Origin of the sequence: Paenarthrobacter sp. MSM-2-10-13 (assembly GCF_011605365.1) — a bacterium.
Classification (GTDB): domain Bacteria; phylum Actinomycetota; class Actinomycetes; order Actinomycetales; family Micrococcaceae; genus Arthrobacter.
Window position 1 is genome coordinate 223075 of sequence record NZ_JAAOXO010000002.1, and the last position, 55823, is coordinate 278897.

Annotated in this window: 59 protein-coding genes, 4 tRNA genes and 1 riboswitch (2 of these 64 only partly in view); of the genes, 38 read left to right on the top strand and 25 right to left on the bottom strand. The window is 61.8% G+C overall.

What is annotated here, in order from left to right:
- Positions 1–221 carry the 5' portion of an SRPBCC domain-containing protein gene (locus HAV21_RS06825; RefSeq protein WP_166841154.1) on the bottom strand. The gene continues 217 nt to the left of window position 1, outside the view, so only the first 221 of its 438 coding nucleotides appear in the window; the start codon lies at positions 219–221; its stop codon lies beyond the left edge, outside the window.
- 162 nt (positions 222–383) lie between these two features.
- Between HAV21_RS06825 and HAV21_RS06830 the strand changes: the two genes are divergently transcribed.
- From HAV21_RS06830 to HAV21_RS06840, 3 genes are all read left to right on the top strand, one after another.
- Positions 384–2114, top strand: coding sequence for a urocanate hydratase (locus HAV21_RS06830; protein WP_166841155.1), 1731 nt, complete (start codon positions 384–386; stop codon positions 2112–2114).
- Positions 2115–3707, top strand: coding sequence for a histidine ammonia-lyase (gene hutH / locus HAV21_RS06835; RefSeq protein WP_166841156.1), 1593 nt, complete (start codon positions 2115–2117; stop codon positions 3705–3707).
- A 198-nt stretch (positions 3708–3905) separates the two neighbouring features.
- Positions 3906–4154 (top strand): hypothetical protein, encoded by a 249-nt coding sequence (locus HAV21_RS06840; RefSeq protein WP_142936953.1) that lies wholly within the window; start codon positions 3906–3908, stop codon positions 4152–4154.
- A gap of 125 nt (positions 4155–4279) precedes the next feature.
- Here the strand turns inward: HAV21_RS06840 and HAV21_RS06845 are convergent, their stop codons facing one another.
- From HAV21_RS06845 to HAV21_RS06865, 5 genes are all read right to left on the bottom strand, one after another.
- Entirely contained in the window at positions 4280–4501 is a 222-nt protein-coding gene (locus tag HAV21_RS06845) for a hypothetical protein (RefSeq protein ID WP_166841157.1), read from the bottom strand.
- Positions 4502–4660: 159 nt separating this feature from the next.
- Positions 4661–4734, bottom strand: a tRNA-Cys gene (locus HAV21_RS06850).
- A 217-nt stretch (positions 4735–4951) separates the two neighbouring features.
- Positions 4952–5416 carry a hypothetical protein gene (locus HAV21_RS06855; RefSeq protein WP_142936952.1) on the bottom strand — a complete coding sequence of 155 codons (465 nt, stop codon included), beginning with the start codon at positions 5414–5416 and terminating at the stop codon, positions 4952–4954.
- A 63-nt stretch (positions 5417–5479) separates the two neighbouring features.
- A complete protein-coding gene (hutG, locus tag HAV21_RS06860; RefSeq protein WP_166841158.1) occupies positions 5480–6427 on the bottom strand; it encodes a formimidoylglutamase in 948 nt (315 codons plus the stop codon).
- A gap of 74 nt (positions 6428–6501) precedes the next feature.
- Positions 6502–7944 (bottom strand): NCS2 family permease, encoded by a 1443-nt coding sequence (locus HAV21_RS06865; RefSeq protein WP_142936950.1) that lies wholly within the window; start codon positions 7942–7944, stop codon positions 6502–6504.
- 115 nt (positions 7945–8059) lie between these two features.
- Here HAV21_RS06865 and HAV21_RS06870 point away from each other — a divergent pair, with 115 nt between their 5' ends.
- Together HAV21_RS06870 and HAV21_RS06875 are read left to right on the top strand one after the other, a co-directional pair.
- Positions 8060–8695 (top strand): copper resistance CopC family protein, encoded by a 636-nt coding sequence (locus HAV21_RS06870; protein WP_166841159.1) that lies wholly within the window; start codon positions 8060–8062, stop codon positions 8693–8695.
- Positions 8696–8845: 150 nt separating this feature from the next.
- Positions 8846–9037: riboswitch (cyclic di-AMP (ydaO/yuaA leader) on the top strand.
- 3 nt (positions 9038–9040) lie between these two features.
- Positions 9041–9838 carry an NlpC/P60 family protein gene (locus HAV21_RS06875; RefSeq protein ID WP_142936948.1) on the top strand — a complete coding sequence of 266 codons (798 nt, stop codon included), beginning with the start codon at positions 9041–9043 and terminating at the stop codon, positions 9836–9838.
- Positions 9839–10000: 162 nt separating this feature from the next.
- On the opposite strand, the gene HAV21_RS06880 is transcribed toward HAV21_RS06875, so the two are convergent.
- Positions 10001–10693 (bottom strand): FAD-binding protein, encoded by a 693-nt coding sequence (locus HAV21_RS06880; protein WP_166841160.1) that lies wholly within the window; start codon positions 10691–10693, stop codon positions 10001–10003.
- A gap of 418 nt (positions 10694–11111) precedes the next feature.
- On the opposite strand from HAV21_RS06880, the gene HAV21_RS06885 reads away from it, so the two are divergent.
- Together HAV21_RS06885 and HAV21_RS06890 are read left to right on the top strand one after the other, a co-directional pair.
- The gene (locus HAV21_RS06885; protein ID WP_166841161.1) at positions 11112–12149 is read left to right on the top strand and encodes a universal stress protein; all 1038 of its coding nucleotides are present in this window, start codon (positions 11112–11114) and stop codon (positions 12147–12149) included.
- Positions 12150–12168: 19 nt separating this feature from the next.
- The gene (locus HAV21_RS06890; protein WP_166841162.1) at positions 12169–14931 is read left to right on the top strand and encodes a PEP/pyruvate-binding domain-containing protein; all 2763 of its coding nucleotides are present in this window, start codon (positions 12169–12171) and stop codon (positions 14929–14931) included.
- Between the two features lie 12 nt (positions 14932–14943).
- On the opposite strand, the gene HAV21_RS06895 is transcribed toward HAV21_RS06890, so the two are convergent.
- Both HAV21_RS06895 and HAV21_RS06900 read right to left on the bottom strand, forming a co-directional pair.
- Entirely contained in the window at positions 14944–15864 is a 921-nt protein-coding gene (locus tag HAV21_RS06895) for a cation diffusion facilitator family transporter (RefSeq protein WP_142936938.1), read from the bottom strand.
- Positions 15865–15874: 10 nt separating this feature from the next.
- Entirely contained in the window at positions 15875–16369 is a 495-nt protein-coding gene (locus tag HAV21_RS06900) for a metallopeptidase family protein (protein WP_166841163.1), read from the bottom strand.
- A gap of 91 nt (positions 16370–16460) precedes the next feature.
- On the opposite strand from HAV21_RS06900, the gene HAV21_RS06905 reads away from it, so the two are divergent.
- A complete protein-coding gene (locus HAV21_RS06905) occupies positions 16461–17384 on the top strand; it encodes a carbohydrate kinase (RefSeq protein ID WP_142936936.1) in 924 nt (307 codons plus the stop codon).
- Here HAV21_RS06905 and HAV21_RS06910 read toward each other — a convergent pair.
- Complete coding sequence (locus HAV21_RS06910; protein ID WP_166841164.1) at positions 17381–18352, bottom strand: DMT family transporter; 972 nt, start codon at positions 18350–18352, stop codon at positions 17381–17383. The two genes, HAV21_RS06905 and HAV21_RS06910, sit on opposite strands and share 4 nt — an antisense overlap.
- A 316-nt stretch (positions 18353–18668) precedes the next feature.
- Here HAV21_RS06910 and HAV21_RS06915 point away from each other — a divergent pair.
- The 5 genes from HAV21_RS06915 to HAV21_RS06935 all read left to right on the top strand — a co-directional run bounded on the left by HAV21_RS06915 (position 18669) and on the right by HAV21_RS06935 (position 20651).
- Positions 18669–18741, top strand: a tRNA-Glu gene (locus HAV21_RS06915).
- Positions 18742–18825: 84 nt separating this feature from the next.
- Positions 18826–18899: transfer RNA gene (locus tag HAV21_RS06920), tRNA-Asp, on the top strand.
- Positions 18900–18945: 46 nt separating this feature from the next.
- Positions 18946–19021, top strand: a tRNA-Phe gene (locus tag HAV21_RS06925).
- Between the two features lie 428 nt (positions 19022–19449).
- Positions 19450–20148: an alpha/beta hydrolase gene (locus HAV21_RS06930; RefSeq protein WP_166841165.1), complete on the top strand. Its 699-nt coding sequence runs from the start codon at positions 19450–19452 to the stop codon at positions 20146–20148.
- Positions 20149–20234: 86 nt separating this feature from the next.
- Positions 20235–20651: a GNAT family N-acetyltransferase gene (locus HAV21_RS06935; RefSeq protein WP_166841166.1), complete on the top strand. Its 417-nt coding sequence runs from the start codon at positions 20235–20237 to the stop codon at positions 20649–20651.
- Between the two features lie 7 nt (positions 20652–20658).
- Here the strand turns inward: HAV21_RS06935 and HAV21_RS06940 are convergent, their stop codons facing one another.
- Positions 20659–21258, bottom strand: coding sequence for a class I SAM-dependent methyltransferase (locus HAV21_RS06940; RefSeq protein ID WP_347877615.1), 600 nt, complete (start codon positions 21256–21258; stop codon positions 20659–20661).
- A 372-nt stretch (positions 21259–21630) separates the two neighbouring features.
- Here HAV21_RS06940 and HAV21_RS06945 point away from each other — a divergent pair, with 372 nt between their 5' ends.
- The 6 genes from HAV21_RS06945 to HAV21_RS06970 all read left to right on the top strand — a co-directional run bounded on the left by HAV21_RS06945 (position 21631) and on the right by HAV21_RS06970 (position 28134).
- Complete coding sequence (locus HAV21_RS06945; RefSeq protein WP_166841168.1) at positions 21631–22632, top strand: SIS domain-containing protein; 1002 nt, start codon at positions 21631–21633, stop codon at positions 22630–22632.
- A gap of 84 nt (positions 22633–22716) precedes the next feature.
- On the top strand, positions 22717–23607 hold the full coding sequence (locus tag HAV21_RS06950) for a PfkB family carbohydrate kinase (protein WP_166841169.1): 891 nt from the start codon (positions 22717–22719) through the stop codon (positions 23605–23607).
- A gap of 67 nt (positions 23608–23674) precedes the next feature.
- The gene (locus tag HAV21_RS06955; protein ID WP_166841170.1) at positions 23675–24784 is read left to right on the top strand and encodes a LacI family DNA-binding transcriptional regulator; all 1110 of its coding nucleotides are present in this window, start codon (positions 23675–23677) and stop codon (positions 24782–24784) included.
- 214 nt (positions 24785–24998) lie between these two features.
- The gene (locus HAV21_RS06960) at positions 24999–26321 is read left to right on the top strand and encodes an extracellular solute-binding protein (RefSeq protein ID WP_166841367.1); all 1323 of its coding nucleotides are present in this window, start codon (positions 24999–25001) and stop codon (positions 26319–26321) included.
- 11 nt (positions 26322–26332) lie between these two features.
- Positions 26333–27304, top strand: coding sequence for a sugar ABC transporter permease (locus tag HAV21_RS06965; RefSeq protein ID WP_166841171.1), 972 nt, complete (start codon positions 26333–26335; stop codon positions 27302–27304).
- Positions 27298–28134, top strand: coding sequence for a carbohydrate ABC transporter permease (locus tag HAV21_RS06970; protein ID WP_142936929.1), 837 nt, complete (start codon positions 27298–27300; stop codon positions 28132–28134). Before HAV21_RS06965 ends, HAV21_RS06970 begins: the two co-directional genes overlap by 7 nt.
- A gap of 17 nt (positions 28135–28151) precedes the next feature.
- On the opposite strand, the gene HAV21_RS06975 is transcribed toward HAV21_RS06970, so the two are convergent.
- Positions 28152–28940: a hypothetical protein gene (locus tag HAV21_RS06975; RefSeq protein ID WP_347877616.1), complete on the bottom strand. Its 789-nt coding sequence runs from the start codon at positions 28938–28940 to the stop codon at positions 28152–28154.
- Between the two features lie 155 nt (positions 28941–29095).
- On the bottom strand, positions 29096–29569 hold the full coding sequence (locus HAV21_RS06980) for a DUF6318 family protein (protein ID WP_243753156.1): 474 nt from the start codon (positions 29567–29569) through the stop codon (positions 29096–29098).
- 468 nt (positions 29570–30037) lie between these two features.
- On the opposite strand from HAV21_RS06980, the gene HAV21_RS06985 reads away from it, so the two are divergent.
- The 11 genes from HAV21_RS06985 (at position 30038) to HAV21_RS07035 (ending at position 36569) form a co-directional block, all read left to right on the top strand.
- Positions 30038–30181: a hypothetical protein gene (locus HAV21_RS06985; RefSeq protein WP_166840946.1), complete on the top strand. Its 144-nt coding sequence runs from the start codon at positions 30038–30040 to the stop codon at positions 30179–30181.
- Positions 30182–30273: 92 nt separating this feature from the next.
- Entirely contained in the window at positions 30274–30720 is a 447-nt protein-coding gene (locus tag HAV21_RS06990) for an Asp23/Gls24 family envelope stress response protein (protein WP_166841172.1), read from the top strand.
- Positions 30717–30908, top strand: coding sequence for a hypothetical protein (locus tag HAV21_RS06995; protein WP_018779541.1), 192 nt, complete (start codon positions 30717–30719; stop codon positions 30906–30908). The genes HAV21_RS06990 and HAV21_RS06995 overlap by 4 nt, the downstream gene beginning before the upstream one ends.
- Positions 30905–31285, top strand: coding sequence for a hypothetical protein (locus tag HAV21_RS07000; RefSeq protein WP_166841173.1), 381 nt, complete (start codon positions 30905–30907; stop codon positions 31283–31285). The genes HAV21_RS06995 and HAV21_RS07000 overlap by 4 nt, the downstream gene beginning before the upstream one ends.
- Positions 31282–31929 carry a DUF6286 domain-containing protein gene (locus HAV21_RS07005; protein WP_166841174.1) on the top strand — a complete coding sequence of 216 codons (648 nt, stop codon included), beginning with the start codon at positions 31282–31284 and terminating at the stop codon, positions 31927–31929. Before HAV21_RS07000 ends, HAV21_RS07005 begins: the two co-directional genes overlap by 4 nt.
- Entirely contained in the window at positions 31926–32537 is a 612-nt protein-coding gene (locus HAV21_RS07010) for a hypothetical protein (protein ID WP_166841175.1), read from the top strand. The genes HAV21_RS07005 and HAV21_RS07010 overlap by 4 nt, the downstream gene beginning before the upstream one ends.
- 109 nt (positions 32538–32646) lie before the next feature.
- Entirely contained in the window at positions 32647–33513 is an 867-nt protein-coding gene (locus HAV21_RS07015) for a DUF4397 domain-containing protein (RefSeq protein WP_166841176.1), read from the top strand.
- A 137-nt stretch (positions 33514–33650) separates the two neighbouring features.
- Positions 33651–34346, top strand: a complete 696-nt coding sequence (locus HAV21_RS07020; RefSeq protein ID WP_243753157.1) for a class F sortase — start codon at positions 33651–33653, stop codon at positions 34344–34346.
- A gap of 16 nt (positions 34347–34362) precedes the next feature.
- Positions 34363–34977, top strand: a complete 615-nt coding sequence (locus HAV21_RS07025; protein ID WP_142937113.1) for an RNA polymerase sigma factor — start codon at positions 34363–34365, stop codon at positions 34975–34977.
- Complete coding sequence (locus HAV21_RS07030) at positions 34964–35779, top strand: anti-sigma factor (protein ID WP_166841177.1); 816 nt, start codon at positions 34964–34966, stop codon at positions 35777–35779. Before HAV21_RS07025 ends, HAV21_RS07030 begins: the two co-directional genes overlap by 14 nt.
- Before the next feature lie 148 nt (positions 35780–35927).
- Complete coding sequence (locus HAV21_RS07035; protein ID WP_202979303.1) at positions 35928–36569, top strand: DNA alkylation repair protein; 642 nt, start codon at positions 35928–35930, stop codon at positions 36567–36569.
- Positions 36570–36578: 9 nt separating this feature from the next.
- Here HAV21_RS07035 and HAV21_RS07040 read toward each other — a convergent pair whose 3' ends face one another.
- Positions 36579–36980 carry a helix-turn-helix transcriptional regulator gene (locus HAV21_RS07040; RefSeq protein ID WP_024819271.1) on the bottom strand — a complete coding sequence of 134 codons (402 nt, stop codon included), beginning with the start codon at positions 36978–36980 and terminating at the stop codon, positions 36579–36581.
- Positions 36981–37240: 260 nt separating this feature from the next.
- Between HAV21_RS07040 and HAV21_RS07045 the strand changes: the two genes are divergently transcribed.
- The 4 genes from HAV21_RS07045 to HAV21_RS07060 all read left to right on the top strand — a co-directional run bounded on the left by HAV21_RS07045 (position 37241) and on the right by HAV21_RS07060 (position 41771).
- The gene (locus HAV21_RS07045; RefSeq protein ID WP_166841179.1) at positions 37241–38587 is read left to right on the top strand and encodes an extracellular solute-binding protein; all 1347 of its coding nucleotides are present in this window, start codon (positions 37241–37243) and stop codon (positions 38585–38587) included.
- 96 nt (positions 38588–38683) lie between these two features.
- Complete coding sequence (locus tag HAV21_RS07050) at positions 38684–39649, top strand: sugar ABC transporter permease (RefSeq protein WP_142936917.1); 966 nt, start codon at positions 38684–38686, stop codon at positions 39647–39649.
- Positions 39646–40608, top strand: a complete 963-nt coding sequence (locus HAV21_RS07055) for a carbohydrate ABC transporter permease (RefSeq protein WP_142936916.1) — start codon at positions 39646–39648, stop codon at positions 40606–40608. Before HAV21_RS07050 ends, HAV21_RS07055 begins: the two co-directional genes overlap by 4 nt.
- Positions 40609–40721: 113 nt before the next feature.
- Positions 40722–41771: a LacI family DNA-binding transcriptional regulator gene (locus HAV21_RS07060; protein ID WP_142936915.1), complete on the top strand. Its 1050-nt coding sequence runs from the start codon at positions 40722–40724 to the stop codon at positions 41769–41771.
- A 32-nt stretch (positions 41772–41803) separates the two neighbouring features.
- Here HAV21_RS07060 and HAV21_RS07065 read toward each other — a convergent pair whose 3' ends face one another.
- From HAV21_RS07065 to HAV21_RS07085, 5 genes are all read right to left on the bottom strand, one after another.
- Positions 41804–42691 carry a hypothetical protein gene (locus tag HAV21_RS07065; protein WP_142936914.1) on the bottom strand — a complete coding sequence of 296 codons (888 nt, stop codon included), beginning with the start codon at positions 42689–42691 and terminating at the stop codon, positions 41804–41806.
- A gap of 33 nt (positions 42692–42724) precedes the next feature.
- Positions 42725–43531 (bottom strand): exodeoxyribonuclease III, encoded by an 807-nt coding sequence (locus tag HAV21_RS07070; protein ID WP_142936913.1) that lies wholly within the window; start codon positions 43529–43531, stop codon positions 42725–42727.
- A gap of 62 nt (positions 43532–43593) precedes the next feature.
- Positions 43594–44160 carry an HdeD family acid-resistance protein gene (locus HAV21_RS07075; RefSeq protein WP_166841180.1) on the bottom strand — a complete coding sequence of 189 codons (567 nt, stop codon included), beginning with the start codon at positions 44158–44160 and terminating at the stop codon, positions 43594–43596.
- A gap of 28 nt (positions 44161–44188) precedes the next feature.
- On the bottom strand, positions 44189–44815 hold the full coding sequence (locus tag HAV21_RS07080) for a response regulator transcription factor (protein WP_142936911.1): 627 nt from the start codon (positions 44813–44815) through the stop codon (positions 44189–44191).
- Positions 44812–46062 carry a sensor histidine kinase gene (locus HAV21_RS07085; RefSeq protein ID WP_166841181.1) on the bottom strand — a complete coding sequence of 417 codons (1251 nt, stop codon included), beginning with the start codon at positions 46060–46062 and terminating at the stop codon, positions 44812–44814. Before HAV21_RS07085 ends, HAV21_RS07080 begins: the two co-directional genes overlap by 4 nt.
- Positions 46063–46257: 195 nt before the next feature.
- Between HAV21_RS07085 and HAV21_RS07090 the strand changes: the two genes are divergently transcribed.
- Together HAV21_RS07090 and HAV21_RS07095 are read left to right on the top strand one after the other, a co-directional pair.
- Positions 46258–46830, top strand: a complete 573-nt coding sequence (locus HAV21_RS07090) for a heme-binding protein (protein WP_197412890.1) — start codon at positions 46258–46260, stop codon at positions 46828–46830.
- A gap of 2 nt (positions 46831–46832) precedes the next feature.
- On the top strand, positions 46833–47612 hold the full coding sequence (locus tag HAV21_RS07095; RefSeq protein WP_243753159.1) for an ankyrin repeat domain-containing protein: 780 nt from the start codon (positions 46833–46835) through the stop codon (positions 47610–47612).
- Here HAV21_RS07095 and HAV21_RS07100 read toward each other — a convergent pair whose 3' ends face one another.
- From HAV21_RS07100 to HAV21_RS07110, 3 genes are read right to left on the bottom strand one after another with little or no spacing between them, the layout of a single operon-like run.
- Positions 47613–48827, bottom strand: coding sequence for an acetyl-CoA acetyltransferase (locus HAV21_RS07100; protein WP_166841182.1), 1215 nt, complete (start codon positions 48825–48827; stop codon positions 47613–47615).
- Positions 48824–49534, bottom strand: a complete 711-nt coding sequence (locus HAV21_RS07105) for a CoA transferase subunit B (protein ID WP_166841183.1) — start codon at positions 49532–49534, stop codon at positions 48824–48826. Before HAV21_RS07105 ends, HAV21_RS07100 begins: the two co-directional genes overlap by 4 nt.
- 19 nt (positions 49535–49553) lie before the next feature.
- Positions 49554–50285, bottom strand: coding sequence for a CoA transferase subunit A (locus tag HAV21_RS07110; RefSeq protein ID WP_142936907.1), 732 nt, complete (start codon positions 50283–50285; stop codon positions 49554–49556).
- A gap of 180 nt (positions 50286–50465) precedes the next feature.
- Here HAV21_RS07110 and HAV21_RS07115 point away from each other — a divergent pair, with 180 nt between their 5' ends.
- A complete protein-coding gene (locus HAV21_RS07115; RefSeq protein ID WP_208096371.1) occupies positions 50466–51239 on the top strand; it encodes an IclR family transcriptional regulator in 774 nt (257 codons plus the stop codon).
- Positions 51240–51283: 44 nt separating this feature from the next.
- Here HAV21_RS07115 and HAV21_RS07120 read toward each other — a convergent pair whose 3' ends face one another.
- Positions 51284–51874 carry a GNAT family N-acetyltransferase gene (locus HAV21_RS07120; protein ID WP_142936906.1) on the bottom strand — a complete coding sequence of 197 codons (591 nt, stop codon included), beginning with the start codon at positions 51872–51874 and terminating at the stop codon, positions 51284–51286.
- Positions 51875–52082: 208 nt separating this feature from the next.
- Here HAV21_RS07120 and HAV21_RS07125 point away from each other — a divergent pair, with 208 nt between their 5' ends.
- On the top strand, positions 52083–52763 hold the full coding sequence (locus HAV21_RS07125) for a fasciclin domain-containing protein (protein WP_142936905.1): 681 nt from the start codon (positions 52083–52085) through the stop codon (positions 52761–52763).
- An 88-nt stretch (positions 52764–52851) separates the two neighbouring features.
- Here the strand turns inward: HAV21_RS07125 and HAV21_RS07130 are convergent, their stop codons facing one another.
- On the bottom strand, positions 52852–54792 hold the full coding sequence (locus tag HAV21_RS07130) for a BCCT family transporter (protein WP_243753160.1): 1941 nt from the start codon (positions 54790–54792) through the stop codon (positions 52852–52854).
- A gap of 309 nt (positions 54793–55101) precedes the next feature.
- Positions 55102–55823, bottom strand: partial view of an IclR family transcriptional regulator gene (locus tag HAV21_RS07135; protein ID WP_166841185.1) — the 3' portion only. The gene runs 85 nt beyond the window's last position; the window shows 722 of its 807 coding nt (coding positions 86–807); its start codon lies off the right edge, out of view; the stop codon is at positions 55102–55104.

The window sequence follows — 55823 nt, forward strand, 5'->3', positions numbered from 1 at the left end:
CGGATGTGCCAAGGCCGTTCCACTGCGAGGATTTCGGTGGGGCTTTTCATCCTGCCGAACCACACCGTGTAGCGGCTGCCTGCCTCATCCATTGAACCGACGCGGTCAGTCACCCGGGTGACCCCACCGATCCACTCCTTGAACCGGTCCGGGTCTGTCCACATTGCGAAAACCCGCTCAGGCGGTGCCGCGACGAGCGTTGTTACTCGGTAGGTTCCCATGGGTCCAGCATGCGCTCATTGTGGCGCAAATGCGAGAGGTTGGAGATGTCTGTAATCCCGGACGGTGCCACTCCAAAAGCCGTTCCGGCCGTGTGATAAAGGGGCTTTAGTAGAAGCAGAAGATCTTTCCACCACCTACTTCCCACAGACGAAGGAGTCACCATGGCACCCGCCGATTTCACCACTGGTGCCCGTCCGGTCAAGGCCGCCCGGGGTACTGAACTCACTGCCAAGTCGTGGCAGACCGAAGCGCCGTTGCGGATGCTGATGAACAACCTTGATCCTGAGGTCGCTGAGCGTCCGGACGATCTTGTGGTCTATGGCGGAACTGGCCGTGCAGTCCGGTCCTGGGCCGCGTTTGATGCGATCACCCGGACCCTGGAAACCATGGAGAAGGACGAGACCCTCCTGGTGCAGTCGGGCAAGCCGGTGGGTGTGTTCCGCACCCACGAATGGGCTCCCCGTGTGCTGCTGGCCAACTCCAACCTGGTGGGGGATTGGGCAACGTGGCCCGAGTTCCGCCGCCTCGAAGCCGAGGGCCTCATGATGTACGGCCAGATGACCGCTGGCTCCTGGATCTACATCGGGACCCAGGGCATCCTGCAGGGCACGTACGAAACTTTTGCCGCCGTCGGAAACAAGCTCGCTGCGGAAGGACGTCACCCGGCGCCTGCTGCTGAAGGCTCAAACGAAGGTCCGTTGGCGGGGACGCTGACCCTGACCGGTGGTTGTGGTGGCATGGGCGGCGCGCAGCCGCTGGCCGTCACGCTGAACGATGGCGCCTGCCTGATTGTGGACGTCGACGAAACCCGCCTGCGTCGCCGCGCCGGCAAGCGCTACTTGGACGAGGTCGAAACGGACCTGGATACCGCGATCGCGAAGGTCCAGAAGGCCAAGGAGGAACGCCGGGGCTGGTCTGTTGGCTACGTCGGTAACGCTGCAGAGGTGTTCCCGGAGCTGCTCCGCCGTCACAAGGCTGGGGAGATCACTTTTGATGTGGTCACCGACCAGACCTCCGCGCATGACCCCCTTTCCTACCTGCCCGAGGGCATCACGGTAGCCGAGTGGCACACCGAAGCCGAAGCTGACCCGGAAGGGTTCACCAAGAAGGCCCAGGCTTCCATGGCCCGCCACGTACAGGCCATGGTGGAGTTCCAGGATGCCGGCGCCGAAGTTTTCGATTACGGCAACTCCATCCGTGACGAGGCCCGCAAGGGCGGTTACGAGCGTGCGTTCGAGTTCCCCGGCTTCGTTCCGGCCTACATCCGTCCGCTGTTCTGCGAGGGCCTCGGCCCGTTCCGCTGGGTTGCCCTGTCCGGTGATCCGGAGGACATTGCAGTGACTGACAAGGCCATCAAGGAACTGTTCCCGGAGAACAAGCACCTGCACAAGTGGCTCGACGCCGCCGCGGACCGCGTGGAGTTCGAAGGCCTGCCGGCACGTATCTGCTGGCTCGGTTATGGCGAACGCGCCAAGGCCGGCCTGCTGTTCAACCAGTTGGTGAAAGAGGGCAAGGTCAAGGCCCCCATCGTGATCGGCCGTGACCACCTGGACTCCGGTTCCGTGGCGTCCCCGTACCGGGAAACCGAATCCATGGCTGACGGCTCGGACGCGATTGCTGACTGGCCGCTGCTCAACGCCCTGCTCAACACCTCCTCCGGTGCCACCTGGGTATCGATCCATCACGGCGGCGGTGTTGGTATCGGCCGGTCCCTGCACGCCGGACAGGTCTCCGTCGCTGACGGCACCGACCTGGCCGCGGAGAAACTTGAACGGCTCCTGACCAACGACCCCGGCATGGGCGTCATTCGCCACGTCGACGCCGGTTACGACCGCGCCGTCGAGGTCGCCAACGAACGCGGCGTCCGTATTCCTATGAACGAAGGCAAGTAAGTGACTATCACTACCCATGAACCCCTCACCGTCACCCTCGGCTCCAGCGGCGTAACCCCGGAAGACGTCGTCGCCGTCGCCCGCCACGACGCCAAGGTGACCATCTCCCAGGATGCCCTGGACACCGTGGCCAAGGTCCGTGCCCACATTGATGACCTGGCCACCAGCGATGTCCCCGCCTACGGCATCTCCACAGGCTTTGGCGCCCTGGCAAACCGCCACATTCCCAACGATCTCCGCACCCAGCTGCAGAAGTCGCTGATCCGCAGCCACGCTGCTGGCATGGGCCCGGCTGTTGAACGCGAAGTGGTCCGCGGCATCATGTTCCTCCGCGCCAAGACCCTGGCATCGGGCCGCACGGGTGTTCGTCCGGTGGTCTTGCAGACCATGGTGGACGTGCTCAACGCCGGCATCACCCCGCTGGTCCGCGAGTTCGGTTCGCTGGGCTGCTCCGGCGATCTTGCGCCGCTGTCACACTGCGCCTTGGTCCTCATGGGTGAAGGCGAAGCAACAGGACCCGACGGCGAACTGTACGGAACCGCTGGCAAGCCTCCGGTTGCTGAGCTGCTCGCCCAGCACGGCATCGAGCCGGTCACCCTCGCCGAGAAGGAGGGCCTGGCCCTCGTCAACGGCACTGAAGGCATGCTCGGCATGTTGCTGATGGCCATTGCCGACATCCGCATGTTGCTGGCGACGGCGGACGTCACCGCCGCGCTCAGCGTAGAGGCCCTGTTGGGTACAGACCAGGTGTTCCTGCCGGAGCTTCACGCAGCACTGCGGCCGCACCCGGGCCAGGCAGCCAGCGCCGATAACATGCTCCGCGTGCTGTCCAACTCGCCCATCGTGGCCTCGCACCGGATCAACGACACCAAGGTGCAGGACGCCTACTCACTGCGTTGCGCACCGCAGGTTGCTGGTGCTGTCCGCGACACCGTGGACCATGCAGCGCTGGTGGCTTCCCGCGAACTCGCCGCAGCGATCGACAATCCTGTGGTCCTCCCGGACGGCCGCGTCACCTCCAACGGCAACTTCCACGGCGCACCCGTGGCGTACGTCCTGGACTTCCTGGCCATCGCCGTCGCGGACCTCAGCTCCATCGCCGAGCGCCGCACGGACCGCATGCTGGACCCGGCCCGCTCACACGGTCTCCCGGCGTTCCTCGCCGCGGATCCCGGCGTGGACTCCGGCCTGATGATTGCCCAGTACACGCAGGCCGGCCTCGTCTCGGACAACAAACGCCTGGCTGTTCCGGCATCGGTGGACTCCATCCCGAGCTCCGCCATGCAGGAAGACCACGTATCCATGGGCTGGCACGCTGCCCGGAAGCTGCGCAAGGCCGTGGAGAACCTCCGCCGGGTGCTCGCCGTCGAGCTTGTCACCAGCGCCCGCGCCATTGACATGCGGACGCAGTTGTCCGACGGCGAACTCACCCCTGGGCCTGCCGGCACGGCCGTGCTTGAGGTGCTTCGTGACGTGGTTCAGGGCCCGGGCACCGATCGGTTCCTGTCGCCGGAACTGGAAGCGGCTGACCGTTTGGTTGGCTCCGGTGCGGTCCGTGCGGCCGCCGAATCCGCCGTCGGGATTTTGGCCTGACGTCGAATAAAACGCTCATTTGATGGGCATATTTGTCACGTCCCGGTCTTTGTTCGCAACGCAATCACCGGGGCGTGGCAAATGTAGTAGAACTTATGGTGTACGTCACGTCCACGCCAACGATGTCGTGGGCTTGACGGTCAACCGTTCAATAACTCAATACACAACAGAGAACATCCACAAAGGGGTAGAAGTTCAATGAAGGCACGCGGAGCAGTCCTGTCCAGGCGAAGCGCTCACACGGCTACGGTTACCGACTGGAAGACGCTGAAAGTTGGCGAGCGGGTGGAAGTGGTCAAATACGCCCACGTGATTGCCGCCGGTCTGATCGAGGAAGTATCCAGCAGCGGCAACGTGGTGTGGCTCGAGCACTCCGGGCCGGGCGTTACCGAAGAGGGCAAGGAACTGTTCATGAAGTCCGACGGCGTCACTCTCCGCCGGGCGTAGGCGGCAGTTCCGCCCGAGGTACTTGTTTAACAGAAACCGGGGCTCGTTCCCTTCCGCGGGTAGTAGAAGCGGAAAGGAACGGGCCCCGGTTTTTGGCGTCGCTGCCTAAGAATACGTTGGGTGTATCAGGCGGCGAGGACTTCGCGGGTCTGACCGAAGGGAACGGATTCGTCCAGAGCCACGGTGTAGGTGCCGGGCTCGTGCCGGGTCACCAGAATTCCACAGCTAGCATCCGCTGCTGCGCTTTCGATCAGGGCATCCACGGCGCGGTCGAGTCCGTCGTGGATCTCGTCTGCCTTCGAAAAGGACAGGCGAATTTCGCGTTCTGCAGTCATTGCAGGGGTCATTGGGGGCCTCCTATTACGTGCCGCATGCGAGGGCGACCCGTCAATCATAGTTGCCGGACCTGAAAATTTGTAAGATGACCGGCAGGCGAGTGACGTGGGTCTCCGCCTGGAGCCCGCCTTGGTGACATCCCGCGAAGGGGGGGCGCCCTCTTGAACCCATGGACGTGGTGGCGGGATTCGAACCCGCGTACGCTGCTTTGCAGGCAGCTCCCTGGCCTCTTGGGTACACCACGTGCAAACGACACTAGGTGCCTGAACGCGGGCCGGGCAAAGTTGGTGTCCCCGCCTTTCGCAGGGCTACGAACCGTTGCTAAAGGTTGCTGCCCGTGAAGCCGTAAGCATCGTAAAAGGCTCATTAGGAAGCAAAATCGCGTGCTCGTTGGGAGTCTCACTGGGTAAGTGGAAAACCGAGATCGGCGCGTCCGCCTGGTCCACCCTCCCGATGGTTGTTTAAAGGCTTTGGGTTGCCCGCCCGAGCGGCCTATCACGTTTCGGTGCCGCCAGCTTTGAAACTCCCGCAGCAAGGAGCAGCGTCAGGATGGCAGCAGCCATGTGCGTGTAGAGAAGGAGATGAACGTTGCCCCCGCTGGCGGCTGCCCCGGCGGGCACGTCCGCCAGGTCTTGGCCGCCGTGCAGGTGATCCAGTAAGCCGTTGCCGGGGAAGTAGCCCCCGAACGCGGCAAAGCCGAAATGAAGGAGTTGCTGCGCCACCCCGGACGCCAGCAACAACAGCAGAGGCCCGTGGATCCAACGGGCAATAACCTGGGCAGCCAAAGCACCGATGGCGGCGAAGGCCACGAGGACGGGGATGGCCGGAGCGCTGCCGCCAGCCACCATGTGCGCTGCAAGTCCCAGGGCCACAGCCACCGGCCCGGCTACCCAAGCCCACTTGTCCTGCACAGGAGTTGCGCTCATTGCCGTCCTTCCCTCCCCACAGGCTAAGTGGAAGAGGAAGGCTGGAAAAGGGGCGGGGAAAATCTAGGCAAGCAAGGTGTTGACCAAGCGGGCCGCAACCTTCGCGGTCCTGGAATCGATGTCGAACTCCGGATTCAACTCTGCGACATCCACGTGGAGCAGCTTTCCGCTCGCAGCAACCTGGCGGCAGATGGCGCTGATCACCTGCAGCGGCACGCCATAAGCAGCGGGCGCACTCACTCCGGGCGCCACCGACGCCGGCATTACGTCCAAATCGATGGTCAGGTACAGCACATCCACGCCGGCCAGGAAATCAGCAACGAACACTTCCACGGCTTCCGGCGTGCAGAGCTCATCAAGGAGGTACTTCACGCCCAGCCGGTTGGCGGTGTCGAAGAGCGTTCGTGTGTTGTTCGGCTCTGAAATTCCGACGACGGCGTACTGCAGTTCGCGCCCAGCGGCAGCTTCCGCGTTGGCCATCTGCAGGAACGGCGTTCCCGAGCTCGGCGTCGGCTCGTCGCGCAGGTCAAAATGGGCGTCCAGGTTCAGTACACCCAGCCGTTTGCCGCGTACCGCTTCGGAGCCGGCTACACCAAGGTAGCTGGCGAAGGCAGTCTCGTGGCCGCCGCCCAGCACCACGGTGAGGTTACCGGCGTCGAGCAGTCCCGAAATGGCGCGCCCGGCTCGCTCTTGGCCCGACTCCAGTGAGTCGTCCTTCACAACCACATCACCGGCGTCGAACACGTCGCGGGCAAGGTGGAAAGCCAGCGGACCCAGAGCCGCACGGATGGCGGCTGGTGCGGCGGCGGCCCCCACACGGCCCTTGTTGCGGAGGACGCCGGCGTCGCTGCAGAAACCAAGCACGACGGCGGGGCGCGAGGCTGCTGCGGTGCCGGACACGGTGTGGGGTTCTACAGCTTGCCACCAGCGGCGGTGCTCGGCGCCGTCCCCATCAAAGCGGCCGGTCCACGGTGTGGGATTGACGTCAACGGTGGGGGCGCTTGTTTCCATGCTTCCAGCACACCCGACGCGGGGCCCAAAAACCAGTGACCCAGCGCCGGGAGTGTCTGAAATCCCGGACTGGGCTACTTGACGCCCAGCAGCTCTTCCACGGTTCCGATGCCGAAGAACAGCAGGAAGGCAGCAGCCACAGCCCACATCAGCGGGTGGACTTCGCGGGCGCGGCCCTGGAAGGTGCGGATCAGGACGTAGGAGATGAAGCCCGCGCCGAGGCCGTTGGCAATGGAGTAGGTGAACGGCATGAGCGCGATGGTCAGGAACGCGGGAATTCCGACGCCCCAGTCCTGCCAGTCGATCTTGCCCACCTGGGAGACCATCATGAAGCCCACCACTACCAAGGCGGGGGCCACGGCCTCGAACGGCACCAGGTTGATCAGGGGAGTGAAGAACATGGCAACCAGGAAGAGTGCGCCGGTGACGATCGAGGCGAGCCCGGTTCGTGCACCTTCGCCGATCCCGGCACCGGACTCCACAAAGATCTGGTTGGACGAAACAGAGGCCCCACCGCCCACGATCGCTCCGAGCGCGTCCACTTGGAGGACCCGGTCCACGTTGGGGATGTTCCCGTCCTTATCCACTGTCCCGGCCTCGTTGGCCAGGCCCACCATGGTGCCCATGGCGTCGAAGAAGATGCTGAGGAGGATCACGAATGCCAGCAAAGCTGCACCGATGAAACCGAGGTGCTCAAAGGCGCCGAACGGGTTGGCCTTGCCGATCAGGGACAGGTCCGGTGCGCCCCATTCACTGAGTTTGGGGGCCACCAGGGACCAGCCGCGGGGGTTGACGTTGGTGCCGTCAAAGCTTGGGCCAATGTGGAGAGTGAACTCGAGGATGGCAGCCAGCGCGGTGGACACAACGATGCCTATCAGGATGGCTCCGCGGACCTTCCGGACCACCAGTGCGATGGTGAGGATCAGGCCCACTGCGAATACCAGGGTGGGCCAGCCAAGGAGCTTGCCGTCCACGCCCAGACCGAGTGGAACGGTGGTTCCGGCGGCGTCGGGGATGCGCCGGACGAAACCGGCGTTAACCAGGCCGATGAGGGCGATGAAGAGGCCAATGCCCACAACGATTGCCGTCTTGAGGGCTTCGGGCACCGCCTTGAACACGGCAGTCCGGAATCCGGTCAGCACCAGGATGAGCATGGTGATGCCGGAAAGCACCACGAGTCCCATCATGTCCGGCCATGTCAGCCCGGGGTGCGATGCCACCGTGACTGCGACGAACGCGTTGACGCCCAAGCCTGTGGCCACGGCGAACGGGTGCTTGGCCCAGGCTCCCATGAGGATGGTCAGGATGCCGGCAACGAACGCCGTGGTGGCTGCCACGGCGGTGAAACCCAGCGACGCGCCACTCGAATCGGGTCCGGAGAGGATCAGTGGATTGAGCACCACGATGTAGCTCATGGCGAAGAAGGTCGCGAAGCCGCCACGGATTTCCCGCGAATATGTGGATCCACGTTCGGAGATCTTGAAGTAGCGGTCGACTGCAGAACCTTGTTTAAGCATGAAGGTCTCCGGGGATCGAGGGGGAGTTTGCTCTCAAATCCTATGTTGTCCGGTGCGGGCCCTCCCAACGATTCGCCTAGTCTGTAAGGAAGCCAACACTAGGAGAAACCGCCCCATGCGTACCATCCGCCCGCTTCTGGCCGCCGTCGTCGCTGCTCTTGCTTTTGCTTCCGCCCTGCTGTTTGCAGCGGCACCGGCGTCCGCGCACGACGTCGCCGAGTCCACAGCGCCAGCCAACGGTGCCCGCGTTGCGGAAGTCCCGGCGTCGGTCTCCATTACGTTCAACAACCGCCCGCTCGCGATCGGATCGGGCGTAACGGTGACGGCTGGCGGCGAGAACTGGGCGGACGGTCCGGTCGAAATCATCGACAACCAGGCCGTTCAGAAGCTCCGCGAGGGCGCCCCTGCCGGCGAGTTCACAGTGGTATGGCGCGTGGTCAGCTCCGACTCGCACCCGATTGAGGGCACCTTCACGTTCACAGCCACCGCAGGAGGCTCGACGTCGGCGAGTGGTACGGCGGGTGCCTCACCAGCGGCTTCGGCTTCCTCAGCTGCGGTACCAACAGTGGGCACCGCCGCACCAGGGACTGCCGGTAACAATGAGCCAGCCGCCGACGCCTCCCAACCTTTCCCTTGGAGCATTGTGGGGCTGGCTGTTGTGGCGGTGGGTCTCGTAATTTATCTCGCCGTTACCGCACGGAAAAAATTGGCGGCTTCGAACGAGCCAGATGCCGATACTCCCGCGGAATAGCGCGGTTTTCTACGTAGCTGCGAATATCTCGAATCGGTTACCGCGACACGCCAGAAGCCCACTTCCCGTTACTTAAATGTGACTTCGGGGGAATCATCGCGTACCGTAGTTCCTGTGCCTGTTCCACGTAGCGGGCACTTCCGGCCTGATTGCCTAGCTCTGCCGCAGTCCGGAATCCGTTCGCAGACAAACCTACGGCAGAGACGGGGAACCCAATTTAGGTCGCTTTCGAGCGTGCCTTGGGGTGAAGTCACGATGCTTTCGCTGAACAGCGGGAGATAGTGGCCGGGTGACTCCCATCCGAATCCGACAGCTAACCTCGCAGGCATCGGGAGAGGCTCTTTCATGTCTTCACGCATTCTTCGCGGCCGTCGTAAGGCGGACAGCGTACGTCCTAATCCGTTCATCTCCATCTCGAAGGCAGTTGCCAGCAACGCTTCAGGCGCTGGTCGTCAGGCAGCTGTTATCGCAGCAGCCTCGGGCCTCGTTTTGACCGGTTCCATTGCTGCTCACGCAGCTGAGACCCCGGTTCAGCGCGATTCCAGCCCCGCAACGGTTGCCGAGACCGTTTCCGAGGCACCCACCAAGGTTGTTACCGCCCTGTCAACGGCTACCGTCAACTTTGAGCGTCCCGCAGTTGCTTCCGTAGCAGCTCCGGTCATCGAAAAGCCGGCCCCCGTTGTTGAGGCCCCTGTAGCCAAGAAGGCAGCTGTCACCACGGCTGCTGCTGCAGCTCCCGTTGCCGCTCAGGCCGCGGTTGCTGCTCCTGTTGCTGCCGCACCCGCACCGGTTGCCGCTGCTCCTGCAGCTGCCCCCGCCGCCGGCGGCGTCAACGCAGCCATGGTTGCTTCGGCTTACGCACAGATCGGTATCTTCCAGGACTGCACCGCCATGGTCGAAAAGGCCCTTGGTTCCGCAGGCATCCCCGTAGGCGACCTCGGTCCCATGCAGTTCATGAACTACGGCAAGGTCGTCAGCGATCCCCAGCCCGGTGACATGATCGTCCAGTCCGGCCACGTTGCTATCTACATCGGCAACGGCCAGGCCATCAGCGGTGGCATCAACGGCAACCAGACGGGCATCCACCCGATCAGCTGGTTGACCGCAACGGGTCCCCTGACCTACGTACGCGCTGGCGCATAAAGCCTCACGCTTCAGTTCAAAGGCCGGTGCCTTCGAAGACTTATGTCTCCGGAGGCACCGGCCTTTGGCGTTAAGTTCTGTTCGTAAAAGTTCAGTGCGGGACGTACGACGGCGGACTTGGCTGGCTTGCGGGGGTGGTAGCGCGTTTGCTTGCGGGACTTCCTAGGCGATGGCGACGCCGGGACCCGCCGGCAGGGCAACCTTGGAGGAGATGGCCTGACCCACTGCTTTGGCTTGCCGCAGCACTTCCTTGGGGGACGGAGTGATGAGGTCTCCGACGCCCACCAGGTGCATTCCCACGGCCCGCATGGCCGCGGCAAGATTCTGTCCGACTGCAATGCCAAGTTCGGCCAGCATGCGCCGTAGCTGGCTTTGGGCGCAGCGTGTCACTACTACGTGGTCTGCCAGAAGAACGCCTTGGGCTGTGTGGATTGCCCACTGGCGAGGATGGGATTCGTGGGGGCCGGATGCGTGGAGCCCGGTCCTCAGGCCTGTGGTTGTCATGCTGGCGGCCACACCGTATCCGATATGCCGTGAGGGATCTGAGCCCAGGAAATCCAAGCGGACAGCGCGAGTGGTGTTACGAACGTCCAGTTGATGACTGGCAGCGTAGTTCCTCAGGTGGCGAAGGATTTCGTTGCGTTCCTGCATTGCTGTCGGATCTGCGGCGTCGGTGCGTTGGAGCATGCCTGTATGGACGGACGGTCCAGTAGTGGATAACGCGCCGAACCCGTCTACCACGATCGAACCCACGCCGTAGCGGCTGAGTTCGCTGGCAACTGCCAAGCCGGACAGGCCGGCTCCGATGATCACGGTGGTGGTGCGTTCCGTGCCGGAATCAGGCGTGAGTGACACTGCTTGGTTCCTCCTTGACGTGTGTGCCTTTCGGCATCGCGTGGGATCGCGTCCGAGTTCCCCAAGCGGCCGCAAGTAAATGACCGGGGCGTGTGGTGTGAGACACGTTTTCCGGCCATTCGGTGACTCGAACACTACCGAACTTTTTCGGCCATGGATAGCCTCTCCGCCTGCGCGTTTTGTCTCTTCGCCGCGAGCACCCCAGGGACCGCCGGGAACCGAGCCCTGACCGTTATGCACATAGCCCAATGTCGTCTTGATTCGCCACTGCTGACCGAGAATAGTGAGCATTGGGAGGAGGAATTTCCGGGTTTCTCCTGCCCCGGCCGTTGGCAACAAAACAGTCTGGAAGTTCTAGGCCGGGATCCTCTGGCAGAATAGCCGGAACATCAAGCAGTAGGTGGAGAGGCAGGCCCCCATGGACCAGCACGGAAGACACAGTGAAGAGTCACCGGACGGCCAGGACCAGGTTGTGGAACCTGGTGGCATCGTCGTCGGGGTGGATGGTTCAGAGCACGGTCAGTGCGCCTTGGTTTGGGCCGCACGGGAGGCGGAGCGCCGCCAGCTTCCGCTGCATATTGTCACGGCGTACTCCGTGCCAATTTTCGCGGCCTCCGGCTTGGACGGTGGCTACGCAACAGTTGACGATTCCGTCATCCGCGAAGGCGCTGATGCGATCGTTCGTCAAGCCTTGGACAAAGTCTCCGGATATGCCATTGACGTCGATGCTTCCGTGGAAAACGGTGATGCCGCTGGTGTCTTGTTGGACCTTTCCGAGGAGGCCGCGCTGCTGGTGTTCGGCAGCCGGGGTCGCGGTGGGTTCGTCGGGCGCCTCCTGGGTTCGGTGAGTAGTGCCCTGCCCGCGCACGCCAAATGCCCCACGGTGACGGTCCCGCTCTATTGCGCTGATCGCCTCGGTGAGAACACCGAGGACAAACACATCAAGGCCGAGCACGCCAAAACGGGCCCGCGCACTGTGGAAAACGTGGTTGCAGTAGGCGTTGACGGCTCCGAGCAAGCACGCGTTGCTGTGCTCGAAGCTGCCGAGCAAGCGCAGCGTATGGGAGCCACACTGCGCGTCATCTGCGCTGTTCCGCAGTACAGCGGTTCCCTGGCGTGGGTTCCGGCTCCGTTGGACCGCGATGCCCTATTCGCCGATATCAGGGTCCAGCTTGACGCCGGTGTTGCCTGGCTCAGAAGCCACTTCCCTTCGTTGGCTATTGAGACGGACCTCCGGGATGGCTCGCCCGTTGATGTTCTTGTGGAAACCAGCCGCAGCGTCGAGCTGGTTGTTTTGGGAACCCGTGGCCGAGGCGGATTCGCGGGAATGCTGCTGGGGTCAACATCAGACGGAGTCCTGCACCACGCCAAGGGGCCAGTGCTGGTTGTTCCGGACAGGGAAGATCCCCGGCTGGCGGACCGTCACAAGTTTGGACCCATGCTCGGCGCTGCCTGAGTCGGCGCCTGGCACATCCATGGACAGTATGGAGCCCGAAGATCCGGATCAGGATCGCGGCGCCAGCCTCGGCGCCTCGGGTTCGGTGTTCGTCCGGAACATCTCAAAAATCCGTGGAGACATGGTTCCGGAGGTCGGTGGCAAGGCAGCCAATCTTGGCGAGTTAGCTAATGCAGGGCTGCCCGTGCCACCCGGTTTTTGCCTCACAACTGCTGCGTACCAGCGGGCGCTCTCGGGAGCTGCTCTGGAGCCTGTCCTTGCGGCTTTGTCGGAGGCTGATGCGGCGGGGTTGGACCGGCTGAGTGAGATCGCCACCCGTGCCCGGTCTTTGGTTCTCGACTCCGGGGTGCCGGCCGGGATCGCCGAATCGGTGAGATTGGCGTACGGGGAATTGGGCGATAACGTCGCAGTGGCTGTCAGGTCTTCGGCCACCGCCGAGGACCTGCCGTTCGCGAGCTTCGCCGGACAACAGGACACTTTCCTGAACGTAGTCGGCGTGAACGCGGTCCTGGACGCCGTAAGCCGCTGCTGGGCCTCGCTCTGGACAGATCGTGCCGTGGCCTACCGGACCACCAACGGGATTGACCACGCCACGGTGGCCTTGGCCGTGGTGGTGCAGGAGATGGTGGATTCCACTACGGCTGGCGTCATGTTTACCGCCAACCCCGTGACGGGGAATCGCAATGAAACCGTCATTGATGCCAGCCCCGGCTTGGGGGAATCGGTAGTCTCCGGTGCCGTCAACCCGGATCACTATGTGGTGGACACCCTGCAGGGCGGCATTGTAAGCAGGACCTTGGGGGACAGACAGCTGGAGATCCGCGCCGTTCCAGGCGGCGGTACGGAGCGACTCGAGCGGCGCCGTTCTGCCGATTCAGACGTGGAGCCTTGCCTGAGTGATCGTCAGGTGCTTGCCCTTGTCGAGCTGGGCCGTGAGGTTCAGGAGCACTATCGCGCCCCGCAGGATACCGAGTGGGCCATCGATCCCGCGGGAAAGATGTGGCTCACCCAGGCCAGGCCCATCACCACCCTGTACCCGCAAACTACGCGAAAGCCTCCTGCGCCGGGCGAGCACGCGTTCCTGAACTTCAGCCTGGCACAAGGCCTCACCAGGCCAATGACGCCCATGGGGTTGGCCGGTATCCGCCTCATCGCCTCATGTGTAGCCAGGACTGCTGCCTTCGATGTACCTGATCCCAGGTCCGGCCCTCCTCCGTATTATGAGGCCGGTCAGCGCATCTTCTTCGACCTCACGCCGGTGCTGCGGAGCCGGGTCGGGAGGGTCATCGTTCCGCGGGTCTTCGATGTCATGGAGGCCCGCTCTGCCGCACTCATGCGGGGTCTCTTCGAGGATCCACGCTTCACGGTGACCATCAAGACACCCCTGAAGCTGATTCGCCATGTGGGGCCGGTTGCGGCCAAATACCGCGTTCCCGAGTCAGTGATCCGGGGACTGTTCCGGCCGGCTGCGGCGATGGAGAGGGTGGAGGAACTCACCGCGGAACTGCATAAGACGTTGGTTGTGCCGGGGAAAGCAACGTCCCATCAGCGGCTTGCCCACGTGCAGAGAATCCTGGGAGAGGAAGTCTTCGCAACAGTGCCGCAGGTGCTGCCCCTTCCTGCGCTCGGCTTCGCGATGCTGGCGCTGGTGCGGCGCCTTCTTGGCGAGCAGGCGCCCTACAGCGAGCTGCAAACAGTGCTCCGCGGCTTACCCAACAACGTCACCACGGAAATGGACCTGGCGTTATGGCAGCTCGCCTCGGAGATCCGGGAGGATCCCGACGCCGTTGCCTCCATGGTCGGCCAAACGGCAGCAGAGCTGGTGGAACAGTACCGGGCGGCCAAGCTTCCCCCAATTGCACAATCCGGTGTGGCAAGGTTCCTGGGCATGTACGGGCACAGAGCCGTTGCCGAGATCGACCTCGGAATGCCCCGTTGGTCCGATGACCCGACCCACATCCTGGGCGTGGTGGCCAACTATCTGAGGCTCGCGGAGGGTGCGGAGGCCCCGGATCAACAGTTCAGCCGGGCAGCCCGTGAAGCCGATGAGCAAGTGGCCCGTTTCGTGGCCCGTGCCAGGGCGAAGAGTCCGCTGCACAAAGCGGTAGTCAAGATTGCTTTGGACCGAACCCGGCGCTTCGCCGGGTTGCGGGAGTTACCCAAGTACAACCTCGTCCTGGGGTTGGGGGCGGCGAGGGAGCAGCTGCTTCTGATCGGGAACGAGCTTGCGGCAGCACAACGGATTGACAGAGCCGAGGATGTCTTCTTCTTGGACCTCGACGACGTCGAGGCCGCCCTGGCAGGGGATGACCGCCGCGACGTGGTTGCCGAACGCCGTGCGGCTTACCAGCAGGAACTCCGCCGCAGGCACATTCCCAGAGTGCTGTTGTCTGATGGGACCGAACCCGAGGCTACGGCAGTCGGGAGCGGTGGCAAGCAGCGCCGGGGCATCGTGCAGCCAGGAACCCTGTCCGGCAGTCCGGCGTCGGCAGGTCTGGTGTCTGCACCTGCGCGGGTCATCATGGACCCGGTGGGTGCGCACCTGGAACCCGGGGAAATCCTGGTGGCACCGTCAACGGACCCTGGCTGGACGCCCCTGTTCCTCACCGCAGGAGGGCTGGTGATGGAGATGGGCGGACCCAATTCCCACGGAGCGGTGGTGGCCCGCGAGTACGGCATACCTGCGGTGGTGGGCGTCCCCGATGCAACCTCGCGCATCAGCACGGGACAGCACATCACCGTGGACGGAGCCGCGGGGACCGTTAGTACGGAAACCCCGTAGCGCTGAGGAGACTCAGGCGTGCTGGTGTGATTCGTGCTCGGAGTGGCTCACGGGCTCCAACTGGAAAGTGCAGTGCTCCGTGTCGAAGTGCCGGCCAAGGCACGAGCCCAGCTGGTCCAGGATGTTGTCCGCCCCCGTCGCGTTGAGGACCGCATCCTCCACCACCACGTGGGCTGAGAACACCGGAACGCCGGATGTGATGGTCCAGATGTGGATGTCATGGGCATCAACCACGCCGTCCACGGCAACTATGTGTTCCCTGATCATGTTCACATCAACGCCCTTGGGTGTGGCTTCCAAAAGCACATCCACCACGTCACGGAGCAGATGCCAGGCACGCGGAATGATCATCAGGGCAATCAGTACCGATGCCAACGGGTCAGCAGCACTGAATCCTGTGGTCATGATCACCACGGCCGCAACGATGACGGCGATGGAGCCAAGAAGGTCGCCCAGGACTTCAAGATAGGCGCCGCGGACATTGAGGCTTTCCTTCTGCGCCCCTTGGAGGATCAGCAAGGAAACGAGGTTGGCCACAGCACCCAAAATGGCAGCCCACAGCATGACGTCCGTTTGGATTTCCGTGGGTTCGCCGAAGCGGCGAATGGCCTCGATCATGATCACCACAGCGATCACAATCAGGATCAGGGCATTGGCCAGCGCGGCCAGAACCTCAGCTCGTTGGTAGCCGTATGTTCGCTGGTCGCTCGCTGGGCGCGTGGCAATCCACGCCGCCATCAGGGCGATGAACACCCCAGCGGCGTCAGAAAGCATGTGTCCGGCATCAGCCAGCAGCGCCAAGGATCCGGACACGACGGCGCCAACCACCTGGATGCCCACCACCCCTAAGGTGATGGCCAGGACGGCGATAAGCCGCTTCCGGTGCTTGCCGGTTGCTGTGACTCCGTGGGAGTGGTTGTGGTCGTGCCCCATGCCTACAAGGCTAGCCCCAGCCGAGTTCATGCAAGCGGTCGTCGTCTATCCCAAAATGGTGAGCTATCTCATGCACCACGGTGATGGCCACCTCATCAATAACTTCTTCGCGGGTGCTGCAGATGTTCAGGATGGGTTTGCGGAAGATCGTGATCCGGTCAGGGAGGGAACCTGCTTCCCACCAGGAATCCCGTTCGGTCAACGGAACGCCCTCGTAGAGCCCCAGCAACACGGTGCCAGGATCTTCTCCGGGCTGTGGTGTGTAGTCGTCCTCGATGAAGATGGCCACATTGTCCATGGCGCTGGCCGCTTTGGGCGGGATCAGCTGCAGGGCGTCACTGACGGCTTCTTCAAAATCTTCGGCCGACATTTCGTAAGGCCCTGGAACATCATCAACACGCCTGTTTTCGACAGGACTGTGCACTGCGTTCCGTTCCCGGAGCGGTGAGGAGGGGCGCTCGCCGTCGGGAATGATGGGCAGGCCGGGAGGAAGATTCGCGGGCATGATTCGACTTTAGTCCGCGAACGCAGCAATGGCTCCGTGTGTGATGGGAGATACTGAACTCAATCCTCTTTTCGACAGACACAGGAACCGCATGACCGGCACCGCTTCCCTTGCACCTGAGCCCCTCGACGTCGTCGTAGTGGGTGAGGCCCTGATCGACATCGTCCAGTCGACGAACGGGCAGAAGGAGTACCCCGGCGGTTCGCCGGCGAATGTCTCCTATGGCCTTGGCTTGTTGGACGTGAAAACGGGCCTGCTCACAGCGATCGGTCGTGACGAGCGGGGTGACGCCATCGCTGCGCACCTGCAAAAAGCAGGTGTTGTGTTGTTGCCCGGTTCCATGTCCGCGGGCAAGACAGCGACGGCGACAGCCAGGATAACCGCCGATGGTTCAGCAGATTACACCTTCGACATTGACTGGGCGCTGGCTCCACTCGCTTTGCCCTATGCGCCAAGAATCCTGCATACCGGTTCCATCGCCACGTTCCTGGAGCCCGGTGCAAGCGTTGTCCGGAGCCTGTTGGAACAGGCCCAGGGCGGGTGCATGGTCACGTACGACCCCAATATCCGTCCCGACCTTCTGGGAAGCCACCACGAGGCACTCTCACTGTTCGAGGAAATAGTGCCCCTGACGGACGTAGTTAAACTCAGCGGCTCCGACGCCCGGTGGCTCTACCCTGGCAAAGCGCTCGAGGACACTGCGAGCCACCTGCTGGCCCTTGGCACAGGGCTTGCTGTGGTGACCCAAGGAGTCAAGGGCTCGCTCATGGCCACCAAACACATTCAACTCAACGTTCCGGCCGTTCCGGCTACCGTGGCGGACACCATCGGCGCCGGAGACTCCTATACGGCAGCGCTCATCATGGGGCTGCTGCTGCGGGGCAGCGACGGCCTGGCGCCCACGGTGCTGGAACGGATCGGCACCATCGCCTCCATGGCTGCTTCCATTGCTGTGGGCCGGCCGGGTGCAAACCCGCCCACGCACCGCGAACTACTGATGGGCATGGCCCGCTAACTGCGGGGCTGGCGGGGCTGGCGGGGCTGGCGGGTCTGGCGTCGCGTCAACCCGACGCCGATCAGGCAGATGACGCCGCCTATCAATCCCCAAATGGTGGGGACCTCCTGGAGTACCGCCCACGAAATCAGGATGGTGGTGCCCGGGACAAGGTAGGTGGTGGCGGCCAGCTTTCCAGCCGAGATCAGGGAAAGCGCATAAGCCCACGTGGTGAAGGCGATGGCTGTGGGGAAGATACCCAAATACACCAGCCCCAGGGTGGCGGGAAGCGGCGCTACCTGGACTTCTGCGATCAGCTGACCCGTCCATGGAAGGCAGCAGATGGCACCTACCATGATGCCGAACCACGTCGCTTGCCCTGCGGTGAACTTCCGCAGAACGGGTTTCTGCAGGATCGCGCTCACCGAGGCGAGCACAGCGGCAAGCAAGCACAAAAGCACACCGGCCACGTCCGCCGTCGAACGCTGTCCGGAACCCAAGGCAATCATGGCGACGCCGCAGAAGGCCACGCCGCTGCCGATCAGCAACCACCGCGGGAAGCCTTCCTTGAGGAAGATGCCGGCAAGAATCGCGATGAGGATGGGGGAGACGTTAATCAGCATGGCACTGGTGCCGGCGTCCAGCATGTGCTCTGCGGCGTTCAGCGCCACGTTGTAGCCGCCGAACCACATCACCCCGTACGCCACGATCGGCAACCACTCGCGGCCGCTCGGCCAGACCTTCAGCGTGGGCAGCACCACGATTCCAAGCACGACGGCGGCAACCGCCAAGCGTCCGAGCGTCAAGGAACCGGGGGAGAAGCTTGGGCCCACTGCGCGGATGCCCACAAAGGCCGAAGCCCACAGGACCACCGTAATGATGACGGCCGCGATGCCGAGTTTGCTGATGGGTGCTCCCGGCGCGGGGGTGGTGCGCTGGGGCAGGCCCGGGGAAGGCTGGCCGGGTTCGGCCGGGGTGGTGGTTGTCATAGGGCAAATCTATCCGGCACGCGGCGGAGGTGGCTGGCGGTTTTCAGACACGTCAGGGCAAGATCCTGCCAATGTCGCCAGCCCGTACCCTTGCCGTACTGGCGAGGGGTGAGCTCTCGACTCTATGGGTGCTTGGTTGAGGTGAGACGTCGCCCCTCGGTGAGCCTTCAGTTTGTGGCCCGGAACACTGCGCAGACCTCGATTTGGGAATATCGCCATCTATGCTCTAAAGTTTTAGAGTCCAGTTCGGACGAGCGAGACACGGAAAGAACGCGTAAAGCGTCCCTTTTCTTTGCGAAATCCGAATTGAGTTCAGGCCCCCATCGTCTAGCGGCCTAGGACACCGCCCTTTCACGGCGGCGGCACGGGTTCGAATCCCGTTGGGGGTACGCAAGGAAGTGGTAAACCGGATGAAAAAAGTCTGGTAAGCTAGAAGCCTTGAAAAAAACGCGGTAGAGATACTGTAAACGCAAGGCCCTGTAGCGCAGTTGGTTAGCGCGCCGCCCTGTCACGGCGGAGGTCGCGGGTTCAAGTCCCGTCAGGGTCGCTCTGAGCGCCGAAGAAATTCGGTTCTCAAGGTGACATGTCACCTAGGCTCTGTAGCTCAGTTGGTAGAGCGTTCGACTGAAAATCGAAAGGTCACCGGATCGACGCCGGTCGGAGCCACCACTGGGAAGCATCAGTTCTTCGGAACTGGTGCTTTTCTTCTTTAACATGCGATGACCTTGTCGGCTTTGGTCGGATCATGGGTGCTGCCGCCTAGATTGAGCACTCGGTCACCACGAGGCTATCGCCGGCCCGGCAAGCCGCCATCGCTCTATGGAGCCGAGGGCGCACCCGGTTCGCTGCCGTCAATCCCTGATTGACGAAGATCTGCTTTACCTCAACGCCAAGGGTAAGGAGAGCGTTTCGAGCAAGCGCGCGGAATGTGACAGCGGTATTGCCAGACACGGTGATTGGCCGGCTTGCGGGCGGGACTATTGCTCGCCAATGGCGGAAACGCTGACTGGGCTCCAGCTAGGCCTGTAGCTTCTGGTCGTGATTGCTCAAGTCTTAGGAGAAGGCCTTCCGCTAGTCGTGATCCTGATCATCGGATCATGCTGCCGTTGGAGGACGCCGTTGAAGAATCCGCGTGGCAGCGCATCTATATCGACCTGCCGTGGGCCGAAGGAAATGCTGACAGCAACGCCTCTAGCGCAGACCATGTCGCACAGGGTGCTCTGGATGACATTCATGATTGTCTTGGCGGTCGGCCCTTAGCGGTGATAGGTAATTCCTTTGGAGGCATGATTGCCCGGTACGTCGCTCACGAGCGTCGAGATCAGGTCCTTGGGCTGGCTACTCTTGCTGGCGTGTACGAGCCGACCCATCAGGCGCGCATCCTGCCCCGTCGGCAGGTTGTCCGAGAGGACGCCTCCGTTCTGGCTTTGGCTGGCCGGGCGAGGGATGACTACGAAGAGATGGCCGTCGTTCAGAGCGAGGCCACGCTTACCGCATTCACCCGGTATGTACTTCCTGGACTCCGTGGCGCGAACCAAACCATTCTTGAACGGGTGGCAGAGCAGTATGCGCTCTCGGTCGAACCGGAGATCGCGCATCCCGCTCCGTTCGAAGCGCCTTCGCTTCATCTTTTCGGGCGTCAGGATCACGTGATGGGCTACGAAGACGGGTGGAAACTCCGCGACCACTATGTCCGAGGAACCTACGCGGTACTGGATTCGGCTGGCCATAATGCCCATCTTGAACGCCCGGAACTCACCGCCGCCCTAGTCAAGGACTGGCTCGTACGGACTTAGGGCTACCTGGCAACGGATCCTTGATCTGGACGGACGTTGGCATCATTGTCTCGAGCCTCCTTGTTTCGTTCCTCTAGAGTGTTGTCATGACTGAACGCTATGTCTTCTCCGCCGAGGCCGACAGAGTGGATCGCACCCGTGTACACCTGTGGCTTAGTGAGCAGTCCTATTGGGCGCAAGGTCGGGTTCGTCAGAAACAGGATGCAGCCATCGACGCCTCCCGGAACTACGGCGTTTACGACATCGGGACTGGAGAGCAGGTGGCTTACGCTCGCGTCGTAACTGACGGTGTTACGTTTGCTTGGCTTTGCGATGTGTTCGTTGCGACGGAGGTCCGAGGTCAGGGCATTGGGAAGATGCTCGCAGCCGGTGTCATGGCGGACCTGGAACCTCTAGAGCTGAAACGCGTTCTGCTCTCAACTGCCGATGCCCACGGCCTCTACGCCCAACACGGCTTCACCGAGCTGACGGAGCCATCAAGAATGATGGCTCGTGTCCGTTGACTTATCCTTACCGGACGGCGGCAGTTATGGCTGCGTGAGCCCGCCTTCCCGGGTCCTGGCGTGTCTCCACCTCGAGCACCTCAAAACCCGCTTCGCTCAGCAGGCCCCCCAGGTGCTTTGGGGACCAGTAGTACGCCGTTGTAACAGCGTGCGGGAAAGAATCGCCCGGAGAACCATCGAAGAATCCAACGAGTAGTTCCCCGCCTTGGGTAAGGACGCGAGAGATCTCCCTGAGCACCGAGGACAACTCGCCCGGTGGCACATGGATGAGGGAGTACCAGGCCAGCACGCCATGCAGTGATCCAGCTGGTACGTCTAGATTGCGGAACGATGCAACGCGAAAAGGCACTTCAGGAAAGCGTACGCGGGCGCTCTCAATGAATTCCGGAACAAGGTCGATTCCTTGCACAGACGCCCCTCGTTGATACAGGAAGTCGGTCCAATGACCAGGGCCACACCCGGCATCAATCAGTTGGCCGTCGAGACTGGCGGCCCAACGTCCGATGCGTTCCTGATCCTTTTCGTGCATGTCCTCAACAGAACCAAGAATGCGCGTGTACTCGGCGGCACGGGCCCCGTACGCGGCTCGGATCGATTCGCTCCCCACACTCACGAGCATATCCGGGGAGGGAACAACACTGCGTTTTCACACGACTTACCCAACGTGTTTTCGGAACGAAAATGACCCCGGACTCCATAGTGCGCTTTGCTGTAGTTCGCAGTGGTTCCGTTGACGCTGGAAATTTTGTACCAAGGCGTGTCATAGAAGTACAGGTAATTTATTGCGCAGCCAGTCGCCGCGTTTGCAGGTGCTGCGCGGAGCAGTCCGCCAAGCCCGAGCGCGCAACCGGGCTGCCAAGAGATGCCGAAGCCAAGCTATTGACGCTTCAGAATTCCCATGACAGCATGATGACCACATATTGATACCGGTATCAACATGTTCCAACACTCCAAAAGTTGTCGTTCGAAAGGACCATCCGTGCTTGGCTTCAAAGAAGAGGAATTCCTCACACAGACCCGTAGTGCTTTGGCGCTGCAGGGGCAGATCGAATCGGTAGTCGACTCCATCCAGGAACGGCGGCTGACCAACATGTTCCTCATTGGTGCCGGCGGAACCTACGCCGCGATGCTGCCGTACGAGCACTTCATCCGGTCCCGCTCCACGTTGCCTGTCCGTGCATCCATCGGCAAAGAGCTGATGTTGGCCGAGGATCCCACGTTCGGCCCCGGCTCCGTAGCTGTCTTCGCTTCCGTCTCCGGCACCACCGAAGACGTGATCGAGGCCATCGAATTTGCCAAGGCCAAGGGCGCCTACACCATAGGCTTCACCGGATTCGGGGACAGCCCGTTTGCTAAAGCCCTCGACGTTGCCTTGGTGACCGAACCTAAAACCTGGCCCTTTGATATCCCCATGATTCTCTTGAGCACCCGCCTCCTTGCTGCTCGCGGCGAATTTGAGGGGTACGAAGAACTGGCGGCCGAGCTGCAAACCGTCCCCGAGAGCCTGGTGGGCGTCGCCCGGCAAGCAGAATCAGTGGCAGAAGCCTTTGCGGAGAAGAACAAAGACGCTGACTATCACTTCCTGGTGGGCACCGGAAACCTGTGGGGCCTCACCTACCTCTACTCCATGTGCATCCTGGAAGAAATGCAGTGGCTCCGGACCACCCGCGTGCACGGTGCTGAGTTCTTCCACGGCTCCTTGGAACTCATCGAAGAAGACACCAGCCTCATGCTGCTGGTGGGTGAGGACGAGACGCGTCCACTGATGGACCGCGTTGCCAAATTCGCCGAAAACTACAACAAGAACACCACCTTGCTGGACAGCAAGGACTACGATCTGCCGGGCGTCAGCCCCCGTTTCCGTGCGCTCCTGTCCCCGTTGGTTCTGGATACCGTCCTGGATAGGTTCAGCAAGCACCTCGAACGCGTCCGAAACCACTCCCTGGATCTGCGCCGCTACTACCGATTGGTGGAGTACTGACCGTTCGCCGCACCCCGAAAGGGGAGGATCGCCACGCTGCGGGCCCGGCTCTGTCCGGGCCCGCAGATTCGAGACAGGAAGAGCATGAAAGTAATCGGATTCGGGGACAACATTGTGGACCGTTTTCTCGACCGCAAAGTGATGTACCCCGGGGGAAACTGCGTTAACGTCGCGGTATTTGCCCATCGGTTGGGCATCGAGTCCGCCTATCTGGGCGTTTTCGGCTCCGATCCCTTGGGTGCTTTTGTCCGGAACGCCATCGATTCGGAGGGTGTTGATACCAGCAAGTGCATCATCCGTGACGGCCTCAATGGCATCACTGAAATCAAGGTAGTGGACGGGGACCGTATCTTCCTGGGGTGGAATGAAGGGGGCGTCACCACAAGTGATCCCTTCATGCTTGACGTTGAACACCTCAGGTACTTGGCCTCCGCCGATCTGGTGCATTCGAGCGTCTATTCCGCGTCGGAGACCCAGTTACCGGCGGTCCGCAGCACTGGTGCCTTAGTCAGTTTCGACTACTCGTCGGAGCCGGAACGTCGATCAGACTCCTATCTGGAACTAACGGCGCCCTACGTGGACCTGGCCCTTTTGTCGTGCGGAAACATGACTGTTGCCGCCGTCGAGCATGACCTCAGGCGAGTACATGCAGCGGGCGTTCCGCTCGCGGTGGGGACGCGCGGGCAGTCAGGGGCAATGATGTACGACGGCGAACGCTTCCTCACGCAGGCAGCGGCACCTACTGATCCACGCCGGTTTGCGGACACGATGGGTTGCGGTGATGCTTTTCTGGCCGGACTCGTGGTCAATTTGCTTGGCTCCGGTTGGAGTCGAACGTATCGGCCGCCGGCCGACGCTTTACAGAGAGCGTTGGCCCGAGGAGCTGAGCATGCCGCGGCGCAGTGTTATGTGGAGGGCGCGTTCGGTTACGGCCGGGCCGTCGAGGCAGCAACTAGTCGTAGAGGGAGCAACTAGGATCTGATGCAGGGACAAATCAACGGACGGAACTGCGGGCGCGGATTCCACAACTGAAGGGGGCCGGATGGCGACGGATCATCAGAACCACCCGGCTGCCCCCACCATTACCGAAGTAGCAGCAGCTGCCGGAGTGGGACGGGCAACGGTGGCCCGAACCCTCGGAAACTATGGATCGGTCAGTGAAGCTACCCGCGCCAAGGTGATGCGGGCGGCCGAAAAGCTGGGTTATCAGCCGAACACTCTGGCGCGCAGTATGACCACGGGAGTCACCAAAACCCTTGGGATTGTCCTGGCGGATGTGGCCAACCCGTTCTTCTCAGGCGTGCTCAAGGGCATCTCGGAAACAGCCAAAATGGCTGGCTACGACGCCATCATCCTGAGCACTGACGAGAAGCTTGAGCTGGAGCGCGATGCCATCGCAGTCCTGCTGGCAAAGCAAGTGGACGGCCTGGTGGTGGCGTCTGCTGCAGGTCGAAGCGATGACGTTTCACATCTATCCAATGCCATTCATCGCGGGACTCCTGTAGTCCTCATAGACCGTTTGGTGGACAAGCTGGAGACGGATTCGGTGGTGATCGACAACCGGGAGGCTGCACGGTCTGCCGTTGCATCGCTTATACAGAATGGTCACCGGCGGATAGCGTTCGCATGGGGGCCCGTCACCCTCAGTCCGGCGACGGACCTGAAGCAGATGCATAGCATCCTGGATGAAGCGCTGTGGAGTGATGGTGAGCGGCTGAGGGGTTATCTCGATGCCTTGGAAGAGGCAGGAATTCCTTTCGACACCGCGCTCATCACCCACGTTCTCAAGAATGAGGGCCAGGCGACGCGGGCTGTTAGCGGAATGTTGGCCCTCGCGGATCCGCCCACTGCCATTTTCACTACCGAAACCGAGGCGACGGTGGGGGCTCTTCATTCTTTGCGTGCCAAAAACCTGCGTGTACTGAAGGATGTCTCCCTCATCGGCTTTGATGACAGCCCTTGGGCGGCCGTCATGGACCCTCCGTTGACTATGATCCAGCAGCCCATGCGCCAGATGGGCATTGTCGCCTCCCAGCAGCTCATCGCAAGGATCGACGGCGACACTTCTGAACCGAAGAAGCACGTTCTGCCCTCGCAGCTCGTGGCCCGTTCATCAGACGGCCCTGTGCGCGCTGCTCGCGGCGACTCGTAAATCCACACCCTTAATTTCCGCTAGGTCTCTTCCGCGCTGAGCCAAATCATGATTCACTGTGGTACCGGTATCACACGTTCCAACCCCCCATGTTCCAACTCAGGACTTACCCCTTCAGCCCGTCAGCGGTGAAGTGCACCCCCAACGGCGGGCGTGACTTCCCACTCCCGTAGGGGACCCGGCTGAATCGGCCCTTCTACCGAAAGAAGAAATGATGCGTAAAAGCACCCAATCACTGATGGCGTTGCTGGCCGCCGCCGCTTTGGCGCTTACTGGTTGTTCCGACGGCGGAAGCCAGCCGGCCGCTGCCCTGGACCCAAGCGCTGAACCCCAGTACACGGGAACGCTCAGCATCCTCACGAAGTTCGGCGGTGACCCGCTTGAGCCGTACTTTGAGGATTTAGCCGCGGAGTACAAGAAGCTACACCCGGAAGTGTCCTTTGAGCTCATCCAGGAGACGGACCAGAGCATCAAGGACAAGACCAAGACGTTGACTGCCTCCCAGGCCATGCCCGACATCTATTTCACGTGGGCTGGCAGTTGGGCCAACAACTTCATTGATGGGGGACTCGCAGCAGATCTGACCCCGATCATTGCCCCGGGGACGGAGTGGGGCAATGACTTTGGCGAGTCCGCGCTCAAGGCGTTCGCCAAGGACGGCAAGTACTTCGCAGTTCCGCTCTACAACAATGGCAAGTTCATGGGTTACAACCAGCGCATCTTCAAAGAGCTGGGCCTGACACCGCCGTCCACATTCGATGAACTGATCTCTTCCTGCTCCGTGCTGAAGGGAGCAGGCTACGAGCCGATCTCGTTCGGGAACAAGGACGGTTGGCCGGGGCTCCACTACCTGCAGCAACTGTTCGCCTACGAAGTGCCGGCCGATACGCTGCAAGCCGACTTCAGTCCGGCAACGGCCAAGCTGGAGGACCGGGGCTACCTCAAGGCAATGGACCAGTTCACCCGCTTGGTCAACGAGTGCACCGGCAGCGGCAAGGACTCCAACGGAGTCCTTTACACCACGGCGCAGCAGGCCTTGGCTGAGGGTAAATCAGGTATGTATTACCAGGAGATCCTTGAATTCGACTCCACTGCTTCTGCCGACTCAAAACTCAAGCAGGACGGGTTGGGCATCTTCAAGCTCCCCGCCGCAGCGGATGCCAAGGGCGATACACAAGCGATCGAAGGTTCCCCTGAGGGCTACATCATCAATGCCCGTTCCAAGAACGCCGCACTTGCAGCTGATTTCATGAAGTTCGTTACCAACAGCCAGAACGCTGCCAAGCTCTCTGCCCCGCCGTACGGCCAGCCCAGTGCGGTCAAAGGCGCGGTTTCCACGGAGAACTCTTCCGGACCCGTCATCGAGGGTATCAAGCAGGTGAACGAAGCTTCCGCAGCCATCACATGGCTGGACTCGGTTACTGTTCCTGCTGTTGCTGACGCCTGGTTGGCTGGTGGGGAGGCCTTGGTGGCTGGAACGCAAACCCCGGATCAGGTTCTTGCCTCTGTTCGGGCTGCTTCCAGTGCAGCAAAGTAGCCGGCAACGTCATGACTGTTTCCGATACTGCCTGGAAGCCCGCGGCTTCGCCGCCGGCGCCCGTTTCCGCTAAGTCGCCTCGAAACCGCACCAACAAGTCAGACCGGTCGCGTCGCTGGCGCAACTTCGTTTGGGTGTTGCCAGCGGTCCTGCTTCTAGGCGTCTTTGCTTACCTGCCACTGGTACAGAACCTGGGCTTCAGTTTCCTCAAGTGGGATATCTACAGTGGCCGCCAGACCTTTGTTGGCGCTGACAACTACGTCCGCATGCTTAACGACCCCATCTTCTGGAAGTCACTCCTTAACAACACCCTTTACGCCATCATCTCCATTGCTTTCCAAGTGTTCGGGGCGATCATCCTTGCAGCGATGATCGAGGGACTACGAAGCCAGCGGTGGCGGGGAATCCTTCGAGCCGTCTATTTCGTACCCTCTGCTATCTCACTGACGGTGGCAGGCCTCTTGTTCTACTTCATCTACGAACCAGAGATGGGCATCCTTAACGCGGCGTTGGATGTCCTTGGCCTGGGGAACTTCACTCAGGCATGGCTGGGACAGGAGAACACGGCCATCTTTGCCATCATCGCCATGAGCCAATGGCAAGGCTTCGGGTATTGCACGCTTCTGTTCTCCGTGGCACTGCAGCGGATCCCTTCCGAACTGTATGAAGCGGCGTCCATCGACGGCGTCGGTCCCCTCCAGCGGTTCTTCTCAATTTCCCTGCCACTCGTCAGGGAAATGACCGGGCTGATGATGATCGTCACCGTATCCGGGGCCTTTCAAGTGTTCAACGAAGTCATGGTGATGACCAGTGGAGGCCCCAACAATTCAAGCCAGGTCCTTGGCACGTGGCTCTACAGAAGCGGATTCGTCCGCAATGACTTTGGCTACGCGGCCGCCGTCGCCACTGCTGTCTTCATCATCACGTTGGTCCTGGCCGTCATACAGCTTCGTATCTCCAAGAAAAGGAGGGTCCAATGGTGACGCGCTCAGCTGTGCTGCTGGTGCTCGGTAGGGTCCTCGTCAAAGCGTTCCTCATTGCACTCGCCGTCGTGGTTGTTTATCCGTTGGTCTGGATGCTGCTCAACGGCGTGAAGTCCAACTCCGAACTGTTCTCCAATCCCTTCGCCCTGCCGGTCGCGTGGAAATGGGACAACTACGTCACCGCATGGAACCGAGGGGTGGGCGACTATCTCACTACAAGCGTCTTGGTCACTGTTGCTTCCACCATTGCCACGGTATTTATCAGCGCTTGGGCTGCCTATGGACTGACCCGGGTAAATATCCCGTTCAACAGGGTGGTGCTGATTCTCATCCTTGGCGGCCTGATGCTCGCTCCCACAGTGGCACTGATCCCGCTGGTCAAGATGTTCCAGAGCTTGGGACTGTACAACAATCTCTGGGCGCTTCTGATTCTGTACACAGCCTTCCGTGTTCCCTTCACGACGTTCCTCATCCGGGCCTACATGATGGATCTGCCCGCAGAGGTGGATGAAGCCGCCTCAGTGGATGGGGCCTCAAAGGCACGCGCGTTTTGGCAAGTCATCTTGCCCATGTGCAAGCCGATCTTGGTTTCGACGGTTCTCCTGAACATCCTGTTTACCTGGAACGAATACCTATTCGCCATGGTGTTCACCAGCGGGGGAGCGCTACAAACCCTTCCCGTGGGGCTCACCAATCTGATGTCCAAGCACGGCACGGACTACCCCGTGGTTTTCGCAGGTATGGCCATTGCGGCAATTCCGGTGATCGTGCTGTTCTTCGCGGGGCAGAGGTATTTCATCCGTGGTCTCGCGGATGGAGTGGGCAAGTAGACGTGTGCGTACTGGGCTTAGCGAGATTCCGTGCCGGGGCAGCCCCAGGAGTTGGGGTTTTCCTGGCAGGTGTCGGCGACGAGTGCTCTTTCTGTTTTCCAGACGTGGATGGTTTTGGTGGGTGTGGTGATGTCCAGGGTGTCGTTGATGGGTAGTGGTGGGCCGTTGTTGACGGAGTAGGTTCCGGTGAAGCTGGTGGTGACTGCTGCTTGGTAGTTGCCGGTTTCTGTGTAGATGTGGCTGGTGCGGGTCTGGTTGTTGAGCCATTCGGTTTCGGGGATGGAGTAGCCGGCGGCTGGTGTGGGGCCGAGGGTGGTGCCGTCGCCGAAGGTGTAGGTGTAGTTGGTGGGTGTGGCGGTGAGGTGGACTGTTTGGCCGAGGATGGTGAGGTCGAAGGTTTGGTCGTTGGTGGTGGTGTAGAAGTTGGTGGGGCCGCCTTTGAGGGTGTGGGGGAAGGGTTGGGCTTGGAGGTTTCCGGGGTTGACGGGTAGTTGGCGGAAGTCGGTGAGGATCCGCGCGGCGATTTTGGGCAGGACGTTTTCGGGTTCGGGGTCATAGAGGCACGTCGGGCCGCTGACCGGGATCCAGTCCGTCCAGCCCGGATTGGTGATTGCTTTGGGGGCCTCCTTCCAGATGACCGGTGTGCCCTCCTCGCCTCCGGGCGCGGTGGCCGGGCATTCGAGGGCATCGCAGCCAGGGTCCTTCGTATCGGGACCGTCGGCCCGGCAATGGGTATCGGCCATGTACTGATTGGGGTCGTCGGTTGCCACTGAACCCTGGGATTTGGGCTCAGACTTTCCAGTCACGGGGTTGAACGTGAATGTGGCCCCAACTTGTATCTGCCGTTCATGCCGGTCGGCGCTCACACGCGTGTCGTCAGCATTGGCGGCGTTAGGCGAGGACACGATCTGCAGCAGAACGAGAAACAGGATGCCGACACGAGAAATGAAAATCCGCACGGCTAACCTACGATCGATCCATAGTCGACGACCTTCCAAGCGCCATCTACGTACTTAGCGAAGACGGCGTCGGCCGTATTTGTTGCGGCTGAATCCTCTGGGCCTTTGGTGCCATCAGCGTCGAAGTATTGGATTGCATCCTGAATCACTTGCACCTTGGCTGAATAAGTACCACTCTCAGGGCTGTTCCAAGAGACATCAATTACGGGGGTCGTGAGCTTACCGCCAACTATCCATCTGCCGTCAACGTAATTGCGATCTACGGATTCCTCATGGGCAATGGCAACTGGTATCTGCGTGTTGGTAGCCAGCTTCCAGGCGGCCAAATCGCCCGTCTCAATGGCGTACGAGTAACTCGCGTACCAGTACCCAATGAACGCCTCCAGTCCGGCCTTCGAGTTCTCCTTCGCCAGGTCGGGCATGACGGGAACGGGCACGTTCTGTGCTTTCCCCTTGGCATCGGCGGGTTTGTACAAGGCAGGCGCCGTCTCTGTGGTCGCGCTCCCTGGCAGAGCAATCGGTGACGAAGCGCTCGAGGTGGGTGTCGCCGTCGTCGTGCCTGTTGGGGAGGCTGGGCTGCCGGGCGTGATACTGCCTTGGCAACCGCATAGAAGCACTGCGAAGGCGAGAGCCGCTACTGCCTGCCGGACGCGGACAGAAGGAAAGGACATAAACGTTTGGCGTGGCATGGTGCGGCTCCCCAGCAGCTGTTTCGGTGATCTGTGCGTCAGTCTAGGTGGGTCAAACATTGGCAACCCAGCCGGAAATTCTCGCTTGTGGATAACTTGCCTATGGTCGCCGCAAAGGTCACCGGCGCATTCTTGCGTCGCTGGCATGGCAGGCGGGCGCAGCGGAAGTGTCCTCGAATGCAGACTTAGGCGTGAATCCCAGCGTGAACCCGAGTGCATCCACGGGAGCAGGAATTGTCGCAAATGGAGGGCAAAATGCCCGGAGAACTGAAGCCAGTCTCCGAGAAACGTCGTGTTTTCACGCAGTCCGCCGGCTCGGACTTCAGCAAATACGGTGACGGGCAGTTTGAGGAACTTATGAAGCCCATCCAGGACTGGACCGATAAGAACTGCACGTAGCGGGAGCCGGGCGCGTTCCCTTCCCTCCGACGCTTCTCCCAAAGCGTCGGAGCTAGACGCTAGGGTGGTAATCAAGAGAAGGGGAGTGCTCCATGGAAGACCAGAATGTGCAGCTTGATCCCGTGCCCGGGGGCGAAATCCCTGGCACCGGACGCACCATCATCTCCGAGGCCGCCGTCGCCAAAGTTGCGGGTATCGCTGCCCGCACAGTGCCTGGCGTCTACTCCTTGGGCTCCGCTCCGTCCCGAGCGCTGGGCGCTATTCGCGACGCCGTCGGCAGCTCGGACCACGCAGCAGGGGTTCGCGCCGAGGTGGGGGAAACCCAAGTGGCGGTGGACATCACCTTGGTTGCGCTCTACGGTCATCCCCTGCACGGCGTCGCCAACCAGGTCCGGGCCGCTGTATACCGCGCCGTGGAGGAATTGGTTGGTCTTCAAGTGATTGAGGTCAATATCGAAATCACCGATGTTTTCATTGCACCGCCGGCAAAACCCGCCGTAAGCAAGGCAGTGGTAGTGGAAAGGGAGGCACTCCAATGAGCATGACCGTGGTGGGGATTGCTATCGGCGCTTTCGTGGCTTTCATGTCCTTCTCGTTCGGGCTATGGGGTTTCCTGATCTCCCTGCTTTTCATGGGCATAGGCGCCCTGCTCGGCCGCGCGGCTGAGGGCAAACTGGATCTTCGCAGTGTGCTGGATGCCATTACGGGCCGGCGCTCTTCGTCATGAGCGTGGCTGAGGCTGTGGAATACACCACCAGCCTGGCCGGCCATAACCGGATCAGTACCCAGGCATTGACATCGTTGGCTCGGGCCGCCGCGGCGCAGGCGCTCGGCGTTGACGCCAGCCACATCCGCGCTGATTGGGCGGACGACGACGGCCTGTTGGCTTTGTCCATCGTGGCACCTATCAGCGTCCCGGCTTTGACAGAGGTGTTGCGTGATCCGCGGCGGGTCCAAGGCTTTGGAGGCTCCATCTGGGACCGCGCCGTGGCAGCCAAGGCGTTCGTTCTTGAAACCGTGACCCAGCTCAGCGGATCCCAACTGAGCAGGGTGGATATCAGAATCAGCGGAGCTCACGTCACTGAGGGAGGCCGCGTCCAGTGACCCAGGATCAGGAAACACAGAGAGTGAACGCAGCGGACCCGAACAGGGGAGCAAGCCCGGTGGCCGGGGAAGACCCGAGCATGAGCCGTATCCTGCGCCGTGAGACGCATTCGTCCCGCGCGGGAGCGTCCGTGATCGCGGCCGTTCTGGTGATCGTGCTCTGCGGTTACGCTTTGCTCGAAGCAGGAGTCCGCGCCATAGGGCAGCCGCCATGGCTTATCGATCCCACCACGGCCGCGGAGCGCATTATCGCCCTCCCGGAAGGCATCTCACCGCTGCTGCTTGGGGCCAGTGGTGCGGTAATCGCCATGGTGGGGCTGTTCTTCCTGCTGCACGCCGTCCTGCCGGGCAGGCGCGCCCGCCACTTGCTCAGGGACCCTCGCACCGCCGTCGTGGTTGATGACGAGGTCCTGGCCTCGGCACTGGCACGTCGGGCACGAACTGCCGCGAACGTCACCCAGGAACAGGTGATGGTGGTGGTCTCACGGCAACTGGTGGTGGTGAACGTGCGGCCAACGTCCGGCAGCCGTGTCAGCAAAGAAGCAGTATTAACTGCCGTCCAGGCCGAACTTGAGGAAATGTCGCCGGTGCCGATGCCAGCTGTCAGGGTAAATCTGGCGTCCTCGGGGGTGATCGGAGCGTGAACGGAACACCACGGGCCCTTAACCGCATACTTCTTTTCATCATTGGTGTGAAGCTGCTGGCCATCGGGCTGCTTCTCGTGCTGTTGGCCACCGTGCCTGCAGTGGCCACATGGTGGCACGGCTGGTCTGCTTCAGTATGGGCGGGCGCTGAGAATGCCTTCAGGCAGACTCACCTCCCCGGACGTGAAGAGAGCTGGCTGTGGATTGTGGCCGGCGTCGTCCTGGTGGCCATCATCATTGGGATGATCGCCTGGGTGTCCCAGCAAGGAAAAGGCCGCGCCAACCTTCTGGTGGCGAGCGACGATGACAGCGCGGTTGACGGCGAAGTCCGGATCGGTGGTGGCGTGGCCGAGCAGGCGCTCAGGTCCGCCCTGGCTGAAAGGACGGACCTCGCCGGCGCCTCCGTTGCCACCCTCGAAGTGAAGGGCCAGCCCGGACTGCGCATCCGCATCCAACCACGGCAGGGTGTGGCGCCCCATATCCTGGCTGCGGAAGTGTCTCAGCTGGTTGAAGCGTTGGACCTGGTCATCGGCCAGAAGACCCCCGTCCTGGTGCACATGGTTTCCGGTGCCCGGGCAAGGTTTACCAAGGCCGAGAGGGTCCGCTGAGAAACACACCCTCAAAAAATCGAGTGCATCCGCATCCATAACCATCCTCATGTCGGTAGTAGGGGTATCAGCAAAAACCCCGCACGTCGGGCCGATCGAGGAGAAGGACATGCGCAGCAGAATACTTACGGCAGGAGCAGGAGCCAGTGCCGCGGCATTGGCAGCAGCAATCGTTTTGGCTGTCCCCGCGCAAGCGGCGGAGGGCGACGCACATTTGTCTGTACTTCACGGTGTGCCTGGGTTGACCGTTGACGTTTGGGTCAACGGAGCACGAACCTTGGACGACTTCACTCCAGGCACACTGGCCGGCCCGTTGGCACTTCCGCCGGGAGCGTACGATCTCGCAATTACTGCCTCGGACGCCGCCGATGCCTCTGCCCCTGTTATTGGGCCCGTGACGGTGACTTTGGCTGCAAACGGCAACTACACCGCCGTCGCCAACCTCGATGCGGCAGGAAAGCCAACAGCGAACTTCTTCACGAACGACGTCTCGCGCATCGATGCAGGCAAAGGCAAGTTGACCGTCCGACACACTGCTGCGGCACCGGCTGTGGATGTGCTGGCCGGCGGCACGGCCGTTGTGAGCAATCTGGCCAACCCTAACGAGCAAACACTCACACTAGACCCCGGTACGGTCTCAGCCGCAGTGGCTGCAGCGGGCACCACGGCACCTGTCATTGGCCCTGCGGATGTGACAGTGACCGAAGGAACGCACACCATCGTCTTCGCGTGGGGAAGCCTCACCGACAAGAATCTTCAATTGGCGGTGCAGACCATTGACGGACTGCATTCGGCACCAGGATCGGTACCCGGCGCACTGGACGGCTCATCGGGCGCTTTGTCTCCAGGTGCCTCGGCAGGTGATGTCTCCACAGAACAGCTGATGCTGGGCGGTGGCCTCGCTGCGGCAACGCTGCTGCTGATCGCTCTGGGGATTCGTAGGGCTCGTGCTGTCACCTCCGGGATCAAGTCCTAAGTCCTTGGAACACGTCCTGGCCGTCCGCAGCGATGGCCAGGGCGTGCCCCGCATCAACAACGGCAGCCGCAGCATCTAGCCGCAGACCCCCAGGAAAACGCGTGATGACATCAAGTGAGCCACACCAAAGTCGCCCTATGCGCCTCCAAAGCGGTACAGGCCGCCGTCGCAGTGCGCACCAATGGATGGGAGCGCTGGCCGCCGTGGCTGTGCTCTTTCTGACGGCCTGCGGGACCCCGACGCCGTCCACGGCACCGAGTGCCTCTAGCGAGACAAGCGACTCGATCCCCAGCGTGCAGCAGACTCAACCGTCGATGCCTCCCGCCGAGCCTTCTCCGCCACCTGTCGAAGTCAAGCTGCGGGGCACAACTCCAACGCAGCCCGCGGCGACTCCCCCTCCTGTGTCACTCCAAGTGGCTGGTACGTCCATTGATATGGGCGTAGTACCCGTGGGGGTCGCGCCCGGTGGTGCTATGGAGATACCGGAAACCTTCTATGAGGCAGGCTGGTATCGGTTCGGGCCAGCGCCCGGAGCCGCGGAAGGCTCGGCTGTGCTTGCCGGACACATCGACACCACCTCCGACCAAGCACCGTTCTCCCAGTTGAAATCCTTACCGGCCGGAACCTTGATCACCGTAGGACGGGAGGGTGCTCCCGCACTCAACTATCGGGTTGTTTCCGTCACGTTGATGGCCAAGGACGCCTTCGACGGCGAATCTTTGTTCCGTCGCACGGGTCCGCACGAACTCAAGGTTGTCACGTGCGGGGGCAGGTGGCTGGACGAACGAATGGACTACAGCGACAATGTCATTGTCACCGCGGTCCTTGAATAAGTACCCCAACCCGGCCGTGGTCCTCGTCGCTGACGCCGGGAAGGAGTCTCCTTTGGTATCCCCAAACGAGGTTTCATCCGCGTGGGACGATGCTTTGACCACTTCATTTATGGCGGGGGATGAGTCCGCACTTGTGGCCGCTTACAGGGAGTTCGCCCCGCTGGTGCACACGCTCGCCTTGAGGTCTTTGAGAGACCGTTCGGCAGCCGACGACGTCACGCAAGAGGTCTTCATTAGGGTCTGGCGACACCGCGACACCTTCCACCCGGAGGTCTCGCGACTGCCGGCCTGGATAGTGGGCATTGCACGCCACGCCATTGCGGACGCCCATTCTGCCTCTAACCGGGAAGTTCGCAGAATCCTTGCCGTCGCCCAGGTCCAGGACACTGGCGGGGCATCTCCAACAGGGGAAGCGGTTGAGGTAGTGGCCGACAGGCTGCTTCTGGACGGAGAACTGGACCGGCTTGGTGAACCGCAGGGCGCCATCATGAAATTAGCGTTCTACGAGGACCTGACGCATGAGCAGATTTCCCGCAGGCTTGAACTACCCCTTGGTACCGTCAAGAGCCACATTCGACGCAGCTTGATCCACCTAAGAAGCAGACTGGAGGTTGACCGTGCCGCACATTGATCCGGAAGAGTTGAGCCTCCTGGCGCTGTACGGTGCTTGGCTCGATGAGGAGGGCCAACGGCATCTCAATAGCTGCGATGCCTGCTCGGCGGAGTACGCCGCATTGCGCCGCGCCGTGGACGCCATGAAAACCACACCGGACAGCACAAGCTTTGAGGTGCCCGGCCCCAACGTGTGGAGCGGGATTCACCGGGAACTGGGTCTGTCCGATGCAACCCGGGCGGACCCCCTGGGCCCAGCTACGGGCTCCGCAACGGGATCTGCAGCAGGCTCTGCAACTGGGACTGAAACCAGCAAAGCCGGCCACACCGATCCGCCCGAACCAGGGCACCCCCCGGCGCCACCCACAGACCTACGTTCCGTCAAGAAGCGTCCCTTGGGGTGGCAACGCCGTGGGACCTGGTTGGCAGTTGCTGCGGCGGGGGCCTTGGTCATCGCGGGTGGAACGCTGTGGAACCTCAATCAAGCGGCAACGCCATTGGCGCGGGCAGAGTTGTCCCCACTCGCACAGCACACTGCCACAGGATCAGCGACAGTCCTTGAGTCCGCGGACGGATCACGAAACCTGGAAGTGAAGCTGAGCAAAGATGAAGCACAGGGCTACCAGGAGGTCTGGCTCATCGGCACGGACCTTAAACGGCTGATCAGTCTGGGAATCATGAGCTCGGATTCAGGGACCTTCCCGCTTCCGTCAGATCTGAATTTGGACGATTTTCCTATCGTCGACGTCTCTGATGAACCGCTGGATGGAAATCCCGGCCACTCCAGTGTGAGCATCGTGAGGGGTTCGCTAAGTTCCTGAGCCGTCCAAGCGGTTGATGCGCAGCCGTGCGCTGCCCTCGCATTCAGCAACGGGTAGCCTGAATCCCACACCCGAAGGAAAGGAGGCCACGGTGGCTCAAACGACGGCGGCCCAAGAGTTGACGCTCGAATCGACGGTGTCCGGTCTCATGGCGGAACTTGCGGCATTGGAAGAGCCCCGGGCCCGCGAAGTGAACGAGAAACACGGCGATGACCACGGGGTAAACCTCAGCAAGCTGCGTGCCATCGCGAAGAGGTTGAAGACCCAGCAGGAGCTCTCCCGCGAGCTGTGGAACACCGGTGACACTGCAGCCAGATTGCTGGCGCTCCTGATATGCCGGCCCAAGGCCTTTGACCGGGACGAACTGGACAGCATGTTGCGGGAAGCACGGACCCCCAAAGTCCAGGACTGGCTTGTCAACTACGTCGTCAAGAAAAGCCCGCAATCCGAAGAATTGCGGGTTACCTGGTTCGCTGACTCCGATCCCGTGGTGGCAAGCGCCGGCTGGGCGCTGACCTCTGAGCGTGTCGTCAAGAAGCCCGAAGGCCTGGATCTTGTGCAACTGCTGGACGTTATTGAAAGCCACATGAAGGAAGCCCCGGACCGCCTTCAGTGGGCCATGAACCACTGCCTGGCGCAGATCGGGATTGAATTCCCGGAACACAGGGCCAGGGCTTTGGACATCGGAGAGCGGTTGGAAGTGCTGAAGGACTATCCCACACCGCCCAATTGCACGTCGCCGTTCGCGCCGGCCTGGATCAATGAGATGGTGCGTCGCCAGGCACTGTAGTGTGGCCGATCAGCCTCGGTTGCGGTGCATCATCCGGTAGGTGAGCTCGGCGAGCAGCTCTTCATCGGAGAGGTGCGAGGCCCGGGCAATGGGAGCGCTGGGAACGGTAACCCGGGGAGGTCCCTGCCGTGATTCGTCGCCTGAGCGCATGTCGTCGGGGGTGATCATTTCCGGAGCGAAGTTCGATTTACCTTTGAGGACCTCGGACACGGAGCCGGCCCTCCAGCCCAAGGCGTGCTCAAGCTTGCGTTGGTTGATCTCCTGCGTTCGCCGGGTCCCGGATTCCAGTGTGCGGACCGTCTTGATGGCAGTACCTGCCTGCTTGGCCAGCTGAACCTGGCTCAGCCCTTGTGCCAAGCGTTCTTCTTTGATCAGGCGGCCTATGGTTTGCAGTGCTTCAAGTTCATCCACGATTCCTACTTTTCCATAGGCAATAGTAGGCAATCAAATCAGCGAGGCTCGTCAGGCCGCGCGGAGTAGCGTGGAGCAGGCCGTCAACCAGCTCACCGAGCGCTCGAGGACCGCCGCCCGCGGAGAAGCGCAGGCTGCTTGGTATCAATGCGATCACGTTATGTGTAAGCGCTTGCATTGACTGGCGAATCATGGCTAGTGTGAGCGTCACCACATCAATTGCGCCGCCGAATCTTTGTACTCAGCGAGGAGTCTTTAGCATGAAGAAAACCAAGTACCTGCTACCGGTCGCAGCCGCCGGTGTTCTGGCACTTACCCTTTCCGCCTGTAGCGGAGATGGTGGCGGTGGGGGATCAACCGCCGGCTCGGATGATTGCTCCGCCTACGAAAGCTATGGCAAGCATGACGGGAAGACCGTCTCCGTCTACTCCACCATCGTCGACGTCGAGGCAACCAATCTCGAGGAATCCTGGAAGCAGTTCGAATCCTGCACCGGCATCACCATTAAGTACGAGGGCAGCAAGGAATTCGAAACGCAGATCGGCGTGCGTGCCCAGTCCGGCACCGCCCCGGACGTTGCGATCTTCCCGCAGCCCGGCCTTCTGGCCACCCAGGCACGGGCCGGTTACCTGAAGCCCGCACCGCAGACCGTGTCCGACCTTGTGGACAAGAACTGGTCCCCGGACTGGAAGAAGTACGGCACGGTGGACGGTAAGTTCTACGCCGCTCCGATGCTCGCGAACGTCAAGGGCTTTGTTTGGTACGCGCCCAAGACCTTCAAGGACAAGGGCTGGGAAGTCCCCAAGACGTGGGACGAAATGATCGAGCTGTCCAAGAAGATCGCCGCGGATGACAAGAACATGAAGCCGTGGTGTGCCGGATTCGAGTCCGGAGAAGCAACGGGCTGGCCCGGCACGGACTGGATCGAAGACGTTGTCCTGCGCGCCCACGGCCCCGAGGTCTACGACCAGTGGGTGGCTCACCAGATTCCGTTCAATGACCCCAAGATTGTTGATTCCTTCGACAAGGCCGGCGATATCCTGCTCAACCCGGAAATGGTGAACGGCGGCTTCGGTGACGTTCGCTCGATCCTCAGCACCGGGTTCGCCCAGGCCGGCCAGCCGGTCCTCGACGGCACCTGCGCCATGCACCACCAGGCCAACTTCCAGGCAGCCAACTGGCCTGCAGGAACCAACGTGGCTGAAGACGGCGACGTCTGGGCCTTCATCACCCCGCCGATTGACGAAAGCAAGGGCAAGGCAGTCACCGGTGGTGGCGAGATGGTTGGTGCTTACAAGGACACCGCTGAAGTTCAGTCGTTCCTGGCATACCTGGCCAGCGCCGACTTCGCCAACAACCGCGTGAAGCTTGGCGGCGTGGTCAGTGCCAACAAGGGCTTGGACCCCAACAACGCACAGTCTGACCTGGACAAGCTGACCGTCCAGATCCTCCAGGACAAGGAAACCGTGTTCCGCTTTGACGGTTCGGACCTCATGCCGAGCGCAGTTGGTTCCAACTCCTTCTGGAAGGGCATCGTGCAGTGGATCAACGGCACGTCCTCCCAGGATGTTGCCAACAGCATCGAATCCAGCTGGCCTAAGAGCTAACTCCCAGAGTGCTGCCTCCCCTGACTGGTTGACCCAGCCGGGGAGGCAGTGCTTTTCCCGGAACTTAGTGATTCACTCACGCCCCGGAGGTTGGGTATGGAATTTATTGGAGAAAAACTCCTACAAGTAGTGATAGCCCTTGCGATATTCGCAGCGGTCATCGGCCTCATCATGTTGCTGGTGGACAGGGCGCCTAAGTCAGTCAAAGACAAAGTCACGGTGGCAGGATTCCTTGCTCCTGCGGCAATCCTGATGCTGGTGGGTCTGGTTTATCCGGCCATCCGCACGTCAATGCTGGCCTTCACGGATGCCAGCGGCAATGGCAATGGCTTTGATAACTTCGTGTGGATGTTCACGCAGCCTGAGGCATTGACCACGCTGCGGAACACCGTCATTTGGACCGTCCTGGTTCCACTGCTGTCGACGAGCTTCGGCCTCGCCTACGCAGTCTTCATTGATAAGGCCCGCGGCGAGCGGGTTCTCAAATCGCTGGTCTTCATGCCGATGGCCATCTCCTTTGTGGGCGCCGGCATCATTTGGAAGCTCGTCTACGACTACCGTGGCCCCAACATCGAGCAGACCGGTGTCATCAACTTCTTCAGGGTCGCCCTGGGGATGGATCCCAAGCAGTTCCTGCTGGATGCCCCGGAAAACACCATCTTCCTCATCATCGTGATGGTTTGGATCCAGACCGGCTTCGCCATGGTGATCCTGTCTGCGGCCATCAAGGGTGTCCCTGTGGAACTCATCGAGGCGGCCCGCCTGGACGGTGCCAACGCTTGGCAGCAGTTCCGCAACGTCACAGTCCCCGGCATCCGTGGAGCCCTGGTGGTGGTCCTGACCACCATTACCATCGCAACGCTGAAGGTCTTCGACATCGTGAGAACCATGACCGCCGGCAACTACGACACTTCCGTAGTCGCCAACGAAATGTACACGCAGGCTTTCCGCGCCGGTGAGCCCGGACGGGGTGCCGCGTTGGCCCTGATCCTGTTCCTCATGGTGCTGCCGATCGTCGTGTACAACGCTCGAGTCCTTCGCAAGCAAAGGGAGATCCATTGACAGCCACGCCAGCCCCGAAAGAGGCCTCGAAGGCCACCCGGCAGCGTCCTGGATCCGACCCCACGGAGGACGCCCAGCCCATCATGCGCCGCGTCAAGACCAAGCTCACTTCCAAGTGGGCAACAGCGGCAGCGATCATCATCGCCGTCGTATGGTCCGTGCCGACGTTCGGGCTCTTTGTTACCTCGTTCCGTCCTGCCGCCAAGCAGGTAGGTCCCCGGTCCGACGGCTGGTGGAATGCGTTCGTCGACTGGCAGTTCACGTTCAAGAACTACGCGGATGTCCTCACCCCGGCGGGGTCGCAGTCCGCCAACCTCTCGCAGTACTTCGTCAACTCCATCGCGATCGTCATCCCGGTCACCATCTTCGTGCTGGTCCTGGCGTCCATGGCTGCGTACGTTTTCGCGTGGGGCAAGTTCAAGGGCCGTGACGCTCTCTTCATCTTCGTCTTTGCCCTGCAGATCATCCCGCTCCAGATGGCCCTGATTCCGCTGCTGCAGTTCTTTACGCAGACCCTGCAGCTCCCGGCGGGTTCGTACGCCCAGCTGTGGATTGCCCACACCATGTTCGGCCTTCCGCTGGGTATCTTCCTGCTGCATAACTTCATCTCCGAAATTCCCGGTGAAGTCATTGAGGCGGCAAGGGTGGACGGCGCCGGACACAGCACCATCTTCTGGCGGATCATCCTGCCGCTGTCGGTACCGGCACTCGCCTCGCTGGCGATCTTCCAGTTCCTGTGGGTTTGGAATGACCTGCTGGTGGCGTTGGTGTTCTCCGGTGGAACGGCAGACGTTGCACCCATTACGCAGCGTCTGGCTGAGATCTCCGGTACCCGCGGTGCCAGGGACTACCTGAACCCGGCAGCAGCGTTTGTCTCCATCATCGTCCCGCTCCTGGTGTTCTTCGGATTGCAGCGCTACTTTGTGCGCGGCCTGCTGTCCGGCGGCCTCAAGGGTTAGGACTGCGGCCTCGGTTACGCAGCGCATTACGCGCCTGCGTAACCGAGGCGGCAATCTACAAATACACATTTAGGGTTTGAAGGCGGAGCAACGGCGGCCGGAGAGGGGAGCCTGTGTCAAAAACAACGGGTAGATCCCAACGCGGCGGCCATACCGGCGTCAGTATTGAGGACGTCGCTGCAGCCGCCGGAGTTTCCACGGCCACCGTTTCACGCGCCGTGCGGGGACTACCGCGGGTGTCTCCCGCCACCCGCGAGAAAATCCTCGAAGTTGCCAGTTCACTGGGATATGTTGCGTCGTCATCGGCATCAGGCTTGGCGACGGGCCGCACCCGCACCATCGGAGTCCTGGCACCTTTTGTGAGCCGGTGGTTCTTCTCCAAAGCCATAGAGGGCGCGGACCGGGAACTCCATTCACGCAAGTACAACCTCTCCCTCTTCAACCTGGGCGGCCACGGCAGCAACCGTGAGCGGCTCTTCAGCTCCACCATGGTCTACAAACAAATCGACGCACTGTTGGTGCTCTGTATGTCCCTGACAGAGGAAGAGCTGGAACACCTCCACAAAATCGACATCCCGCTGGTTGTGGTGGGTGGCCACGTTGAGGACTGCGCGTACATCGGCATCAACGATTACGACGCCGCGTCCACCGCCGTGCGGCATCTGCTGGACCTGGGCCACAAGGACATCGCATTGCTCCATGGCGACGACGAAACGGACCTGAACTTCGACGTTCCCCGCGTGCGTATCCGCGCCTTCCAGGAAGTCATGACCGACGCCGGCCTGGAAGTCCGCCCCGAGTGGGACCAGTGGGGTGACTTCACTGTCGCCAGCGGACAGCAGGCGTTTAACCGGCTCTGGAGCCAACCCGGCCGCAAACCAACAGCCATCTTCTGCTCCTCGGACGAGATGGCTATGGGCGTCATTTTTGAGGCGGGCCGTCATGGCGTCAGGGTGCCGGAAGACCTTTCCGTCATCGGGATTGACGACCACGACTTCTCGTCATCCATTGGCCTGACCACCGTGGGCCAGCGGCCCGACAACCAGGCAGAGCTGGCTACCAAGATGCTGCTGGACGAATTGGACGGCAACCCGGGAGCAGTTCATTCAGAGGTGGCCCCCCACAAGCTGATTGTCCGCGAGACGACGGCCCCGCCCAGCTAAAAGCACGAGCCCAGCTAAAAGCACGAGCCCAGCTAGGAGGCCCGCGCCAGTTGCCGGATGGGAATCCACCGCGAGGCGAGCCTGCGGTAGGCGGCGGCCGCTCCGGTCATGTCCCCTTCAGCCAGGCACTCGATGCCGAGCCGGACATCCATGGGGGACTCGTCCGGATACACCTTGTCAGCCACGGCACCATAATCCAGCTCCACCATGGACTGGACGTGGAAAAGTTCCAGCCATTCCGTGAGCTGTGTCAGGTCGTCCAGCATGTCCAAATCAGGCGCGGCCAAGGCCAAATGGGCCACGGCAAAGCGTGCCCTATCCAAGGCTTCAGTAATGGGTGTCCATACCCGGACGGTGAGGATGCGCCCCTCGGACTCCACCACGTCCTTGCGGTCCGACTCACTGAAAAGCGAGAACCAGCTGAACGGAATGCCCCACGTTGAAGCCCGGGTGTGCACCCGTTTTGCGGCCTCCCCGGCGTTGATGCGATCGATCCTGGCCTGGTGCTTGTCACGCTGCGAGACCGGGATGAGGAGATCGGCCAGCGGACTATGCACGCCATCCATGAGCGCGTTGGCCGCCAAGCCAGCCCGAATCACCAGTTGGCTGGGGCAGAAAAGCAGCCGCCCGGCGTCGTGATCTTCCGTATCCTGGGCCGCAGCGTGCCGTCCGGTGGGCACGCGCGTCATGCGTACCAAGTCCGTGCGGCCGGTGGGGAAAGGATCGCCGCCGGAACGCGTGATGCGTCCCAGGGAGGCTTGGAGCTCCGCATTTTCGACGGCGGCCCGGGAACCGTTCTTGGTGCCTTCCGCCACGAGCTGGCGTTGCTGTTCGGGCGGAAACGCCTCGATGGGCTCGTAAATGCGCAGTGACGAAGAGAACGGCAGACCCGCCTGGCCCCGGTACAGGTTTCCAGTCATATCAACCGCCCCTTTTCGTCAGTGAGCCTGTACTTAGTCCGCCAGCTCCACAATGACCGGAGCGTGGTCCGAAGCGCCTTTGCCCTTGCGTTCCTCGCGGTCGATGGAGGCGCCTGTGACCCGTGACGCCAGGGCCGGGGAGGCGAGGCAGAAGTCGATGCGCATGCCTTCCTTCTTGGGGAAGCGCAGTTGTGTGTAGTCCCAGTAGGTGTAGACGCCGGGGCCCGGGGTGTAGGGACGGACGACGTCGGTGAACCCGGCGGTTTCGAAGGCGTGGAAGGCGGCGCGCTCGGGTTCGCTGACGTGGGTGTAGTTGTTGTTGCGGAACAGCTCGATGTCCCAAACGTCCTCATCGAACGGGGCGATGTTCCAGTCACCCATGAGGGCGATCTGGGCGGTGGGCTCGGACTTGAGCCATTCAGCCGCATGGCCCTGCAGGACGTCCAGCCACTTGATCTTGTACGGCATGTGTTCGTCGTCCAGCGAGCGGCCGTTGGGAACGTACAGGCTCCAGATGCGGACGCCGCCACAGGTAGCAGCGATGGCCCGGGCTTCCTGGGCAGGATCCTTGCCTGCCTTACCGAACGCGGGCTGGTCCAGGAAGGTGCGCTGCACATCCTCCAAGCCCACGCGCGAAGCGATGGCTACACCGTTCCACTGGTTCACGCCGAAGTGCGCAACCTCGTAACCCATGCGCTCAAAGAGCTCCCACGGGAAGTTCTCGTCCTTGCACTTGGTCTCCTGGATGGCCAGGACATCGCAGTCGCTGCGCTCAAGCCAAGCCTCAACGCGGTCGGCACGGGCGCGGAGGGAGTTCACATTCCAGGTAGCTATCTTCACAGCCACTAACTTACCGAACTTGGGGCTGAGCGCATCCCCTGACGGGTTTTTACCCTGACTAACTAGCGGACGTAAAGTGCGGAGGAGGATGTGAGTTTGCGGAGCCCGATGCCCGATGCGATCAGGAGCAACCCGGTAACGATCGCGAATCCGGCCAACATCCACACCAGGCCCAAGAGGCCCAGACCCGGATTCACCAGCACCACAATCCCGAACACCGTGGTGATCAGGCCGGTCAGGAACCAAACACCCCAGCTTCGGATGAAGGTCCTCGCGGCCAGCGAAAGAATAATTTGGGAAAGACCCAGGACCAGGGCCCAAAATCCGATCAGCACACCGATTGCAGCCGCCGTAATTCCCGGCAAGGCAATTGCAACAATGCCGGCTGCGATGGAGATGAGCCCACCCACTATGGTCCAGCGCGAACGGCCAGCGGGATCGTAGAAATAATGGGCAACGCTCGTAATGCCGTCAATGATCGCAAAAACACCGAACATGACAACCACCACCAAAGCGGTGGCACTGGGCACAACAAAGATCAAGAGGCCAAAAACTATGGAAAGGGCTCCCCGGACCAGCAAAGCAGTTCCCGGGTTTTTGAACATTTTGCGATCCGCTGCATCGTCCATACGGCTCAGCGTAACCAACCGCGTGCCTTTACCGCATCCCCTCACGCCGGATAGCTGTGGCAATTGCTGCGGCACGGGTTTCGACGCCGAGTTTGGCGTAGATATGAGCGAGGTGGGTTTTGACTGTCGCTTCGGAAATGAACAGTCTTTTCCCGAGATCACGGTTGCTGAGGCCCTGGGTTAGGAGGCTGAGCAGTTCGGCTTCGCGGGGCGTGAGAATTTCGTCCGGATTCCGTAATTGTTGGAACAGGCGGGAAGCTACCGGCGCACTCATCACGCTTTTCCCCTGCACCGCGCCACGAACGGCTGCGAAAATTTCTTCCGGCGCAGCATCCTTGAGTAAATAGCCCATGGCACCGGCGTCCACGGCCCGCACAATGTCAGCGTCCGAATCGTAGGTGGTGAACACGATGATGGCTTGCTTCGGGTTCCGCTGTCGCAGCTGTTTGGTGGCTTCAATGCCATCCATTCCAGCGCCCATTGCCAGGTCCATGAGGATTACTGCGGGTGAATGCTCTTGGGTGGCTTTCAGGGCTTCCTCGCCGGAGGACGCCTCCGCGACGACGGCGATGTCACCTTGGGTGCCCAGCAGCGCCTTGAGTCCGCTCCGAACTACCGTATGGTCGTCCACGAGGAGCACCGAGATAGTGTTCACAGGGCCTCCTTCAAAGCATGGGCCGGATCAGCTGGCTGGGTCAGTGGGAACTGCGCCGCGATGATGGTGCCTTCGCCGGGCGAGCTTTCCACGGACAATTCTCCGCCCAACTGCTCAACACGCTGCCGCATGGCACGGAGGCCGTACCCTCCGTTGGCCGACGCCGGAGGTACCGCTGCGGGATCAAAACCGCGACCGTCGTCGAACACGTCCAAGGTGACCGCATCCGGAAGGTAACCGAGCGTCACGCTGGCATGGTCCGCGCGGGCATGGAGTTTGATGTTGGCCACGGCGCTTTGGGTGACGCGGAGCAGGGCATGACGCACCTCGGATGGAAGGGGCCGCGGCTCACCGGTGACGTGGATGCTGACGGTCTCAAAGTATTGCCGTGCCGCATGTTCCAGGGCTTCCGGGAGCGGCCCGGTCTCAAGGCCGGGAGCGGAGAGCTCGTGCACCAGGCTGCGGGTGTCTGCGAGGTTGCGCCTGAGCAAATCTGTTGCTTTGCGGACGTCATTGTGGGCGGATTCGGCTGGCCAGGAGCGTTGGGCGGCCTCGAGGAGGAGCAGGCTGCTGGCCAGGCCTTGGGTGACGGTGTCGTGGATTTCACGGGAAACCCGCTCGCGCTCGGTGGCGATTCCGGCTTCGCGTTGCTTGGCGGCGAGTTGCTCCTGGGCTCGGGTGACGTCGTTGAAGAGCCTGCGTTGCAGTGCCGCATCGCGCTCAATCTTGTCGTAGATCAGCGTGAGCAGGGCGCCCGCCGCGAGAGGCCCCAGCAGCATGGCGATGTCCGTCCAGCCGCTCATGCGGAAGAGCCCGACGGCGGTAGCGGCCGCCGTCGCGCCTCCCGCCACGTAGCCGGCCCAACCGCGGAAGGCCGTGCGCGTGAGGAAGAAAATGGCGAAGGAACACCATGCGAAGCTCGGAGCGACCACCACCAACGCGGCCCACGCTGTCACTAACGCCACCATCCACGGGATCCACAACCGGTGAGTGCGTTGACCCGGCGGCTGCCGGTGAGCCAGTGGTTGGCGGTGAGCCAGCACCGCGGTCACCGCATACAGCGCGCACACGGCCACGGCCAAAGCAACGGTCCACAGGTTGTCCGCGGGGGAGTGACGCATAACGTACCGGACCGCGGAGGCCACCATCAGGACGGCGAAGCCCAAGTGCACCACAGCATCAATGCGGCCATCAATCCGGCTGCTGAGCTGGTTGCCAGGTTCGAGCCTAGGATGAGCAGTTGGCATGGGTGGTTCCCGTTCCGGGTTTGGGTGGAAGGCGTTCTTTCCATGCTAGATCCCACGCAGTCATTGGTCTCTCCACCTTTTGGCTGATACAGGTGGCGGAAAGGCTGAGACCGGGAGCGGCGCCCGGCCGATGCGGCGTGGGGGCGCTCGCGGAAGCATGGAGATGTACCCGATGCCAACTACCAGGAGAACCTTGTGAAGAAGTCCAACAAGATGATTGCCGCCGCCGCTGCCGGAGCATTGCTGCTCACCGGCGGTGTCACTGCTGTGGCCAACGCCGTGTCACCAGCCGCCGCACCCGCCGCGCCCGTGAAAGTTGCCGCAGAAGTTCAACCGGCACCGGAGAACGTTGTAGCCCAGAACCGCATCTCCGTGGGCGCCTCAAGCGCTGCCGTCAACGCTGCGCTTGCCAAGTGCCAGGCAGACAAGCTGCCGTTCGTGACTGTTGCCCTGGTTGACCGCTTCGGCACCGTCCAGGCACTCCTCCGCGGGGACAACGCCGCCGAGCACACCATCGAGGCCGCCAAGCAGAAGGCCTACACGGCCGCAGCTTTCGGTGCTCCCACCAGCGAACTCGCAAAGCGCATCAACGGTAACGGCCCGTCCATCGCCGACCTCCCCGGCACCCTGTTCCTGGCCGGCGGCGTTCCGTTGAAGGTCAACGGAGTTTCCGTTGCCGGGATCGGTGTGGGCGGTGCTCCCGACGGCGCCCTCGACGAAGCCTGTGCAACCGCCGGCGCCGATGCCTTGGCCGTGGCAGCGAAGTAGCCATGAACCCCCTTGAAGTTTTTGTACAGATGATGCCCTTATGGGAGCGTTTTAGGGGCGTTATCTGTACAAAAACGCGGGTGGTGGGGGCAGGCGTGCTGGTGCTCGGGCTGCTGTCCGGATGTACGACGGCGGCGTCCCCGCCTTCCAGCCCGGCCGCGCCTTCCAGCCCGGTGCCGACTCAATCAGTCCCCACCCAAGCCGCGCCGTCGAGCGTAAGTCCCGTCCCGTCGTCGTCGGCTGCTGTACCGTCCAAAGTCTCAGCGCCGCCCAAACTGTCACCGGAGGCCCAACTGGAAACTGACCGACTCCTGATCCTTGCCGCGAAAGCCAACGACGCTGCGAGGGTGCGCGAACTGATCGCGGCTGGCGGCAACGTCAACGCCAAGGACGACATCCAGGACTCCGCGTTCCTCTATGCCGGTGCTGAGGGCTTCAACGAGGTCCTGCAACTGACGCTGGCTGCGGGAGCGGACGTTCGCAGCATCAACAGGTACGGCGGCACGGCCCTGATCCCGGCGAGCGAGCATGGGCACACGGACACCGTGCGGATCCTGATCGCGGCGGGTGTCCCCGTGGACCACGTCAACAACCTGGGCTGGACCGCCATGCAGGAAGCCATCCTGCTCAACAATGGCGGTCCGAATCAGCAGGACGTGGTCCGGCAACTCCTGGCAGCCGGAGCCAACCCGGACATCCGCGACCCCCAAGGCCGAACCGCCCTGCAGAACGCAGAGCGGCTCGGATTCACGGAGATCGCGGCGCTGATCCGGGCGCGCTAGCTACAGCGCTTCCAGCACGCTCACGTAGTTGGCGATGCCCACGCCGCCCATGTTCTGCACAGCTCCGCGGCGGGCGTTCGCTAGTTGCATGTCGCCCGCGGTCCCGCTGAGCTGCATCGCGGCAATAACGTGCTGCGACACGCCCGTCGCGCCCACTGGATGCCCCTTCGCCTTGAGTCCGCCGGAGACGTTGACGGGAAGCTTGCCGTCCTTATAAACCCAGCCTTCCTGGATGGCACGCGCGCCCTCGCCGCGCGGAGTGAGACCCATGGCCTCGTACATAATGAGCTCGGCGATGGTGAAGCAGTCGTGCACCTCGGCGAAGTCCAGATCCTCAATGCCCACGCCCGCCATGGTGAAGGCGCGCTCCCACGAGGCTCGGGTGGCGGCGAACTCGGTGGGGTCGCGCTTCTCCGCCGGGAAAAAGTCGTTGGCATGACCGAAACCAGCAAGACGCACAGGTGCAGTTGCGCCGCCGGTAGCGGACGTGGAAAGCACGACGGCGGCAGCACCGTCCGAGACCGGCGAACAGTCAGTGCGGCGCAGGGGCTCGGCCACCATGGGATTCTTCTCAGAGACGGTGCGGCAGAACTCCACGCCGAAGTCCCGGTGCATCTGGGCGTACGGGTTGTCCATGCCGTTGTGGTGGTTCTTGGCGGCGATGGAGCCAAGGACATCGCTGAGGCCGTTCTCAAAACCCGGGCCGCTGATTCCAGCGCCGTAACGCTTGCCGTAGTGCTTGGCCACCTCCGCGAACAGGCCCGTGAACCCGGTGGAGGACGCTTTGCCGGCCATCTCGTACGAAGCACCGAGGAGGGCTGCTCCCACGACGTCCGCGCCAGCGTCGGTCATTTTCTCGGCCCCGATCACCAGGACGTTCCGGGCAGTTCCGGCGAGGACGGCCTTGACGCCCTGCTGGAACGCGGCCGATCCGGAGGCGCAAGCATTCTCAGTGCGCGTTGCGGGGACGTTGGCCAGGTCCGCAGACAACTGGAGTGCCAGCGACGACGTGAATCCCAGAGGCTGCATGCCCGAGTTGAACTGTCCAAGGTAGATCTCGTCGATGTCCTTGGGGTCCAGGCCGGAGTTGCTGATGGCTTCGCCGGCAACCTGGACGATCAGCGACTCCAATGTCTCATCGCTCAGTTTCCCGAACTTGCTGTGCCCCCAACCGGTGAGCAGGATGTCTTTGCCGAACTGGTCTTTCAGGCTCATGCGTTGGCTCCTTCAAGCGTGTGTTCCTCAGGGGTGGGTTCTTTAGAGGCAAGCGCCACCGCAAACTCAGCCTCGGTCTTGCTACGGATTTCTTCCACCGTGACGCCCGGTGCCAGGCGTGTCAGCAGCAGGCGCGTGCCGCCGTCGTGCGTTTCAGCGTCAGGCACGATGTCGAAAACGGCCAGGTCCGTGATGATCCTGTCCACGCACTTGAGTCCCGTGAGGGGCAGCGTGCATTCGGTGACGATCTTGGCCGTGCCGTCCTTGGCATTGTGCTCGGTGAGGACCACGACGCGCGGTGTCCCGGCCACCAAATCCATGGCGCCGCCCATACCCTTGACCATCTTGCCGGGGATGGTCCAGTTGGCAAGGTCGCCGCTGCCGGACACCTGCATGGCGCCCAGGATGGCCACCTTCACGTGCCCGCCGCGGATCATGCCGAACGAGGTAGCAGAATCGAAAATGCTGCCGCCGGGGGTGATGGTGACGGTCTGCTTGCCGGCGTTGATGAGGTCCGCGTCTTCTTCGCCCTCATAGGGAAAGGGGCCCATTCCAAGCAAGCCGTTTTCGCTCTGGAGGACCACCCGCACGCCGTGGGGCAGGTTGTTGGCCACCAGAGTGGGGATGCCGATACCGAGGTTGACGTAGTCGCCGTCGTTCAATTCTTCGGCCGCGATGGCGGCCATCTGGTCACGTGTCCATGCCATGGTGATGTGCTCCTTTGCTTTAGACCGTCAGTGCTTCAGCGCGCTGTGCTTCCGGGCGTTGGCGGACGGTTCGCTGCTCGATGTCCTTGACCCGGTTGGTTGCCTGGACAAGCCGCTGGACGTAGACGCCCGGGGTGACGATGTGGTTAGGGTCCAGCTCGCCCGGCTGCACAATGACCTCCGCCTCGGCGATGGTCACTGTGCCTGCCGTGGCCACCACCGGGTTGAAGTTCCGCGCCGTGTAGCGGTAGATCAGGTTCCCGTCCGTGTCCGCGGTGTGCGCATGAACCAGCGCGACGTCGGCGGTGATGGCGCGCTCGCGGACGTAAGTTACGCCGTCGAACTCTTCCAGCGGCTTGTCTTCGGCAACCAAGGTGCCCACGCCGGTGCGCGTGTAGAAGGCCGGGATACCCGCGCCGCCGGCGCGGAGGCGTTCGGCCAGTGTGCCCTGCGGGGTGAACTCGACTTCGAGTTGGCCAGCCAGGTATTGCTCAGCGAAGAGCTTGTTCTCGCCCACGTAGGAAGCAATGACTTTGCGGACCTGGCCCGCCTCGATCAGCACGCCCAGGCCCTTGCCATCCACACCCATGTTGTTCGAGACGATGGTGAGGTCCTTGGCGCCCGACTCGCGGACGGCGTCGATCAGGTCGGCGGGGATGCCGCTCAAGCCAAAACCTCCGACGGCGATGGTCAGGCCGTCTGCCATCAGGTCATGGAGCGCTTGGGCTGCGCTTGATTGGATCTTGGCCATGCTGGGCTCCTCTTTGAGTTCTTTTCAGGTGATCCACTTTGTGGACTGTGCTGTCTCTTGAGAAGGAGCCTAGTTTTGCCGGGCAGGACGGTCAATCGTCACTGCGGAAGGAGACTCAGGGTGTGGACGGTACACTGAAAGCTGTCCATATTGTGGATGTTTTCTTCTTGAGGGGGTCTCATGGTGGTTCAGGGAGCGCAGGTGGTGGGTCGGGTAGCCCTGCTGCTGCGGCTGGTGGGACGGAAGCCCGAAGGCACGTCATTGGCTGGCTTGGTACGTGAGTCCGGGTTGACCCGGCCAACAGTGCACCGGCTGCTGACGTCGCTGGCTGCTGGGGGATTGCTGGAACACGACTCGGGCTCTGGAAAGTGGGTTCTGGGGCCGGAGATCTTTCTGCTGGGTTCGGTGGCTGCTGCGCGTTTCCCCATGGAGGACATTGCTCGGCCGTCGCTGCGCCGGCTGGCTGCCGAGACAGGGGAGAGTGCCTTCTTTTCCATTCGACGTGGAAATGAAACAGTGTGCGTGCTGCGCGAGGAAGGTTCTTTCCCGGTACGGTCCTTCGTGCTGCACGAAGGCGTGCGCTTTCCGTTGGGAGTGGCGTCAGCGGGGATGGCGATCATGGCTTTCCTGCCTCCCGATGAGCAGGAACTCCTATTGGGGGACTGGCCAGCGCATGCCGGGGAGTTCGCCGTGGGACATCCTGCAGATGTAGTGCGGGAAAATCTCGAACGGACCCGACTGACCGGTTACTCCGTCAATCCCGGGCTAATCCTTGAAGGTAGCTGGGGCATGGGTGCTGCCGTATTCGACCAGCAGGGACGGCCGGCGTGGGCTCTGTCCTTGACGGGAATCGAACCCAGGTTCCGCCCGGACCGCCAGGATTTCCTTGGCAAGCTGCTGCTCGAGGAAGCACACCGAATGAGCGCGCGGTTGCAGGCCACCGCACCCAACTGAGTCGCATTTGTGCGCGTTTTGAGCGCTCAAAACGCGCTGTGCTGCTACCTGGTTGGGGTGGGTTGGGTGAGGTCCAGGCGCATCAGGACTCGTGGGAAGCCATTAAGGACCGACGTCGTCTCGGTCACCTTCTTGAAGCCAGCCTTCTCGAATAATCTGCGGGTGCCCACGTAGGCCATGGTCAGGTCCACTTTGGAGCCCTTGTTATCCACGGGATAACCCTCAATGGCGGGCGCTCCGTGGCTCTTGGCGAAGTCGATTGCCCCGCGAAGCAGCTCGTGAGAGATCCCTCTGCCTCGATGTCCGGGGCGCACCCGAATGCACCACACCGACCACACGTTGGTTTCGTCCACGTGGGGGATCTTTCGGTTCTTCGCGAAAGTGGTGTCCGCGCGAGGGTGGACCGCTGCCCACCCCACTACTTGGTCGCCGTCGTACGCCAAAACGCCGGGAGGAGGATCCTCGGCCACCAGCTTCTTCACGAACTTCCCGCGCTCCTGTTTCTGGAGCTCCTGGTTCAGTTTCGACGGGATCCTGTAGCTCAGGCACCAGCACACGTTGGAATCGGGGCTCTTGGGCCCCACCATCGTCTTCACGTCATCGAACACCGTTGCCGGGCGAACCTCGATAGCCATGCGGACCATCCTGTCACCTGCGGTGGGCCTGCGTTCTGCCTATCCGAACAAATTTCAAAACTTTTTCAATCCGGACCCATCCACCCCGTCCCACCCTCCGAATAGCTGGTGAGACACAAACCGCAGGTGAAGCAAAAGCAGCACCTGCAACCCGCGTCCCACCAACCAATGGATCCAACGCCCTGGTTCCAAAAACAAGGAGAATGACATGTTGTCCACAAAGCGCCCCGCCCTCGCCTTCGTTGGCCTCACTGCAGCCGCCCTTCTCGGACTTACTGCCTGTGGTGGTTCAAGCACCACCAGCACCCCGGCAGCTTCCTCTGCTGCTCCGGAAACCTCCATGGCGGCACCGTCGCCGTCCTCCTCCCCCATGAGCAGCGCAGCCATGGATCCGGCCGCTAACCTGGTGGGCCCTGGCTGCGCCGGCTACGCCGCACAGGTTCCGGACGGTGCCGGTTCGGTAGCCGGCATGGCCTTGGATCCGGTAGCCGTGGCAGCGTCGAACAACCCGCTCCTCAAGACACTGACCTCCGCTGTTTCCGGCAAGCTCAACCCCAAGGTTGATCTTGTTTCCACCCTGAATGGCAGCGAATTCACGGTCTTCGCACCCGTTGACGATGCTTTCGCGAAGATCGACCCCGCAACAATCGAGACGCTCAAGACGGACGATGCCCTGCTGAGCAAGATTCTCACCTACCACGTAGTCCCCGGTCAGCTGAGCCCGGACCAGATCGTCGGCACCCACAAGACTGTTCAGGGTGGCGAAGTGACGGTTGCCGGCACCAAGGATGCCCTCACGGTTGACGGAGCTTCCAACGTGATCTGCGGTGGCGTAAAGACCGCCAACGCCACGGTTTACCTGATCGACTCGGTGCTGATGCCCAAATAAGCCATAGGGCTTAGCAACACAAGCAACAAAGCAATACCAACAACAAAGCAGGCGCCGGAATCCGGCGCCTGCTTTGTTGTGTTGGGGACTATCTGTTGGTGTCTTGCTCGGGTTTGCCAACCAAGGGGATGGTGCCTGTGCCTGTTCCTCCGACGCATTCGGTCTCAGTGCACTTTTCAGCGCACTCGTGCCTGGTGACGAGGTCGAACTGAACGCCGCCGTGCTGCTCGACGCCTGTCCGGATGGCCCGTTCCACCACCGAGGTGGCCAAGCGCTTGTGCAACTGCAGGGGGTCGCGCCGAAGGTCCTTGACCAGCGCGAAACAGAGCAGCAGCATGACGATGATGAATGGCAGGGCAGCCACAATGGTCACCCGTTGAAGGCCTGACAATGCTTCCGAGGGTTTGTCGCCGCCGGCAAGCAGCATGACTGCTGCCACGGCGCCGGTGAGGCTTCCCCAGAAGATCACCACTCCGCGCCGCGGGTGCTCAGCACCGTTGGAGCTAAGGGATCCCATCACAATGGAGGCAGCGTCTGCGCCGGTGACGAAGAAGATCGCCACCAGGACCATGGCCAGGACGATCACGGCTGCGGTCAGCCAGCCAGGCATCCCCAGGTTCTTCACGAGGTCGAAGAGAGCGCCGTCGAAGTTGATGGAGGGAGCGCCGTCCACCATGGTCACCAGCCCGGGAGTGCCGGCCTTGTCCGCTTCCTGCTGAACGTGGAAGGCAGCGCCGCCGAAGATACCGAACCAGATCACGCTAACTACGCTGGGCACCAGCAGCACGCCGGTGACGAACTGGCGGATGGTGCGTCCACGGCTGATGCGGGCGATGAACATTCCTACGAAGGGCGTCCAGGAGATCCACCATGCCCAGTAGAAGATGGTCCAGCTGGTCATCCAGCTGCGCAGGGAGTCGTCTCCCACGGCTTCGGTGCGTGAGGACATTTCAGCCAGATCGCGGGCATAGTCACCAACGGCCGAGGGAATCAGGTTGAGGATAAACAGGGTGGGGCCTGCAACAAACACAATGAGGGCCAGGACTACCGCCAGCACCATGTTGATGTTGGACAGCCATTGGATGCCGCGGCTGATGCCGGATACTGCTGATGCCACAAAGCAGAACGTCAGGATGGCAACGATGACCACCAGCACGGGAGTGCCGATTTCACCCAGCCAGCCGTTGGAGGTCATGCCGCTGCCGATCTGCAGGGCACCGAGGCCCAGTGAGGCTGCGGTACCGAAGAGCGTGGCGAAGATGGCCAGGATGTTGATGAACTTGCCCAGGGGGCCCTCCACCATGCGAATGCCAAAGAGTGAGGTGAAGGCTGCGGAGACCAGTTGCTTGCGTCCCAGCCGGTAGGTGCCGTAAGCCATGGCGATGCCAACTACTGCGTACATGGCCCAGGGGTGCAGGGTCCAGTGGAAGATGGATGTGGCCATCGCAGTCTGGATTGCGGCCGGTGTGCGGCCGTCCACTGTTCCCGGCGGTGGCGAAATGTAGTGGTAGAGCGGCTCGGCCACACCATAGAACATGAGTCCGATTCCCATGCCGGCGGCGAACATCATGGCCACCCAGGAGACGGTTCGGAACTCGGGCTTCTCACCATCCTTGCCCAGTGGGATGTTGCCGAACTTGCCCAGGGCGAGCCACAGGACGAAGACGACGAACAAGGAGGCGAGGACCATGAAGAGCCAGCCTGTGTACTCCATGACCCAGTTCAGGGCACCTTTGGAGGTATCGGAGAGGCTGTCGCGTCCCACAAAGCCCCAGATCACGAAGGCGACGGCGATGGCGCCCGTGATCCCGAAGGTGACTTTGTCCAGGGTAAGTTTGCGGTTCCGGCGGGCTGCAACAGCCTGCTCGGTCTTGGCGTGGCGCAGCTCCTCCATGATCTGTTCGTGTTCTGCGGAATCAGGAAGTGCCTCTGCGCCTCCGTCCTCAGCGTTGAGCGCGGCCAAGGTGGTTTCGGGGTCGGTAGGTAATTCCTCGGGTGTCAGCGGTTTTGTGTCACTGTTTATAGCCATGAGCGGGTCCTTTGCTCGGCGTGTCATGAGGCTGCGTTTCTTACGGGGCCTTGGTTAATGGATTGGATGGGGAGGTGGGGGGTGCTTCGCGGAGTGTTCCGCAGGAATCAACAACATCCGCGCTATGCAACAGAGTGCGCTCCGTCACATGCAAAGTCAAGGGATTTTAGCTCTTTAACAGCAGATTGATATATCAATTGGCTGGAAGTAGATATGTTGCGTATCATGGGCTCCGTTGCGAATTGCGCATCGAAGAAGGAGCCGCAGTAGGCAGTCACCCCGGACGGTTGTGAGGTTATGGCCGAAGGGCTAGCGGTACCTGTAACCCATGCGGGCGCTGATGGTCAGTCCGGCCTCCCGAAGGCCCTCAATGAGTCCGGGCTGTTCCTCCGGAGAAAAGCGGAACGACGGCCCGGAAATGCTGACGGCAGCTATGACGCTGCCGGCGTGGTTGAAGATCGGCACGGCAATGGCAGTAAGGCCGATCTCGAACTCTTCGTGGACTGTGGCGTACCCGTTCCGGGCCACGTCCAGCAGCTGCTTCTCCAGCTCGCCGCGGTTTGTGACAGTTCGAGGCGTCCGTGCGGGCAGGCCCACTGCCTTGAAAACCTGGGCTCGTTCATCGGCGGTCAAAGCCGCAAGAAGGACTTTGCCGCTGGAGGTGGCGTGCAGCGGCGTCAGGCTTCCCACCCAGTCGTACGTGGCCAGCGTTGAGGGCCCCATGGCCTGATCCACGTTGACGGCGTAGTTTGACCGCAGGACGGCGAGGTTGACCGTCTCCTTGTATTCGGCGGCCAGCGACTCCAAAACCTGGCGTGCCTCGTGCACCACGCTGAGCCTGCCAGGAATGGACGATGCGAGGCGGAGGATTCCGAAACCCAGCTGATACTTGCCGCGTTCACTGTTCTGCCGGACGATCTCACGGCTGACCAAGGACCCCACCAACCGGGACACCGTGGATTTGTGGATGCCCATTTCCTCGGCGATTTCACTCACTCCGGCATCGCCTTCGCGGGCCAGGATTTCCAGGA

Coding starts and splice junctions, on each gene's coding strand:
- HAV21_RS06875 (WP_142936948.1), top strand. CDS start 9,041: ATGTCTTCACGCATTCTTCGCGGCCGTCGTAAGGCGGACAGCGTACGT.
- HAV21_RS07085 (WP_166841181.1), bottom strand. CDS start 46,062: ATGCCAACTGCTCATCCTAGGCTCGAACCTGGCAACCAGCTCAGCAGC.
- HAV21_RS06960 (WP_166841367.1), top strand. CDS start 24,999: ATGCGTAAAAGCACCCAATCACTGATGGCGTTGCTGGCCGCCGCCGCT.
- HAV21_RS07000 (WP_166841173.1), top strand. CDS start 30,905: ATGAGCGTGGCTGAGGCTGTGGAATACACCACCAGCCTGGCCGGCCAT.
- HAV21_RS07075 (WP_166841180.1), bottom strand. CDS start 44,160: ATGGACGATGCAGCGGATCGCAAAATGTTCAAAAACCCGGGAACTGCT.
- HAV21_RS06965 (WP_166841171.1), top strand. CDS start 26,333: ATGACTGTTTCCGATACTGCCTGGAAGCCCGCGGCTTCGCCGCCGGCG.
- HAV21_RS06910 (WP_166841164.1), bottom strand. CDS start 18,352: ATGACAACCACCACCCCGGCCGAACCCGGCCAGCCTTCCCCGGGCCTG.
- HAV21_RS07130 (WP_243753160.1), bottom strand. CDS start 54,792: ATGGCTATAAACAGTGACACAAAACCGCTGACACCCGAGGAATTACCT.
- HAV21_RS07095 (WP_243753159.1), top strand. CDS start 46,833: ATGAACCCCCTTGAAGTTTTTGTACAGATGATGCCCTTATGGGAGCGT.
- HAV21_RS06985 (WP_166840946.1), top strand. CDS start 30,038: ATGCCCGGAGAACTGAAGCCAGTCTCCGAGAAACGTCGTGTTTTCACG.
- hutG (WP_166841158.1), bottom strand. CDS start 6,427: ATGGAAACAAGCGCCCCCACCGTTGACGTCAATCCCACACCGTGGACC.
- HAV21_RS06935 (WP_166841166.1), top strand. CDS start 20,235: ATGACTGAACGCTATGTCTTCTCCGCCGAGGCCGACAGAGTGGATCGC.
- HAV21_RS06900 (WP_166841163.1), bottom strand. CDS start 16,369: ATGCCCGCGAATCTTCCTCCCGGCCTGCCCATCATTCCCGACGGCGAG.
- HAV21_RS06865 (WP_142936950.1), bottom strand. CDS start 7,944: ATGCTTAAACAAGGTTCTGCAGTCGACCGCTACTTCAAGATCTCCGAA.
- HAV21_RS07050 (WP_142936917.1), top strand. CDS start 38,684: ATGGAATTTATTGGAGAAAAACTCCTACAAGTAGTGATAGCCCTTGCG.
- HAV21_RS06830 (WP_166841155.1), top strand. CDS start 384: ATGGCACCCGCCGATTTCACCACTGGTGCCCGTCCGGTCAAGGCCGCC.
- HAV21_RS06895 (WP_142936938.1), bottom strand. CDS start 15,864: ATGGGGCACGACCACAACCACTCCCACGGAGTCACAGCAACCGGCAAG.
- HAV21_RS06955 (WP_166841170.1), top strand. CDS start 23,675: ATGGCGACGGATCATCAGAACCACCCGGCTGCCCCCACCATTACCGAA.
- HAV21_RS07115 (WP_208096371.1), top strand. CDS start 50,466: ATGGTGGTTCAGGGAGCGCAGGTGGTGGGTCGGGTAGCCCTGCTGCTG.
- HAV21_RS06950 (WP_166841169.1), top strand. CDS start 22,717: ATGAAAGTAATCGGATTCGGGGACAACATTGTGGACCGTTTTCTCGAC.
- HAV21_RS07035 (WP_202979303.1), top strand. CDS start 35,928: ATGGCGGAACTTGCGGCATTGGAAGAGCCCCGGGCCCGCGAAGTGAAC.
- HAV21_RS07125 (WP_142936905.1), top strand. CDS start 52,083: ATGTTGTCCACAAAGCGCCCCGCCCTCGCCTTCGTTGGCCTCACTGCA.
- HAV21_RS06930 (WP_166841165.1), top strand. CDS start 19,450: ATGCTGCCGTTGGAGGACGCCGTTGAAGAATCCGCGTGGCAGCGCATC.
- HAV21_RS07045 (WP_166841179.1), top strand. CDS start 37,241: ATGAAGAAAACCAAGTACCTGCTACCGGTCGCAGCCGCCGGTGTTCTG.
- HAV21_RS06990 (WP_166841172.1), top strand. CDS start 30,274: ATGGAAGACCAGAATGTGCAGCTTGATCCCGTGCCCGGGGGCGAAATC.
- HAV21_RS07015 (WP_166841176.1), top strand. CDS start 32,647: ATGCGCAGCAGAATACTTACGGCAGGAGCAGGAGCCAGTGCCGCGGCA.
- HAV21_RS07020 (WP_243753157.1), top strand. CDS start 33,651: ATGCGCCTCCAAAGCGGTACAGGCCGCCGTCGCAGTGCGCACCAATGG.
- HAV21_RS07065 (WP_142936914.1), bottom strand. CDS start 42,691: ATGACTGGAAACCTGTACCGGGGCCAGGCGGGTCTGCCGTTCTCTTCG.
- HAV21_RS07100 (WP_166841182.1), bottom strand. CDS start 48,827: ATGAGCCTGAAAGACCAGTTCGGCAAAGACATCCTGCTCACCGGTTGG.
- HAV21_RS06845 (WP_166841157.1), bottom strand. CDS start 4,501: ATGACCCCTGCAATGACTGCAGAACGCGAAATTCGCCTGTCCTTTTCG.
- HAV21_RS07105 (WP_166841183.1), bottom strand. CDS start 49,534: ATGGCATGGACACGTGACCAGATGGCCGCCATCGCGGCCGAAGAATTG.
- HAV21_RS06885 (WP_166841161.1), top strand. CDS start 11,112: ATGGACCAGCACGGAAGACACAGTGAAGAGTCACCGGACGGCCAGGAC.
- HAV21_RS06855 (WP_142936952.1), bottom strand. CDS start 5,416: ATGAGCGCAACTCCTGTGCAGGACAAGTGGGCTTGGGTAGCCGGGCCG.
- HAV21_RS06890 (WP_166841162.1), top strand. CDS start 12,169: ATGGACAGTATGGAGCCCGAAGATCCGGATCAGGATCGCGGCGCCAGC.
- HAV21_RS06905 (WP_142936936.1), top strand. CDS start 16,461: ATGACCGGCACCGCTTCCCTTGCACCTGAGCCCCTCGACGTCGTCGTA.
- HAV21_RS06970 (WP_142936929.1), top strand. CDS start 27,298: ATGGTGACGCGCTCAGCTGTGCTGCTGGTGCTCGGTAGGGTCCTCGTC.
- HAV21_RS06840 (WP_142936953.1), top strand. CDS start 3,906: ATGAAGGCACGCGGAGCAGTCCTGTCCAGGCGAAGCGCTCACACGGCT.
- HAV21_RS06995 (WP_018779541.1), top strand. CDS start 30,717: ATGAGCATGACCGTGGTGGGGATTGCTATCGGCGCTTTCGTGGCTTTC.
- HAV21_RS07120 (WP_142936906.1), bottom strand. CDS start 51,874: ATGGCTATCGAGGTTCGCCCGGCAACGGTGTTCGATGACGTGAAGACG.
- HAV21_RS07110 (WP_142936907.1), bottom strand. CDS start 50,285: ATGGCCAAGATCCAATCAAGCGCAGCCCAAGCGCTCCATGACCTGATG.
- HAV21_RS06870 (WP_166841159.1), top strand. CDS start 8,060: ATGCGTACCATCCGCCCGCTTCTGGCCGCCGTCGTCGCTGCTCTTGCT.